The sequence below is a fragment of the Micromonospora sp. DSM 45708 genome, from assembly GCF_039566955.1.
Taxonomy (GTDB): Bacteria; Actinomycetota; Actinomycetes; order Mycobacteriales; family Micromonosporaceae; genus Micromonospora.
In genome coordinates this window covers 2847539-2904377 of record NZ_CP154796.1, presented here as the reverse complement: position 1 = coordinate 2904377, position 56839 = coordinate 2847539, and the positions used below count along the sequence as shown (strand labels likewise).

Annotated in this window: 52 protein-coding genes (1 of these 52 only partly in view); 26 read left to right on the top strand and 26 right to left on the bottom strand. The window is 75.1% G+C overall.

Annotated features, from left to right (window positions below):
• Positions 1-46: 46 nt before the first annotated feature.
• The 3 genes from VKK44_RS12800 to VKK44_RS12790 all read left to right on the top strand — a co-directional run bounded on the left by VKK44_RS12800 (position 47) and on the right by VKK44_RS12790 (position 1619).
• Positions 47-937 (top strand): pentapeptide repeat-containing protein, encoded by an 891-nt coding sequence (locus tag VKK44_RS12800; RefSeq protein WP_343447158.1) that lies wholly within the window; start codon positions 47-49, stop codon positions 935-937.
• Positions 938-1085: 148 nt separating this feature from the next.
• Entirely contained in the window at positions 1086-1322 is a 237-nt protein-coding gene (locus tag VKK44_RS12795; RefSeq protein ID WP_343447157.1) for a preprotein translocase YidC, read from the top strand.
• 36 nt (positions 1323-1358) lie between these two features.
• Positions 1359-1619, top strand: coding sequence for a hypothetical protein (locus VKK44_RS12790; RefSeq protein ID WP_343447156.1), 261 nt, complete (start codon positions 1359-1361; stop codon positions 1617-1619).
• Here the strand turns inward: VKK44_RS12790 and rnhA are convergent.
• Positions 1538-2104, bottom strand: a complete 567-nt coding sequence (gene rnhA, locus VKK44_RS12785) for a ribonuclease HI (protein ID WP_343447155.1) — start codon at positions 2102-2104, stop codon at positions 1538-1540. The two genes, VKK44_RS12790 and rnhA, sit on opposite strands and share 82 nt — an antisense overlap.
• Before the next feature lie 159 nt (positions 2105-2263).
• On the opposite strand from rnhA, the gene VKK44_RS12780 reads away from it, so the two are divergent.
• Together VKK44_RS12780 and VKK44_RS12775 are read left to right on the top strand one after the other, a co-directional pair.
• Positions 2264-3037, top strand: coding sequence for a tyrosine-protein phosphatase (locus VKK44_RS12780; RefSeq protein WP_343447153.1), 774 nt, complete (start codon positions 2264-2266; stop codon positions 3035-3037).
• Between the two features lie 2 nt (positions 3038-3039).
• Positions 3040-4155 carry a serine hydrolase domain-containing protein gene (locus tag VKK44_RS12775; RefSeq protein ID WP_343447152.1) on the top strand — a complete coding sequence of 372 codons (1116 nt, stop codon included), beginning with the start codon at positions 3040-3042 and terminating at the stop codon, positions 4153-4155.
• Here VKK44_RS12775 and VKK44_RS12770 read toward each other — a convergent pair whose 3' ends face one another.
• The gene (locus tag VKK44_RS12770) at positions 4156-5340 is read right to left on the bottom strand and encodes a lycopene cyclase family protein (protein ID WP_343447151.1); all 1185 of its coding nucleotides are present in this window, start codon (positions 5338-5340) and stop codon (positions 4156-4158) included.
• A gap of 81 nt (positions 5341-5421) precedes the next feature.
• Between VKK44_RS12770 and VKK44_RS12765 the strand changes: the two genes are divergently transcribed.
• Together VKK44_RS12765 and VKK44_RS12760 are read left to right on the top strand one after the other, a co-directional pair.
• Positions 5422-6480, top strand: coding sequence for a Gfo/Idh/MocA family oxidoreductase (locus VKK44_RS12765; protein ID WP_343447150.1), 1059 nt, complete (start codon positions 5422-5424; stop codon positions 6478-6480).
• Between the two features lie 152 nt (positions 6481-6632).
• Positions 6633-7814, top strand: a complete 1182-nt coding sequence (locus tag VKK44_RS12760) for an FUSC family protein (protein ID WP_343447149.1) — start codon at positions 6633-6635, stop codon at positions 7812-7814.
• A gap of 61 nt (positions 7815-7875) precedes the next feature.
• Here the strand turns inward: VKK44_RS12760 and VKK44_RS12755 are convergent, their stop codons facing one another.
• Genes VKK44_RS12755 through VKK44_RS12745 form a run of 3 tightly spaced genes read right to left on the bottom strand, consistent with a single transcriptional unit; the run spans position 7876 to position 10059 of the window.
• Positions 7876-8448 (bottom strand): hypothetical protein, encoded by a 573-nt coding sequence (locus VKK44_RS12755; protein WP_343447148.1) that lies wholly within the window; start codon positions 8446-8448, stop codon positions 7876-7878.
• Positions 8449-8503: 55 nt separating this feature from the next.
• Positions 8504-9640 carry an RNA polymerase sigma factor gene (locus VKK44_RS12750; protein ID WP_343447755.1) on the bottom strand — a complete coding sequence of 379 codons (1137 nt, stop codon included), beginning with the start codon at positions 9638-9640 and terminating at the stop codon, positions 8504-8506.
• 8 nt (positions 9641-9648) lie between these two features.
• The gene (locus VKK44_RS12745) at positions 9649-10059 is read right to left on the bottom strand and encodes a YciI family protein (RefSeq protein WP_343447147.1); all 411 of its coding nucleotides are present in this window, start codon (positions 10057-10059) and stop codon (positions 9649-9651) included.
• A gap of 454 nt (positions 10060-10513) precedes the next feature.
• Between VKK44_RS12745 and VKK44_RS12740 the strand changes: the two genes are divergently transcribed.
• The 3 genes from VKK44_RS12740 (at position 10514) to VKK44_RS12730 (ending at position 12900) form a co-directional block, all read left to right on the top strand.
• Entirely contained in the window at positions 10514-10999 is a 486-nt protein-coding gene (locus VKK44_RS12740; protein WP_343447146.1) for a hypothetical protein, read from the top strand.
• Positions 11000-11076: 77 nt separating this feature from the next.
• A complete protein-coding gene (locus tag VKK44_RS12735) occupies positions 11077-11727 on the top strand; it encodes a class F sortase (RefSeq protein ID WP_343447754.1) in 651 nt (216 codons plus the stop codon).
• A 75-nt stretch (positions 11728-11802) separates the two neighbouring features.
• Positions 11803-12900, top strand: coding sequence for a magnesium and cobalt transport protein CorA (locus tag VKK44_RS12730; RefSeq protein WP_343447145.1), 1098 nt, complete (start codon positions 11803-11805; stop codon positions 12898-12900).
• On the opposite strand, the gene VKK44_RS12725 is transcribed toward VKK44_RS12730, so the two are convergent.
• Entirely contained in the window at positions 12842-13948 is a 1107-nt protein-coding gene (locus VKK44_RS12725; RefSeq protein ID WP_343447144.1) for a phosphotransferase family protein, read from the bottom strand. The two genes, VKK44_RS12730 and VKK44_RS12725, sit on opposite strands and share 59 nt — an antisense overlap.
• 113 nt (positions 13949-14061) lie before the next feature.
• Between VKK44_RS12725 and VKK44_RS12720 the strand changes: the two genes are divergently transcribed.
• The gene (locus tag VKK44_RS12720) at positions 14062-14451 is read left to right on the top strand and encodes a YchJ family protein (protein ID WP_343447143.1); all 390 of its coding nucleotides are present in this window, start codon (positions 14062-14064) and stop codon (positions 14449-14451) included.
• A 61-nt stretch (positions 14452-14512) separates the two neighbouring features.
• On the opposite strand, the gene VKK44_RS12715 is transcribed toward VKK44_RS12720, so the two are convergent.
• From VKK44_RS12715 to VKK44_RS12700, 4 genes are all read right to left on the bottom strand, one after another.
• Positions 14513-16375 carry a transketolase gene (locus VKK44_RS12715; RefSeq protein WP_343447142.1) on the bottom strand — a complete coding sequence of 621 codons (1863 nt, stop codon included), beginning with the start codon at positions 16373-16375 and terminating at the stop codon, positions 14513-14515.
• Between the two features lie 79 nt (positions 16376-16454).
• On the bottom strand, positions 16455-17687 hold the full coding sequence (locus VKK44_RS12710; protein ID WP_343447141.1) for an MFS transporter: 1233 nt from the start codon (positions 17685-17687) through the stop codon (positions 16455-16457).
• A 292-nt stretch (positions 17688-17979) separates the two neighbouring features.
• Entirely contained in the window at positions 17980-18981 is a 1002-nt protein-coding gene (locus VKK44_RS12705; protein WP_343447140.1) for a mechanosensitive ion channel family protein, read from the bottom strand.
• Positions 18982-19191: 210 nt separating this feature from the next.
• Complete coding sequence (locus VKK44_RS12700) at positions 19192-20976, bottom strand: hypothetical protein (RefSeq protein ID WP_343447139.1); 1785 nt, start codon at positions 20974-20976, stop codon at positions 19192-19194.
• A gap of 297 nt (positions 20977-21273) precedes the next feature.
• Between VKK44_RS12700 and VKK44_RS12695 the strand changes: the two genes are divergently transcribed.
• From VKK44_RS12695 to VKK44_RS12665, 7 genes are all read left to right on the top strand, one after another.
• The gene (locus tag VKK44_RS12695; RefSeq protein ID WP_343447138.1) at positions 21274-22407 is read left to right on the top strand and encodes a peptidoglycan recognition protein family protein; all 1134 of its coding nucleotides are present in this window, start codon (positions 21274-21276) and stop codon (positions 22405-22407) included.
• Positions 22408-22675: 268 nt separating this feature from the next.
• The gene (locus VKK44_RS12690) at positions 22676-25861 is read left to right on the top strand and encodes a penicillin acylase family protein (protein WP_343447137.1); all 3186 of its coding nucleotides are present in this window, start codon (positions 22676-22678) and stop codon (positions 25859-25861) included.
• 95 nt (positions 25862-25956) lie between these two features.
• Positions 25957-27144: a DNA polymerase IV gene (gene dinB / locus VKK44_RS12685; RefSeq protein WP_343447135.1), complete on the top strand. Its 1188-nt coding sequence runs from the start codon at positions 25957-25959 to the stop codon at positions 27142-27144.
• A 101-nt stretch (positions 27145-27245) separates the two neighbouring features.
• Entirely contained in the window at positions 27246-28178 is a 933-nt protein-coding gene (locus tag VKK44_RS12680; protein WP_343447134.1) for a hypothetical protein, read from the top strand.
• Positions 28175-28627, top strand: a complete 453-nt coding sequence (locus VKK44_RS12675) for an ABA4-like family protein (protein WP_343447133.1) — start codon at positions 28175-28177, stop codon at positions 28625-28627. Before VKK44_RS12680 ends, VKK44_RS12675 begins: the two co-directional genes overlap by 4 nt.
• 9 nt (positions 28628-28636) lie before the next feature.
• Positions 28637-29857 (top strand): sensor histidine kinase, encoded by a 1221-nt coding sequence (locus VKK44_RS12670; RefSeq protein ID WP_343447132.1) that lies wholly within the window; start codon positions 28637-28639, stop codon positions 29855-29857.
• Positions 29854-30480, top strand: coding sequence for a response regulator transcription factor (locus VKK44_RS12665; RefSeq protein ID WP_343447131.1), 627 nt, complete (start codon positions 29854-29856; stop codon positions 30478-30480). Before VKK44_RS12670 ends, VKK44_RS12665 begins: the two co-directional genes overlap by 4 nt.
• A 3-nt stretch (positions 30481-30483) precedes the next feature.
• Here VKK44_RS12665 and VKK44_RS12660 read toward each other — a convergent pair whose 3' ends face one another.
• The 5 genes from VKK44_RS12660 to VKK44_RS12640 form a co-directional block, all read right to left on the bottom strand.
• Positions 30484-31197, bottom strand: a complete 714-nt coding sequence (locus VKK44_RS12660; RefSeq protein WP_343447130.1) for an RraA family protein — start codon at positions 31195-31197, stop codon at positions 30484-30486.
• 83 nt (positions 31198-31280) lie between these two features.
• Positions 31281-31907: a maleylpyruvate isomerase family mycothiol-dependent enzyme gene (locus VKK44_RS12655; protein ID WP_343447129.1), complete on the bottom strand. Its 627-nt coding sequence runs from the start codon at positions 31905-31907 to the stop codon at positions 31281-31283.
• Between the two features lie 31 nt (positions 31908-31938).
• Positions 31939-32691, bottom strand: a complete 753-nt coding sequence (locus VKK44_RS12650; RefSeq protein WP_343447128.1) for a dienelactone hydrolase family protein — start codon at positions 32689-32691, stop codon at positions 31939-31941.
• An 85-nt stretch (positions 32692-32776) separates the two neighbouring features.
• Positions 32777-33706 (bottom strand): diacylglycerol/lipid kinase family protein, encoded by a 930-nt coding sequence (locus VKK44_RS12645; RefSeq protein ID WP_343447127.1) that lies wholly within the window; start codon positions 33704-33706, stop codon positions 32777-32779.
• 10 nt (positions 33707-33716) lie between these two features.
• On the bottom strand, positions 33717-34316 hold the full coding sequence (locus VKK44_RS12640; RefSeq protein ID WP_343447126.1) for a TetR/AcrR family transcriptional regulator: 600 nt from the start codon (positions 34314-34316) through the stop codon (positions 33717-33719).
• A gap of 72 nt (positions 34317-34388) precedes the next feature.
• On the opposite strand from VKK44_RS12640, the gene VKK44_RS12635 reads away from it, so the two are divergent.
• A complete protein-coding gene (locus VKK44_RS12635; protein WP_343447125.1) occupies positions 34389-34934 on the top strand; it encodes a hypothetical protein in 546 nt (181 codons plus the stop codon).
• 64 nt (positions 34935-34998) lie between these two features.
• Here VKK44_RS12635 and VKK44_RS12630 read toward each other — a convergent pair whose 3' ends face one another.
• Together VKK44_RS12630 and VKK44_RS12625 are read right to left on the bottom strand one after the other, a co-directional pair.
• Entirely contained in the window at positions 34999-35769 is a 771-nt protein-coding gene (locus tag VKK44_RS12630; RefSeq protein ID WP_343447124.1) for an SIR2 family NAD-dependent protein deacylase, read from the bottom strand.
• Complete coding sequence (locus VKK44_RS12625) at positions 35766-36053, bottom strand: DUF1905 domain-containing protein (RefSeq protein WP_343447123.1); 288 nt, start codon at positions 36051-36053, stop codon at positions 35766-35768. Before VKK44_RS12625 ends, VKK44_RS12630 begins: the two co-directional genes overlap by 4 nt.
• Positions 36054-36172: 119 nt before the next feature.
• On the opposite strand from VKK44_RS12625, the gene VKK44_RS12620 reads away from it, so the two are divergent.
• Together VKK44_RS12620 and VKK44_RS12615 are read left to right on the top strand one after the other, a co-directional pair.
• Entirely contained in the window at positions 36173-37462 is a 1290-nt protein-coding gene (locus VKK44_RS12620) for a sensor histidine kinase (protein WP_343447122.1), read from the top strand.
• Entirely contained in the window at positions 37450-38109 is a 660-nt protein-coding gene (locus VKK44_RS12615; protein ID WP_343447121.1) for a response regulator transcription factor, read from the top strand. Before VKK44_RS12620 ends, VKK44_RS12615 begins: the two co-directional genes overlap by 13 nt.
• 4 nt (positions 38110-38113) lie before the next feature.
• On the opposite strand, the gene VKK44_RS12610 is transcribed toward VKK44_RS12615, so the two are convergent.
• Together VKK44_RS12610 and VKK44_RS12605 are read right to left on the bottom strand one after the other, a co-directional pair.
• The gene (locus tag VKK44_RS12610) at positions 38114-39742 is read right to left on the bottom strand and encodes an ABC-F family ATP-binding cassette domain-containing protein (protein WP_343447120.1); all 1629 of its coding nucleotides are present in this window, start codon (positions 39740-39742) and stop codon (positions 38114-38116) included.
• A 220-nt stretch (positions 39743-39962) separates the two neighbouring features.
• Positions 39963-40268: a DUF1330 domain-containing protein gene (locus VKK44_RS12605; protein WP_343447119.1), complete on the bottom strand. Its 306-nt coding sequence runs from the start codon at positions 40266-40268 to the stop codon at positions 39963-39965.
• A gap of 227 nt (positions 40269-40495) precedes the next feature.
• On the opposite strand from VKK44_RS12605, the gene VKK44_RS12600 reads away from it, so the two are divergent.
• The gene (locus VKK44_RS12600; RefSeq protein WP_343447118.1) at positions 40496-40828 is read left to right on the top strand and encodes a putative quinol monooxygenase; all 333 of its coding nucleotides are present in this window, start codon (positions 40496-40498) and stop codon (positions 40826-40828) included.
• Positions 40829-40846: 18 nt separating this feature from the next.
• Here the strand turns inward: VKK44_RS12600 and VKK44_RS12595 are convergent, their stop codons facing one another.
• Positions 40847-41689 (bottom strand): S1 family peptidase, encoded by an 843-nt coding sequence (locus VKK44_RS12595; protein ID WP_343447117.1) that lies wholly within the window; start codon positions 41687-41689, stop codon positions 40847-40849.
• Between the two features lie 414 nt (positions 41690-42103).
• Here VKK44_RS12595 and VKK44_RS12590 point away from each other — a divergent pair, with 414 nt between their 5' ends.
• On the top strand, positions 42104-43546 hold the full coding sequence (locus VKK44_RS12590; protein WP_343447116.1) for an endo-1,4-beta-xylanase: 1443 nt from the start codon (positions 42104-42106) through the stop codon (positions 43544-43546).
• Positions 43547-43597: 51 nt separating this feature from the next.
• Here the strand turns inward: VKK44_RS12590 and VKK44_RS12585 are convergent, their stop codons facing one another.
• Together VKK44_RS12585 and VKK44_RS12580 are read right to left on the bottom strand one after the other, a co-directional pair.
• Positions 43598-45172 (bottom strand): Na+/H+ antiporter, encoded by a 1575-nt coding sequence (locus VKK44_RS12585; protein WP_343447115.1) that lies wholly within the window; start codon positions 45170-45172, stop codon positions 43598-43600.
• Positions 45173-45248: 76 nt separating this feature from the next.
• Entirely contained in the window at positions 45249-45869 is a 621-nt protein-coding gene (locus VKK44_RS12580; RefSeq protein WP_343447114.1) for an L-threonylcarbamoyladenylate synthase, read from the bottom strand.
• Between the two features lie 96 nt (positions 45870-45965).
• On the opposite strand from VKK44_RS12580, the gene VKK44_RS12575 reads away from it, so the two are divergent.
• A complete protein-coding gene (locus tag VKK44_RS12575) occupies positions 45966-46331 on the top strand; it encodes a hypothetical protein (RefSeq protein ID WP_343447113.1) in 366 nt (121 codons plus the stop codon).
• Between the two features lie 312 nt (positions 46332-46643).
• Positions 46644-49649 carry a glycosyl hydrolase gene (locus tag VKK44_RS12570; protein WP_343447112.1) on the top strand — a complete coding sequence of 1002 codons (3006 nt, stop codon included), beginning with the start codon at positions 46644-46646 and terminating at the stop codon, positions 49647-49649.
• Between the two features lie 46 nt (positions 49650-49695).
• Here the strand turns inward: VKK44_RS12570 and VKK44_RS12565 are convergent, their stop codons facing one another.
• From VKK44_RS12565 to VKK44_RS12550, 4 genes are all read right to left on the bottom strand, one after another.
• On the bottom strand, positions 49696-50076 hold the full coding sequence (locus VKK44_RS12565) for a VOC family protein (RefSeq protein ID WP_343447111.1): 381 nt from the start codon (positions 50074-50076) through the stop codon (positions 49696-49698).
• Positions 50077-50121: 45 nt separating this feature from the next.
• Positions 50122-52914 (bottom strand): FAD-binding and (Fe-S)-binding domain-containing protein, encoded by a 2793-nt coding sequence (locus VKK44_RS12560; protein ID WP_343447110.1) that lies wholly within the window; start codon positions 52912-52914, stop codon positions 50122-50124.
• Between the two features lie 113 nt (positions 52915-53027).
• Complete coding sequence (locus tag VKK44_RS12555; RefSeq protein ID WP_343447108.1) at positions 53028-53816, bottom strand: nucleotidyltransferase domain-containing protein; 789 nt, start codon at positions 53814-53816, stop codon at positions 53028-53030.
• A 43-nt stretch (positions 53817-53859) separates the two neighbouring features.
• Complete coding sequence (locus tag VKK44_RS12550) at positions 53860-54777, bottom strand: diacylglycerol/lipid kinase family protein (RefSeq protein WP_343447107.1); 918 nt, start codon at positions 54775-54777, stop codon at positions 53860-53862.
• 433 nt (positions 54778-55210) lie between these two features.
• Between VKK44_RS12550 and VKK44_RS12545 the strand changes: the two genes are divergently transcribed.
• Positions 55211-56839, top strand: the 5' portion of a protein-coding gene (locus VKK44_RS12545) for a M4 family metallopeptidase (protein WP_343447106.1). It continues 435 nt past the right edge of the window; the window shows 1629 of its 2064 coding nt (coding positions 1-1629); it begins with the start codon at positions 55211-55213; the stop codon falls past the right edge of the window.

Below are 56839 nucleotides of genomic sequence, written 5' to 3'. Positions count from 1 at the left end.
TGGGCGGACAATGGGGCTGGGCGTTCGGAACGGGGAAGACGTGGCGATGACCGGAGGGGTCGGGGCGGGCGTGGGTCGGGAACTGCGGGCGGACTGCGCGCGCTGCGCCGGGGTCTGCTGCGTCGCGCCGGCGTTCGCCGCCTCGGCCGACTTCGCCATCGACAAACCGGCCGGGCAGCCCTGCCCGAACCTGGGCGCCGACTCCCGCTGCGGCATCCACCCGGAGCTACGGGAACGCGGCTTCCCCGGGTGCACCGTGTTCGACTGCTTCGGCGCCGGCCAACACCTCACCCAGGGCACGTTCGCCGGCCACGACTGGCGCGCCGATCCGGTCACCGCACGGCGGATGTTCGACACGTTCGCCGTGTTGCGGCCGTTGCACGAGTTGCTGTGGTACCTGACCGAGGCGGTACGGGTCACCCCGCCCGGCCCGCTGCGCGACGACCTGGTCGCCACGCTCGACGAGACGGGCCGGCTCACCGACGGCACGCCCGACGAGCTGCTCGCCGTCGACGTCGACGCCCACCGGAGCCGGGTCAACCGGCTGCTGTCGAGCGCCGGCGAGCGGGCCCGGGCCGGCCGTGCCGGGCCCGACCGGCGGGGCGCGACGCTGATCGGCGTCGACCTGCGCCGCGCCGCGCTGGCCGGGGCGAACCTGCGCGGCGCCACCCTGATCGGCGCGGACCTGCGCGGCGTCCGGCTCGGGGCCGCCGACCTGACCGGCGCCGACCTGCGCGGGGCGGATCTGCGCGGCACCGACCTGGGCGAGTGCCTGTTCGTGCACCAGTCCCAACTCGACGCCGCGCGCGGCGACCACCGCACGCTCCTGCCACCCGGCCTGCGCCGCCCAACGCACTGGTCCCTCCCCCTCCCCCTCCCCCTCCCCCCGACCCGCCCACCCCACCGCCGCCGCCCCGACCACCGCCGCTCCCGGTGATCAAGGAGTTGACGTCATCTCCGCGTGCCCCGTCGACGCAAACTCCTTGATCGACCATGGCGGCATCCGGACCGGCGGCGTGGGGGGTTTTGGTGGGGGTGGGGTGGGTAGGCGGCGGTACGGGTCGACGCGATCGGGGGGCGGAGCGATGGGATATCGGGCACGCGACGGCGAGGAACCCGTCGACCCGGCGCACGCCGAGGACGCCGCCGGTCAGGCCCGCCTGGTGCAGGTGGCGGCGGACACGGACGTACCGGCCGCCGCCCCGGACACGCCGGGACCGGACGAGGTGACCGAGGACGACGGGTCCGGGATGGCCGGCGGCGCGTCCGGCAGCAGCTCGGGCGGCTCGTCGATGCCGACGCACCCCGACGCGGCCCGCTGAACGTTTGCCGCCACCGCAGGCGGGCAGGAGTGCGACATGACCAGTGAAGAGTCCTTCGGCCGGGCCGCCGGCGACGAACCCGACGGCGCCACCGCCTACGAGGCGTCCCTGCGCCCCCCGGGTGAATCCCTGCACACCACCGACGACACCGGCGACGACTTCGCCGACCTGCCGGCCGAGGACCGGCGCTCGGCGCGGGACACGAGCCGCGCCGGCTACGACGTCGAGGCCGTCTCCGGCACCGGCGACCCGGCCGACGAGCCGGAGGAGATCGAGGAGGGCCGGCCGCTGCGCTGAGCCGGCCGCGGGGTGGCCGGTGCCCCGGCCCCCCGCGCCTCGGTCATTCCCCGGTTGGCCAACGCGTCGGCGCGCTCGTTCTCCGGATGTCCGTTGTGGCCCTTCACCCACAGCCAGGTGACGTCGTGGCGCGCGCAGGCGGCCTCCAGCCGCTGCCACAGGTCGGCGTTCTTCACCGGCTGCTTCGCGGCGGTGAGCCAGCCGTTGCGTTTCCACGCGTTCAGCCAACCGGTGATGCCGTTGCGCACATAGGTGCTGTCGGTGTGCAGCCGCACGGTGACCGGCCGGGTCAGACTCTCCAACGCCCGGATCGCGGCGGTCAGCTCCATCCGGTTGTTGGTGGTCGGGGTCGCCTCGCCGCCGCACAGCTCCCGCTCGTGCCCGCCCCAGCGCAGCACCGCGCCCCAGCCGCCCGGCCCGGGGTTGCCGCTGCACGCGCCGTCGGTCCAGATCTCCACGACCCGGCCGGTCTCCGCCTCCGCCATGCCCGGCAACCTACCCGGTACGCCGCCCGGCCCGACCGCCCGACCCGCGTGCCCACGGCCCGACGGGACAGCCCAGCCATCCCAGCGCCGCGCCCGACCCGCCTGCCCAGGGTCCGGCGGGACCACCGGCGCCACGATGTCCGGCTAGCGTGCGGAGCCATGACCGCACCCCCGGAGTTCACCGCCCTGTGCAACTTCCGTGACCTCGGCGGCTGGCGCGCCGACGACGGTCGCACCGTCGCCCGCGGCCGGCTCTACCGCTCCGACTCCCTGGCCAAGCTCGCCGGCGACGACCTGGCCCGCTTCGCGGCCCTCGGCGTCCGTACCGTGATCGACCTGCGCTACCCGTGGGAGATCGCCGACCACGGCCGGGCGCCGGAGAGCCTCGGCGTCGCCTGGCACAACCTGAGCATCGAGCACCGCCCCTACGTCCAGGCCGACATCGACCCCGACGTGGACCCGTGGCGCTACCTGGCCGACCGGTACGCCGAGGTGGCCGAGGACGGCGTGGTCGAGCTGCGCCGGGCGCTGGAGGTGATCGCCCACGACCCGCACCCGCTGGTGTTCCACTGCGCGTCCGGCAAGGACCGCACCGGGCTGCTGGCCGCGCTGGTGCTGGCCCTGCTCGGCGTGGACACCGACCAGGTCGCCGCGGACTTCGCGCGCACCGAGCACGCCACCGGGCGGCTGGTCGCCGAGTGGCGCGACCGCAACGGCGGCGCGACGCCACGCTGGCCCGGGTACGGGCGGGCGCCCGAGGCGCTGATCCGGCTGGTGCTGGCCGAGCTGACCGCGGCGCACGGCTCGATCCGCGGCTACGTCACCGGGCGGCTCGGGGTCGGCGAGGAAACCATCGCCGCGCTGCGCGCCCGCCTGCTCACCGACGACGAAAAACCGCACGACGGCGACGCGGCGCTCTGGCAGGCTCGCTGATCGTGGACAGTCGCTGGGACGACCTGCGGGCCGAGGTGCGCACCGCGCTCGACGACCTCGTCGCCTCCGGACGGGAGGCCGGCGTGCAGGTGGCCGCGTACCTCGACGGCACGCCGATCGTCGAGGAACAGGCCGGCCTGGCCGACACCGCCGCCGGCCGGCCGATGACCGCCGACACGCCGGTGCACGCGGTCTCCACCGGCAAGGGCATCACCGCCACCGTGGTGCACGTGCTGGCCGAGCAGGGCCGACTCGACGAGGACCTGCCACTGGCCCGGGTGTGGCCGGAGTTCGCCCGGCACGGCAAGGACGGCATCACGCTGCGGCACGTGCTCACCCACACCGCCGGCCTGCCGGCGCTGCCCGCCGACGTCACCCCCGCCGACTTCACCGACTGGTCCCGGATGTGCGACCTGCTCGCCGACGCGACGCCGCTGTGGGCGCCCGGCGAGCGGCTGGCGTACCACGCGTGGACGTGGGGTTGGCTGCTCGGGGAGGTGGTCCGCCGGGTCACCGGCAGACCGGTCTCCCAGGTGCTCGCCGAGGAGGTGGCCGGGCCGCTCGGCCTGACCCGGGAACTGTTCCTCGGCGTACCGGAGGCGGAGCTGCCCCGGCTGGCCCGGCTGGAGGACGCCGGCCTGTCCGCGTTGATGACCTGGGCCGGCGCGAACCTGCCGCACTTCGACGCGGTGGCCCCGCCCGCGGTCCGCCCGGACGCCACGACCGGCAGCGACCCCGACGTGCTGCGCGCCGACGTGCCGTCGGTCGGCACCATGAGCGCCCGCGCGGTCGCCCGGATGTACGCGGCGCTGCTCGGCCCCGTCGACGGCGTCCGCCTGATCTCCCCCGACCGGTTGCGCGCGGTGTCCGCGCCGGCGGTCCACGCGCCCGAGTGGGTGTTCGGGCAGGAGAGCACGTTCGGGCTCGGCTACGCGGTCGACGACGACGGCTCGTTCGGCACCGCCGGCAGCGGCGGCAGCCTCGCGTTCGCGTACCCGGAACTGGGGTTGACAGTGGCCGCGCTGCGCAACCGGCTCGGCGCCGGCGACGACGACCCGATGGAACGACTGCGGGCGCTCGTGCGCGACCGGGTCACCGCGACGCTCCACCGCGGCTAGCTACCGCCGCAGCCGGGCGCGCAGCCGGCCGGTGGCGTCGCCGAGCACCGCGCCGGTCATCGGCAGCAGCGGGCTGGACCGCATCACCGCCAGATCCTCGGCCGGCGTGGTCGCGCCGTCGAGGAACCGCAGCACCCGCTCCGGCGGGTTGCGGTCGAACAGCCGGTCGAAGAACTCCACCCCGTTCACATGCCCCCGGTCCAGCGCGCGCAACGCCACCGCGTCCATCCACCGGTGCCGGCCCGGGTACGCCGGCGCCGGCACCGGCGGCCGGCCCGCCGCGACGGCCCGGCCCACCTGGTCGGCCTGGCGGAGCATCGCGGAGAACGTGAACCCGGTGGACGGGCGGGTCGCCCCGCCGGCGGTGCCCAACCGCACCACCCGGGGGCTCGGCCGGGCCACGAACGGGCCGTCCGTCATCGGGATCACCCCGTTCTCCACCTCCCGCACCCGCAGCGCGCCCAGGTCCAGACCGAGCAGCCCGGCGTAGCCGCGCAGCGCCGCGTCGTAGCCCGCGTCGTCGAGCACGGCCGGCCCGAACTCGGTGTACTCGACCAGCGCGAACCGGTCGTCGACCGGCAGCACGTACCCGAACGACACCCCGCGGGCCGGCTGCGGGGTGCGGAAGTCCATCAGCACCGCCCGACCCCTGTCGAACGTCGGCCGCTCGGCCGCCAGCCACCAGCCCCGGAAGTGCTGCAACCAGCTCGTCCGCCCCGGCCGCGACGGCGGGCGGGGCCGGGAGTCCAGCACCCAACCGGCGCGCACCAACGCCCGCCCCGCCGGGTCGCACACGGTGACCCGGTCACCGTCGTCGCGCAACTCCCCCGCCGGCGCGGCGACGCGGACCGCGTCCAGCCGCCGCTCCGCCTCGGCAGCCCGGTCGTAGACCGGGGCGGAGCGGACCATGGCGTACCGCAGCGGTTCCAGCGGCAGGACGCGGCGGCCCGCCGCCGTGACCACCTCCACCCGCGACCAGCTCGCGCTCAACAGCGGGTCGAGGTCACCACCCGGCGTGCCCCAGAACGCCCAGGTGCGGTCCTGGCCGCGCTTGCGGACCGGATCCACCACCGCGACCCGCACGCCGGTCACCCCGTGCCGGTCCAGGGCGGCCAGGACCAGCGAGGCGGCGCCACCGCCGCCGACCAGCGCGAGGTCGACGTCGACCGGGGAGGATGCGGGCATCCGCCCACGCTGTCACACCGGCCGGAAGCACCGCCGGGGACCCCGCCGCCCGGCACCGGCGCGCCGCGTAGATTCGGCGGCATGACGCTGCGGGTGGGACTGCTCGGGTACGGAACGGCCGGGCGGGTCTTCCACGCCCCGCTGATCGCCGCCACTGCCGGCCTGCGGCTGGACACGGTGGTGACCCGCGACCCGCAGCGCCGCGCGCAGGCCCGGGCCGACCATCCCGACGCCCGCGTGGTCGACGACGCGGAACACCTGTGGCAGGCCGCCGACCAGCTCGACCTGGTGGTGGTGGCCGCGCCGAACCGGCAGCACGTGCCGCTGGCCCGGGCCGCGGTGGCCGCCGGACTGCCGGTCGTGGTCGACAAGCCGCTCGCCCCGACCAGCGCGCAGGGCTGGGAGCTGGTGACCGACGCCGCCGCGGCCGGCGTGCCGCTTACCGTGTTTCAGAACCGGCGCTGGGACGGCGACTACCGCACCGTGTGCCGGCTGGTCGAGGCCGGCGAGCTGGGCCGGGTGGCCCGGTTCGAGTCGCGGTTCGAACGGTGGCGGCCGGCCGTCAAGCCGGGCTGGCGGGAGAGCGGCGCGCCCGGCGAGGCCGGCGGCGCGCTGTTCGACCTCGGCGCCCACCTCATCGACCAGGCGGTCCGACTGTTCGGGCCGGTGGAACGCGTCTACGCCGAAGTGGACCGGCGGCGGCCCGGCGCCGAGGTGGACGACTACGCCTTCGTCGCGCTCACCCACACGCGCGGCGTGCGCTCGCACCTGTGGATGGGCGCGGTCACCGCGCAGCTCGGACCCCGCTTCCGGGTGCTCGGCGACCGGGCCGCCTACACGAGCTGGGGCATGGACCCGCAGGAGGCGGCGCTGCGCGACGGCCGGCGACCCGACGAACCCGGATGGGGCCGGGTCGACCCGCGGCGGTACGGACGTCTCGGCGCCGACGACGACCCGCGGGCCGTGCCCACCGAACCGGGCCGCTACCCGGACTTCTACCTCCAGGTGGCGACCGCGCTGCGCGACGGCACACCGATGCCGGTCGACCCGGCCGACGCGGTCGCCGTCGTCGAGCTGATCGAGCTGGCGCACGAGGCCGCGGCGCGGGGCGTGACGCTGCCGGTGCCGCCGCGGCGCTGACCGCCGGACCGGACACCCCGGGCGCGGGTCGACCAGGTCGAGCACCGAGCCGCACGTGGGCATGCTCTCGTTACGACACGGCTCGGCCGGGGTACCTCCGGGCGACGACCGGGCCGCCGCCTGGACCGGTGCGACCAAGGTGAGGTACGGACATGCGGGACTGGGTGCGGGCCGCCGCCGGGCGGGTACGCCGGGACTGGATGTCGGTGGTCGAGGCGACCGTGGCCGCCACCGTCGCCTGGATCCTCGCCTCCCGGGTGATCGGTCACCCCGATCCGTTCTTCGCCCCGTCCGCCGCGCTGGTGGTGCTCGGCGAGACCCGGGGCAAGCGACTGCGGCAGACCATCGAGATCCTGCTCGGGGTGGCCGCCGGCATCCTGGTCGCCGACGTCGTCGTGCAGGCCCTCGGCCCGACCACCACCACGGTGTTCCTGGTCCTGGGCTGCACCCTCGGGCTGATGGTGGTGCTCGGCGCGAGCACCACGCTGACCGTGCAGGCCGCCGTCTCGGCGTTGTACCTGGTCGTGGTGGCCGCGCCGAAGGGCAGTCTGATGCCGTTCCGGTTCGTCGACGCGCTGATCGGCGGCGCGGTGGCGATCGCGGCGAGTCAGTTGATCGTCGCCCGGGATCCGCTCGCGCCGCTGGTGGCCGAGGCCCGGCAGACCTTCGCCGACCTGGCCGACCTGCTCAACCGGGTCAACGACGCGCTGCGCCGGTGCGACGAGGACGCGGCCCGGGCCGCGCTGGAGCGGGCCCGCCAGGTGGACGACTGCGTGGACCGGCTACGCGAGGCGGTGGCGGCCACCGGTGAGACGTTGCGACTGCGGGTACGCCGCCGCCGGCACATCGGTCAGGTCCGGGAGGTCGAGGCCACCGCCCGGCAACTCGACTACGCCGCCCGCAACATCCGGGTGCTGGCCCGCGCCGGGGTGCACCTGACCCGGCTGCACACCGCCACCCCACCCGAGCTGGCCCTGGCGATCAACGAACTCGCCGACGCGGTCCGCGCCGCCGGTGAGGCCATGGTGCACAGCCTGGCCGGCGACGAGGACGCGGCCGAGTGCGCCGAACGGGCCGACGCCGCGGCCCTGGAGGCGGTACGGATCGCCGCGCAGCTGTTCGAGTCCCGGCCGCCCCTACCACTCATCATGATCATCGGGCAGATCCGGGCCACCGCCATCGACCTGCTGCGCGCGGTCGGAACCGACGACCCGGTCCTCGGTCGGGTCGACGAGGCCCTCGGCCTGGCGGAGTCCCCGACCCGGACAGGGGCCGACGGCCGGCCGACGCCACACGCCGAGCCCGGGACGACACCGACGACAGCGGCGGCCTGACAGCGGCGACGACCGGTCGACCCCTCTTCCGGCAGGAGCACGGGCCTGCCGGCCGTGGGCGTCAGGACCGACGCACATCCCGCGCAGCCCGGTCGGGCTCGTCGGGGGCGGGAATCGGCAGCGCGACCGGTTCGGCCGGACCGCCCGCCGGGACCGAGTGCGCCGGTGCCGGCCGGTCCACCGCCGGTCGCCGCGAGTACAGCCGACCCTGACCGGCCGGGCCGTTGCGGCGGGACACCTCGATCGTCACCATCCGGATCGGCGCGGGCGGCGCGGTGAACCCGGGTACGCCCCAGCGCAGCCAGATCGGGATCCGCCCGGCCTCGGCCTCGGCCAGCAGCTTCTCCACGGTCCGTCGACGGTCGGTGTGGTCGACCTCGACGACGACCGGCGGACGGTCCGGCCGGGCGCAGGCGACGTCGAGCACCGACTGCCGCCCGGACAGCGGCGGCGGCAACGGCAACACGCTCGCCGCCCGGCGGTAGACCCGCCAGCCCTCGCCGGTCGCCCACTCGACCACGGCGTCGACGAGCCGGGCGGTCACCCGGTCGGTGGTCAGATCCACGAAGGTCAGCCCGGCGAGTCGGTGCGCGAGGGACGCGGCCACCCGCTCGCCGTCCTGCCCCGGATCCATGCCCGCAGGCTAGCGTGCGACCGGCGCGCCGGAGCACCCACGCCCGGACCGGCGGTCACCGGGTGTTGAGGCGGGCGGCCTGGCGGGTCAGGTGGTCGCGTTCGGGGAGGCTGGTGGCCCGGCGGGCGGCCTCGGCGTAGAGGCGGGCCGCCGTCTCCGGGCTGCCGTCGCGTTCGTGCAGGTACGCCGCCACCGCCGCGTGCCGGGGCAGCGCCTCGTCGAGCGCGGCGAGCGCGGCCAGCCCGGCCCGGGGACCGTCCGCCTCGCCGACGGCGACCGCACGGTTGAGCCGTGCCACCGGGCTGTCGGTCAGGCGGACCAGCTCGTCGTACCATTCCACGACCTGCACCCAGTCGGTCTCCGCCGCGGTGGGCGCGTCGGCGTGCAGGGCCGCGACGGCGGCCTGGGCCTGGAACTCGCCCAGCCGGTCGCGGGCCAACGCCGCCTGGAGGACCCGCACCCCCTCGGCGATCAGGCCGGTGTCCCACCGGCGGCGGTCCTGCTCGGCCAGCGGCACCAGGCTGCCGTCGGGCGCGGTCCGGCTGGCCCGGCGGGCGTGGTGCAGCAGCATGAGGGCGAGCAGCCCGGCCACCTCGGGATGGTCGATGGCGGCGGCGAGCTGACGGGTGAGCCGGATCGCCTCTGCCGACAGGTCGACGTCGCCGGAGTAGCCCTCGTTGAACACCAGGTAGAGCACGCGCAGCACGGTGGCGACGTCGCCGGGCTGGACGAACCGCACGCCGGAGACGGTGCGCTTGGCCCGGCTGATCCGCTGTGCCATGGTCGCCTCGGGCACCAGGTAGGCCCGGGCGATCTGGCGGGTGGTGAGCCCGCCGACCGCGCGCAGGGTGAGCGCCACCGCGGACGAGGGCGTCAGCGACGGGTGCGCGCAGAGGAAGTAGAGCCGGAGCGTGTCGTCCACCCCGGGCACCGGCCCGGGCGCCGGCTCCTCGTCGACGGCGTCCTCGCGCCGACGCCGGGCGGCGTCGGCGCGGGCCGTGTCGAGGAAGCGACGCCAGGCCACGGTGACCAGCCACGCCTTCGGCTCGCGCGGCGGGTCCGCCGGCCAGACGCGGAGCGCCTCGACCAGCGCGTCCTGCACGGCGTCCTCGGCCGCCGCGAAGTCGGCTCCGCGGCGGACGAGGACGCCGAGGACGCCCGGCGTGAGGCTCCGGAGCAGCACCTCGTCCATCGGTGGGGTCACTCCGTGATGGTGGGCGGCGCGGTCAGGAACGGACGCAGCTCCAGCCACTCGTGGATCGGTTCGCCGCCCTGCCCGGGCGCGGCGGACAGCTCCGCGGCCAGGGCGAGGGCGCGGTCGTAGCTGTCCACGTCGATCACCATCCAGCCGGCGATGAGGTCCTTCGTCTCGGCGAACGGACCGTCGGTGACCGGCGGACGCCCCTCGCCGTCGTAGCGCACGAACGTGCCCTTCGGGGCGAGCGCCTGCGAGTCGACGAACTCGCCGGTCTCCTCGAGGCGGGCCGCGAAGTCCTTCATGTACTGCACGTGCGCGGACACCTCCTCCGGCGTCCACCGGTCCAGCAGCGGCATGTCGGTGACCGGGGTCGGGCCGCCACGGTAGTGCTTCAGCAGCAGGTACTTCGCCATGGTGCGTCTCCTCGGAGCGGGTGCGACCCATTCTGGCCGCGTTCGCTGCGGGGACGGAGCCGGCCACCGGTTCTCGACATCGGGGTCGGAGATTCTTCCGGCGTTCCTGGGTGGCGGGTGCCGCAACCGCAATGGCGTCCTAGGAGGCTAGTTTGTGACCGGCCGGATCCAGGCGGTGGTCCTCGCCTACGACGTGGGGCTGGTCCGGCCGGGCGGCTGAGCGATCACCGCCCGGCGCGGGTCTGACGTTTTGTCCGCCGGGGCGTCGCGCGTGCCGGCATGTCCGCCATCGGGTGGCGGGAGGGGGGACACCGGACGGCAACGAAGATTTCTCAATTACCCCCAGTGACCGCCGCAACCCTCCTAGTGTTGGCCACACCGGTGCTAGTCACGGAGTTGGCCACCCGAACGACGTCCCACGCAGACAGCGGACGAAAAGTGAGGGAAGACGCGGATGAAGGCACAGTCAATTCTCGGATCGGCGGCGGTCGGCGTGGGCCTCGGCGCACTGCTGCTCCCGGCCGCCGCGCTGGCGGACACCAGAGTCTCACCCGCCACCACCCCGGTCGGCGGCACGGTCGTGCTCACCACGACGTGCAACCCGAAGGCCGGTGACGCGATCTTCCGGGTCACCGGGCCGGACCGGGATCAGAACGTCCGGTCCACCACGGCCGCGGCGGGCGGCGGACTGAGCGCGGAACTCTTCACCGCCGGGTTCACGCTCGGCACGTACACGGTGGCCACGACCTGCGGCGACGGCAGCGACGGCGGCAGCGCCACGTTCACCGTCACCCCGATCGGCGGCGCGCAGGCCGGCGCCGGCGGCCGGGACGGCGACACCGGCGTGCTGGTCGCGGGCGGCGCGCTCGCCGCCGGCGCGCTCACCGGCGGGGCGTACGTCCTGGTCCGTCGCCGCCGCCGGGCGGGCGCCACCGCCTGAGCGGCTCACCCAGCGGGTCGCCCGCGCCGGTCCACCCGGCGCGGGCCCCGCGGTCCACGCCGGACGGAGGTAGGACGCTGTCCCCAGCAGAGCACCGGGCGGGCGGGCCGTCGCGGGCCCGCACCGCCGTCGTCGTCACCGCCGTCACCCTGGCCGGGGCCACCGGCGCGGGACTGCTCTCGGCCGGTCTCGGCAGCACCGCGGCGTCGCCACCCCAACCCGGCGCGTCCGCCGCGCCGGCCACCGAGCGTCCCGGCTCCGCCGGCCCGACGCTCCCCCGCGCGACGCCGCTGCGGGTGGTCATCCCCCGCATCGGCGTCGACGCCGAGATCGTCGCGGTGGCCACCGACGACGGCGGCGCGCTGGAGGTGCCGCCGTTGGAGCACCCGGAGGTGGCCGGCTGGTACCGGCCCGGCCCGGCGCCCGGTCAGGCCGGCAACGCGGTGCTTGTCGGGCACGTCGACTCCACCCGCGGCCCGGCGGTCTTCTTCGACCTCGGCCGGCTGCGCCCCGGCGACACCGTCCGGGTGCTCCGGGCCGACGGCCGGACCGCGGCGTTCACCGTGGACGGTGTCGGCGCGTACCCCAAGTCGCGTTTCCCCACCGAGCGGGTGTACGGCGGCGGCGCTGCGCCCCGGCTGCGGCTGATCACCTGCGGCGGTCGGTTCGACCCGCGCACCGGCAGCTACCCCGACAACATCGTGGTCTTCGCCACCGCCACCCGCTGACCCGGGCCGGACGCCGTCGCCGCGCCGCCGGGCCGTACGGTAGGCCGTCGGTTTCCCGGCGGGCGGAGGTGTGCGGTGGACCGGATCCGGTGGCGGGAACGGCTGCCCGGCGTCGTCGGGCGCCTGTTCGGGCGCGACCGCCCGGTGACCGGGAAACGTCCACGTCGGACCAACCCGGACGCGGTGGTCGACTGCGCGGTCTACGTCGCTGGGCGGCGGGAGCCGGGCCGGCCGCACTACGCCGACGCGTACGCCCGGGCCCGGCACGGCCGCCGCGCGTTCGTCTGGCTCGGCTTACACGAGCCGGGCGCGGCGGTGATGGCCGCCGTCGGCCGGACGTTCGGGCTCGACGAGACAGCCGTGGAACAGGCGCTCGCCGACGGGCACCGGCCCACCGTGCGGCGCCACGGCGACGTCACGCTGCTGGTGCTGCGCAGCGCCGGCTACGTCGAGCACACCGAGCTGACCGCCACCTCCGAGGTGGTCGACACCGGGGACGTGCTGGTGTTCCTCGGCGACCGCTTCGCGCTGACCGTCCGGCACGGTGCCACCGGCGCGCTCGCCCCGGTGCGCGAGGCGGTGCAGCGCCGCCCGGACGTGCTGGCCCTGGGTCCCTGGGCGGTGGCGTACGCGGTCTGCGCGCGGATGGTCGAGCTCTACGGGGAGGTCGCCGAGCACCTGGAACACGACTTGGAACGGGTCGAGGAGAGCGTCTTCGCCCACGAGCACGGCGCCGACATCCAGCCCCTTTACCAGCTCAAACGGGAGGTGGTGGAGTTCAAGCGGGCGGTGCTGCCGCTGGGCGCCCCGCTGCGCGCGTTGCGGGACTCGCCCGACGCCGGGCCTCCGCCCGCGCTGCGTCCCCGGTTCGCCGCCGTGGCGGACGACCTGGCCCGGACGGTCGAGCGGATCGGCGCCTACGACGAACTGCTCACCTCGCTGGTCCAGTCCCGGCTGGCGCAGCTCGCCGTGGAGCAGAACGACGACATGCGCAGGATCGCGTCGTGGGCGGCGATCGCCGCGTCGCAGACGGCGGTGGCCGGCGTGTACGGGATGAACTTCGCGCACATGCCGGAGCTGCACTGGCGGTACGGCTACGGCGGTGCGCTGCTGCTCATGGCGACGCTGGCGGTGACGCTGCACCGGTTGTTCCGCCGTTCCGGCTGGCTCTGACCGGTTCCGCCGGTCGTCGGTCGGACGGCGTACCGGCCCCGAGAGTGCCGGTGGGGCGGGACAGGTCGGTCAGCTCGGCGTCGAGCAGCTCGGCCAGCCGCGTCACCCGGCCCGGATCCGACTCCGCGGTGATGCCACGGCTGGGCATCTCCACGGTCATCAACAGATAGAGGTGCAGCCGGTAGAGGCCGAGCCGCCGCCGCACCCCCGCGTCGAACGGGAACGGCGCCACCGCCCGGTACGCCCGCACCAGCGGGTCGTCCGGCTCGTCCTCGGCGCGGCGGAACAGCAGCGGCGACACCAGGTCCAGCAGCGGGTCGCCCCACAGGTGCCGTTCGCCGTCGACCAGGCCGCTGAGCCGGGGCGTGCCGTCCGGCCCGTCCACCGCCAGCACGTTGCCGGCCCAGCCGTCGAAGTGCAGCAGCGCCGGGCGGCGTACCGCGTCGAGGGCGTCCGCGTGCCGGGCGACCAGCGCCCGGATCCGGGACGCGGGCAGCGGCACCGCCCAGTCGGCCGCGTCGGCGAGCAGGTCGTCCACCATCGCGAGGTACGCGGCCCGCCAGGTGGGGGCGGCGGCACGCCCGCCGTCGTAGCCGTACCTCCCGCCGGTGACGGCGTGCAGCGCGGCCAACGCGCGGCCGAACTCCGCCCGCAGCGGCGCGACGTCCGCGCCGGCCCGGGTCAGCTCCCACAGGGTACGGCCGGGCAGGCGCGCGGTGAGCAGCCAGTCGCCCAGCTCGGGGTGGCGGCCGTGGTGCAGCAGCGGCGGCACCGGCACGGTGGGCGCGCGGTCGGCCACCAGCCGCAGGTAGCGCGCCTCCGCCCCGATCATGTCGCGTTCGTAGCGCAGCAGCGGCACGTGCGGTGGTGGGCCGACCTTGAGCACCACCTCCCGCCCGTCGGTGAGGCGTACCCACCAGACCGCGGCGAACCCGCCGCCGGCCAGCGGACCACAGGCCGCGACCGCGCCGGCCGACCCGAGTGAGGCGGCCAGGTAGCGGCCGACCTGCTCCGGGTCGAGGTCACGCCGGGTCGGGCTTGCGCTCATGGTCCTCGGACACTACTGCGCCGCTCCGCCGCCCGCTGCCCGGTGCCGCCGGGCGACGCGTGTTCGAGCGGGCCCCTTCCGCGGCCGTCGGGGCGGCGGGCGAGAATCGGGGAATGGCGAAGGGGAGCACGATCTGCCCGTGCGGGTCCGGGCGGCCGTACGCGGACTGCTGCGCCCCGGTGCACCGGGGCGTCGCGACCGCGGCCACCGCCGAGGCGCTGATGCGGTCCCGGTTCAGCGCGTTCGCGCTCGGCGATGCCGACTACCTGCGGCACAGTTGGCACTCGGGCACCCGGCCCGATCGGCTGGAGCTGGATCGGGGCACCCGGTGGACCCGGCTGGAGGTGCTGGAGACCGGGCGGGGCGGCCTGTTCGACAGCACCGGCACGGTCCGGTTCCGGGCCCACTACCGCGAGGGCGGTCAGCCTGGCGTGCTCACCGAGCACAGCCGCTTCGCCCGGGAGGACGGCCGCTGGGTCTACGTCGACGCGCTGCCGGAGTGACGATGCCGGCGCGCCGGGGCCACGCCGGTGCGGAATGCGTGGCGGGGCCCCTGCGCACCGCTCAGGCGAGGGCGCGGGCCGCGGCGACCACGGCGTGCACGCCGATGCCGGCGCGGTCGAGCTGCTGGGTCGGGGTGCCGGAGCCGGGCAGCCCGCGTACCGCGAGGTGGTGGACGCGCACCGGGTCGGCCCGGTCCGCCAGCGCCTCCAGCACGGCCGAGCCGAGGCCGCCCTCCGGGTAGTGGTCCTCGACCACCACGAGCCGGCCGCCGGTGTCCCGCACGGTTTCGATCAGGCGCTCCCGGTCGACCGGCTTGATCGAGTAGAGGTCGACCACCCGGGCGTCGATCCCCTCCCGGGTGAGCTCGTCGGCGGCGGCCAGACACACGTGCACGGTGACGCCGGTGCCGAGCAGCGCCACGTCGCCGCCGTCGCGCACCACCCTGCTGCCGCCGATCGGGAACGCCCCGCCGTGGTCGTAGAGCACCGGGTAGGCGCCGCGGGTGGTGCGCAGGTAGCTGACGCCCGGACGGTCGGGCAACTGGGCGACCAGCGCCGCGCAGGAAACCGCGTCGGATGGACACAGCACCGTGGAGCCGGGGACCGCGCGCAGCGCGGCGATGTCCTCCAGGCCCATCTGGGAGGGCCCGTCCGGGCCGATCTCCACCCCGGCGTGCGAACCGACCAGGGCGATGTCGGCGCGGGAGACGCCGGCCATCCGGATGAAGTCGTAGGCGCGGGACCAGAACGCGGCGAACGTGGCCGCGAACGGCCGTCGGCCGCGGACCGCCAGGCCCACGGCGGCGGCGACGAGCTGCTGCTCGGCGATGAACATCTGGAAGAACCGGTCGGGGTACGCGTCGGCGAACCGCTCGGCCCGGGTGGAGTCGGCGACCTCGCCGTCGAGCGCGACCACGTCCGGCCGGGCGGCGCCGAGCGCGCGCAGCGCGTCCCCGTACGCGTCCCGGGTGGCGACCTTCGTGCCGCGCTCGTAGCGGGGCAGGTCCGGCTCTGCGGGTGCGGCCCCGGTGGCGCGCGGCGCGGCGGGCGGGCGCGGCCCGGCCACCCGGATCCGCGTCGGCCCGCCGAGTGCCCGCACCGCCCGCTCGGCCAGCTCGGGGTCGAACGCCTTGCCGTGCCAGGACGGATCGTCCTCGACCTCGGGCACGCCCTTGCCCTTGACGGTGCGGGCCAGCACCACGGTCGGGCCGGTGGCGTCGCGGGCCTGCCGGTACGCGTCGTCGACCGCGCCGAGGTCGTGGCCGTCGACGACGATCGCCCGGCAGCCGAACGCCTCGACCCGCCGACGGTAGGTGTCCAGGTCCCACTCCAGTTCGGTCGGGCCGCGCTGGCCGAACCGGTTGACGTCGACGATCGCGGTGAGGTTGCGCAGGCCGTAGTGGCCGGCCTTGTCCAGCGCCTCCCAGACCGAGCCCTCGGCCGTCTCGCTGTCGCCGCAGAGCACCCAGACGTGGGCGGACGACCGGTCGAGGTACTGGGCGGCGAGCGCCACGCCCACGCCGACCGGCAGGCCCTGGCCGAGCGAGCCGGTGGCGACGTCCACCCAGGGCAGGACCGGGGTGGGGTGGCCCTGGAGGCGCGATCCGGCGCGGCGGTACGTCTCCAGCAGCTCCTGCTCGCTGATCGCCCCGACGGCCCGGAACACCGCGTACAGCAGCGACGAGGCGTGGCCCTTGGAGAAGATCAGGTGGTCGTTGCCGGGGTTGCCCGGGTAGGACCAGTCGTAGCGCAGGTGCCGGGCGACCAGCACGGCGAGCAGGTCGGCGGCGGAGAGGCTGGAGGTGGGGTGGCCGGAGCCGGCCATGGTGCTGCACCGGATCGCGTCCACCCGCAGTTGGGCCGCCAGCTCCGCCAGCCCGCTGAGGTCCTCGTCGCGTAGTGTGCGTTCTGCTTCCAGGGTCACCGCAATCGTCTCCCGCGGTAGGTCGGGTCCGGCACCCACCGTAGTCGCGAATACGATTTATCATCTGTTTTCCGTCAAGTCACCCCCGTCCGGTGCGCAGCCAGAGCGCCACCAGCAGGTACGGCAGCACGGCCACCGCGAACGCGGCCGGGTTGCCCAGCGCGCCGGCGAGCAGGCCGTACCCGCCGTAGAACGCGACGGTGGTCAGGTCGGTGGCCATGCCGGCCAGTGAGGTGACAGTGGCCCGGGCCCCGCCGGTGATCCGCGCCTGCAACCGCACGTCGGCCAGCACGGTGGCGAGTTGGAAGGCGGCGAACGCGAGCGCCAGCAGCAGGAACCCGGCCGGGTGGCGCAGCAGCGCCCCGGCCGCCATCGCCGCCGCCGCGACCACGAGCAGGCCGGCGTACCCCCGTGGGGACAGCCGTTCGCCCAGCGGGGCGAGCAGCCCGCCCACTGTCATCCCGCCCCACACCAGCAGGAGCAGCAGCGGCACGGTCGCCTCGGCGACGCCGGTGTCGCGGGCCAGCAGCCCGGTGTACTCGTCGAGTCCGCCCCAGATCGCGGCCACGGCGGCGACCAGCAGCACGGCGGCGCGGACCGCGCGGTCGGCCCGCACCTCGGCCAGCCCGCCGCGCAGGCTCTCCCGCCAGCCGGGCTCGTCGTCGGCCGCCTCCTCCCCCGGGCCGGCGCCGGTCGACACCGGCCGGTCGGCGGCCGGCGCGGTGACCGGCGCCCGGTGCTCCGGGAGACGCGCCGCGACGACGGCGGCGAGCAGGCAGGTCAGCACGCTGGCCGCGCCGACCGCGAGGTAGCCGCCGAACGCGAACACCGGGCCGGCGAGGACCCCGGAGCCGACCGCGCCGAGCACCTCGGCGGTGCGGGTACGGCCGATCAGGCGGGCGTACCGGTCGGCCGCGCCGAGGCGGTCCAACTCGGTGAAGACAAGCGCCTCCAACGCGCCGGAACGCAACGCGCCGCCCGCGCCCCAGAGCAGGAACCCGACGGCGAACGCCGGGTACGACGGCAACAGCACCCAGAGCGCGAAGCCGGCGGCGGTGAGCAGCGGCGCCAGGCAGAGCAGCAGCCGCCGGGACAGCGCGTCGGCCCACGCGCCGGACGGGATCTCCAGCAGGATGCCGGCGGCGGACCAGACGACGAACAGCGAGGAGATCTGCCCGACCGACAGCCCGGTGTCGGCGAACAGCAGCACGTAGAGCGGGTACAGCAGGACGAGGTCGGTGAGGAACGCGTACCCGTAGAGCGTCGCCGCCAGTCGGCGGGTCGCGGGCACGCGGGCAGGAACGACGAGCATGGGGCCTTCCCACGGGACGTGACGGACACCGGTCGGAGTGCACGGTGTCCGCGGCGGCCCGCGGCCTCGTCGGTCAGGTGGGGGTCATAATCGCCAGGTCATGCCGACGATCCTAACCGGACGCCGGCCTTGACCGCACGGCCCGACGGACCGGCGGCCGGGTGCGCGAAGATGCTGCGCCAGCTCGACTGGTGGACCCACACGCGGCGGCGCGGCCGGGCCGAACACCCCCGCTGGACACGAAACGGGGGCGGGGCCCGCATCGGACCCCGCCCCGCTTCGTGCGCTCGGCTCAGCGGCGGAACTTGTCCACGTCGGCCGGCGGGATGACCATCGTCGCCTCGCTGTCCGCGGCCTGCTCGGCCGTCGGCTGGCGCGGCGCGGTCGCCGGGGTGCGCGCGGAGTCGCCGAGCGGCGGGATCACCTGGGTGGCGTCCTCGGCGCCCGGGGCCGGCACCGGCTGGGTCGGCTCGGCGGAACCCGCGTACGCCGGCACCGGCTGGGTGCGGTCCGCCTCGGCGTCCCGGGACACCGGCGGGGTCAGCTCGGCCTCGCGGTGCGGGTCGGTCGTGCCGAGCCGGGCCTCGACGTCGCGCCGGCCGGCCTGGTAGGCGCGGGCGTGCGTGGCGATGGTCCGGGACTCCTCCTCGGCCCGGGTCAGCCAGTTCTCCCAGCGGCTCTGCATCGGTCGGACCAGGCCGCCGCCGACGCCCACCACCAGGATGCCGCCGACGGTGGCGAGCACCGCGATCAGCACCGGCGTGGTGACCGCGGTGGCGACGCCGATCTGGTTGAGCGCGGCGATGACACCGAGGCCGAGGATGAACACCGAGGCGAGGTTGGCCAGCACCCGGCCGTAGGAGAGGCCGCCGAGCGCGCTGGAGATGATGTCCTTCACCGCGCGGGCGATGGCCGCGGCCACCACCACGATGACGATCGCGACGAACGCCCGCGGCAGCCAGGCGACCACCATGGCGATCAGGTCGGAGATCGGGTTAGGGCCCCAGATGCCGAACGCGAGCTGGAGCGTGACCAGCAGCACCGCGTAGTAGGCCAGCTTGGCGACGATGTCGCTGGCGTCGTACTTCGAGCGGGCCAGCGCCGTCTTGATGCCGCCACGCTCGACCGCCCGGTCGAAGTGCACCCGCTCCAGGACCTTGTCCACCAGCTTCAGCACGGCCTTGGCGATCAGCCAGCCGGCGACCAGGATCGCGACGAACGCGACCGCCTTGGGCAGGAAGAGCATCACCGAACGGAACGCGTCGCCCACCGCGTCACCGAAGTTGTCTTTCATCGAAGGGCCTCCACGCATGGGGTCAGTGTCGTTCGGGTGGCCCTACCCGAGCCGACGCGCGGGGAAACGCCATCGGTCGCCCCCTGGGCCGCCGGCGTGCCGGCGCCGCCGCGTACAGACCCCCGGACCGCGTTGATGATGAGGGTGGCGGCGACGGAACGGACGCGCGCCGCCGTCAACTTCATGATCGACGGGTCTGTCCGCCCGGGGTCAGAAGCGGCGGGCCGGGGGGATGCGATGGGGCGGGGGGCGGCGCAGCAGCCAGACCGGGTTGCTCGCGCCGACGACGGCGCCGTCGCGGTCGCGGACCTGGGTGCGCACGTACGCGCCGGCACCCACCCGCACCGGCAGGTCGTGCCAGCCCTGCCGCAACTGCCGCCACGGCACCTGTCCGGTCCGGATCGCGGGCGTCGGGTCCGCCACGCCGGCGGAGTCGACGTCGCCGGTGACCACCTCAAGGGTGGCCCCGGCCGGCAGGTCGGTGGCGCGCACCCGCACGGTGACCGCGTCCTCGGCGACCGTGGGCAGCGCGCCCATGGCGCTGCGGCCACCGAGTTCCAGGTCCAGCGCGCCCCGGTAGCCGGCCAGGTCGGCGAACCACGCCTGCCCGGCGCGCAGCGCCGCGACCAGGTCGTCGCGGCCGGTCGAGGCGGCCCAGACGGACGTGACGTGCCGGTCGCGCCCGGCCCGCCAGTCGGTGCCGTCGTGGTCGTCGGTGACGCCGACGGCGGTCAGCGGGATCGCGTTGCGGGCCGCCACGTCGTACGCCCAGAGGTGGTCATCGACCGGGGTGCGTCCGATCTCGATCAGGTCGACGCCGAGCCCGCGCCGCTCCACCAGCAGCCGGGCCAGCGAGTCGCGCCGCTCGACGTCCAGCGGGTGGTTCCAGCAGACCACGCCGCCGTGGCCGTGCAGGAACTCGACCATCCGTTCGGTCGCGTCGACGTCGTTGTCCCGCACCGGCGGGGACGGGAAGCGGGGCAGCGTGCCATCGCCGCCGAACCAGTTGAGGTGCCGCACCATCGACACCTCGTACGCCCGGTGGTGGGTCACCCCCGGGTACGTCCCGGCGTAGCCGCGTAGCACCTCGGCGCGCAGCTCCTCGCCGGCCTGCCCGGCGCGGCGGGCCCGGTCGAAGACCAGCCGGTCGACCAGGTAAGCGCCCCGCGCGCCGCCGGTGACGGTGACGCCGAGGCGCAGCCCGCGCAGCGAGTTGTCGCCGGCCACCACGTCGGGCCAGAGCCGCCGGACGTCGGCGAGCAGGTCGAACGTGTGCCGCCGCCAGTCGCCGGCCGGGGCGGGCCGGTCGACCGTGCCGTGCCGGCCGTCGACGGCGTGCCGGACCGTGTCGGTGGCGCCGAGCCGGTAGCGCAGCACCAACTGCCCGGCGGGACGGCCCGGACCGGCCGGGTGGTGGGACAACGCGACCTCGACGGTCAGCGTGGCGTCCCGGCCCGCCGACTCGGGCCGCACGTCGAGGTGGAGCGTGGTGTCGGAGATGTTCCCGGTGTGGGTCCAGTTCCACGCCTTGCCGGCGTACCAGTGGGTGCCGGCGCCGGCAGCGGTGAGGCGCAACGCGCGGCCGGGCCCGTCGGCGGCGTCCGGCGCGGCGACGAAGTCGGCGGACGAGTCGGTGAGCCGCCCCTCGGTGCTCGGGCGCCAGGTCCAGGCGAGGCCGCCCTCCGGCTCCTCCGGCCCGTCGAAGTGCACGACGCGGCGGTGGTCGTGCGCGGCGACCCGGAAGTCGTGGTCGGTCCACCAGAGCACGTCGACGGCGTTGCGGCGGGCCTGGTCGAGGTGGGCGGCGTAGCTGGCGACGCCCTCGCTGAACGAGGCGTGCAGGTGCATGGCCATGCTGACCGGCCGGCGCCCGCGGGCCTCCCGCGGCCGGTCGCGGGTGGCGGCCAGCCCGACCGGTACGCCGATCCCGGCGACCGCCAGCCCGCCCACGGCGGCGAGCACGCTGCGCCGGTCCAGCCGTACCCGCCCACCCATGCCACTCCCCCGTCCCCGCATCGCCGACCCAGCGTACGGCCGCCCCGGCCCCACCGTGATCCGGCAAACACCCCCACCCGTCGATCTTGCGGTTGCGGCCCTCGGCGCGGGCGGATCGCCCCTTTCGCCGGGGCACCGAGTGCAAGATCGACGCACCGGGGCGGTGGGAGCCGGTCGGCACGGGTGGCATTTGTCCTCTGGCGCGGTGCGGCGTGGTGGCAATATTCTCCACCTCGCGCGCTTCAGTTGGAGTTCCTTTACATCGCCCGGCGTCGGTCGGGTCATCGAGGAGATGCCATGCACTTCGACCACCCCGAGCTGGACCGCCGTACGCTGCTGCGGGCCGGCCTCGGCGCCGCCGCGGTCGCGGTCGTCGGGAGCGAGCTCGCGTTTCCGGCCGGCGCGCACGCCGCGCCGGGCGCGGACCTCGACTGGATCATCGGCTGCGACGAGTGGGCCGCCCGCCCGCCGGCCGGCGGGCTGTCGGTCAGCGCGATCCCGACCAACAAGATCATCGTGCACCACATGGCGTTCCCGAACGTCACCGACTACTCCGAGGAACACGCCAAGCAGCTCGCCCGCGACTGCCAGGACCTGCACATGGACGGCAACGGCTGGTCGGACACCGGGCAGCACTTCACGGTGAGCCGGGGCGGTCACGTCCTGGAGGGACGCCACGGCAGCCTGGAGCGGTTGCAGGCCGGCGACCGGCAGATGATCGCCGCGCACTGCCCGGGTGAGAACGGCCGCGCGATCGGCATCGAGAACGAGGGCACCTACGTCACCGAGACGCCGCCCGAGGAGCTGCTCGACGGCCTGGTCCGGCTCTGCACCACGATCTGCCAGCAGTACGGGCTGCACGCGCACGACATCTTCGGCCACTGGGACTTCCGCGCCACCCAGTGCCCGGGTGCGATGTTCTACCGGGAGTTCCCCCGGCTGCGCCGCGAGGTCTTCCGCAAGCTCGGCACCCGGCTGGGCGACGTGCCGGCGCGACGCTGGCCGGACATCTGGCGCTTCGTCGGCGGCCCGGTCGTCCAGGTCGCGCAGTACCTGCTCACGTTCCGCGGCTACCCCGTGCCGGTCACCGGCGTGTTCGACGCCGCCACCGTGGCGGCGGTGCAGGACTGGCAGGCCCGCAACGGCATTCCGGTCGACGTGGACGCCACGCTCACGGCGTCGACCTGGGAGACGCTCGCCCCGGAGCTGGACCAGCACGACACCGGCGTCCCGGTGGTCGCGGCGCAGTTCATGCTCGCCACCAAGGGCTGGGCGGAGGTCACCCCGACCGGCGAGTACGACCACCCGACCCGGACCGCGGTGAAGGACCTGCAACGTCTGCACGGACTGCCGCCCACCGGCAAGCTCAGCACCAGCACCTGGTGCGCGCTGGTGGGGGGTGTGGTGCGCCAGTCGTTCCACAAGGGCTGACAGCGCACCGGCGGGGAGCACGGTGGGGGGTGGCAACGGCGCCATCCCCCACCGTCACGTCCGGTCCCCGCGCCTGGGGCGAAACGTCGGCATTCGCGGCTGGTGAACAACGGGTATCCCGGGCGGCGGTCCGCCGCCGATCATTGCCCGGAGATAGATATGAGTCATTCTCACCTCCGGGTGGAACGCCCGGGCGCGGAGGGCGAGACGTCGGCAACCGGCAGCCGGGCGTACCGAAGGCCCGACTCCGCGTCCCCGGAGGATCGCCATGTCCCGACCCGCACTCCGTGCCCGGCTCGCGGCGCTCACCGCCGCCGCCCTGACCGCCAGCGTGCTGACCGTCACCCCGCCGTCACCGGCGCTGGCGGCCACCACGTTCGCCGCCAACGACTACTGCCTCGGCCAGTGCGCCGACATCCTGCCCCCCGGGCAGAACGGCAACGCCACGCTGGTCGCCATCCTGGCCCACCAGACGCTCGGCACCCGCCCGGCGCACTCCAGCGACCAGCTCGACGAGTACGCCAACCTGGTCTACAACTACGCCGGGCTGACCGACGAGCAGATCGCCCAGTTCTACAACGACTCCTCGTTCGGCGTCCCCGCCACGCAGGTCGAGAGCACCGTCTCGCCGCGCTCGGACGTCACCATCGTGCGGGACAAGGCCACCGGCGTCCCGCACGTCACCGGCACCACCCGCGGCGGCACCATGTTCGGCGCCGGCTACGCCGGAGCCCAGGACCGGCTCTGGGTGATGGACCTGCTGCGGCACGTCGGCCGCGGCAACGTCACCTCGTTCGCCGGCGGCGCCCCCGGCAACCGGGAGCTGGAGCAGAGCGTCTGGGCCAACTCGCCCTACACCGAGGCGGACCTCCAGGCCCAGGTGGACGCGCTGCGTACCCGGGGCGCCCGGGGCCAGCAGCTCTACACCGACGTGGTCGACTACATCGCCGGCATCAACGCCTACATCGACAAGTCGATCGCCGACGACAACTACCCCGGCGAGTACGTGCTCGCCGGCGCCGGCAAGCCGAAGCACTTCACCATGACCGACCTGATCGCCACCGCCGGCGTGATCGGCGGCCTGTTCGGCGGCGGGGGCGGCAGCGAGATCCAGTCCGCGCTGGTCCGGGTCGCCGCCCGGGCCAAGTACGGCGCCACCGAGGGCGACAAGGTGTGGACGGCGTTCCGGTCGCAGAACGACCCGGAGACGGTGCTCACGCTGCACGACGGGCAGAGTTTCCCGTACGGCGCGACGCCGCCGGGCGCCACCAGCGCGGTGCTGCCCGACGCCGGCTCGGTGGTCGCCGAGCCGCTCGCCTACGACGCCACCGGCGGGGCCGCCGCCCGTACCGGCGCCAGCACCGCCACCAAGGACCTCCTCGGCGGCCTGGCCAACCTGCGCGCGCACGGCATGTCCAACGCGGTCGTGGTCTCCGGCCGGCACACCACCACCGGCAACCCGGTCGCCGTGTTCGGGCCGCAGACCGGCTACTTCGCGCCGCAACTGCTGATGCTCCAGGAGTTGCAGGGCCCCGGCATCAGCGCGCGCGGCGCGGCGTTCGCCGGGCTGAACCTCTACGTGCTGCTCGGCCGCGGGCAGGACTACGCGTGGAGCGCCACGTCCGCCTCGCAGGACCTCACCGACACGTACGCGGTGCCGCTGTGCACCACCGACGGCAGCGCGCCGACGCTGCGCACCAACCGCTACCTCTACCACGGGCAGTGCCTCGCGATGGAGGCGCTGGAGCAGCGCAACTCCTGGTCGCCGACGGTGGCAGACTCCACGCCGGCCGGCTCGTACACGCTGCGCGCGCTGCGCACGAAGTACGGGCTGGTCGCGTACCGGGGGCTGGTGAACGGGCAGCCCACCGCGTTCACCAAGCTGCGCTCCACCTACCGGCACGAGGCCGACTCGGCGATCGGCTTCCAGGCCTTCAACGACCCCTCGGCGATGGGCAGCGCGGCGGCGTTCCAGGCGTCCGCCGCCAGCGTGGGGTACGCGTTCAACTGGTTCTACGTCAACTCGACCGAGGCGGCGTACTACAACTCCGGCGCGAACCCGGTCCGGTCGTCGGTCACCGACCCGAACCTGCCGGCGAAGGCCGAACCGGCGTACGAGTGGGCCGGCTGGAACCCGGACACCAACGACGCGAGCTACGCCCCCACGTCGGCACACCCGCAGTCGGTCAACCAGGACTACTACGTGAGCTGGAACAACAAGCAGGCGCGCGACTTCGGGGCGGCGGACGGCAACTTCAGCTTCGGCTCCGTACACCGGGGTCAGTTGCTGGACGGCCCGGTGCGCGCCGCGATCGCCCAGCGCAAGCTCGGCCGCGCCGACGTCGTCAAGATCATGGCGGACGCGGCGGTGACCGACCTGCGCGGCCAGCAGGTCCTCGGCGACCTGCTGCGGGTGCTGGACAGCGCGCCGGTCACCGACCCGGCCCTCGCCGACGCGGTCGGCAAGCTGCGGGCCTGGCAGCAGGCCGGCACCCGCCGGGTGGAGACGTCGCCGGGCTCGAAGGTCTACCAGCACGCCGACGCCATCCGGATCTTCGACGCCTGGTGGCCGCTGCTGGCCTCGGCGGAGTTCCGCCCCGGCCTCGGGCCGGACCTCTACGGCGCGCTGGTGGACGCCATCGAGGTCAACGAGGCGCCGTCCGGCGGGCAGAACGGCGGGCGCGACGGCGCGGCGAACTGGGCGTTGCAGGGCCAGGCGCACAAGGGCTCGTCGTTCCAGTACGGCTGGTGGGGCTACGTCGACAAGGACGTGCGCACCGTGCTCGGCGACCCGGTGGCCGGCGGGCTGGGGCGCGCGTACTGCGGCAACGGCGCCCTCAGCGCCTGCCGGACGGCGCTGCTCGGCGCGCTCGGCCAGGCCGTCGCGGTGCCCGCCACCACGGTCTACCCGGGTGACAAGTCCTGCGGCGCCGGCGACCAGTGGTGTGCCGACTCGATCGCCCAGTCCGGGCTCGGCGGCATCACCCACCCGCTGATCGCCTGGCAGAACCGTCCCACCTACCAGCAGGTCGTCTCGTTCCCGGCGCGCCGGGGCGACGACGTCACCAACCTGGCCCAGGGCCGGCCGGCCAGCGCGTCGAGCACCCAGTTCCTGACCAGCTACACGCCGGACAAGGCGGTCGACGGCAGCCTGGGCAGTCGGTGGGCCAGCAGCTACAACGACAACCAGTGGCTGCGCGTCGATCTCGGCGCGGCCCGCACCGTGAGCCGGGCGGTGCTGCGCTGGGAGTCCGCGTACGGCACGTCGTACCGGGTCGAGGTGTCCGGCGACGGCAGCTCCTGGACGCCGGTGTTCGCCACCACCACCGGCAACGGTGGCGTCGACAACGTCACCTTCGCCCCGGTCAGCGCCCGCTACGTGCGGGTGTACGGGGTCAAGCGGGCCACCTCGTACGGCTTCTCGCTCTACGAGTTCGAGGTCTACGGGCGGTGAGCACGGTGGCCGGCCGGCGGGACCCTCCGCCGGCCGGCCACCTTTTCCGCGCAGGTCAGCACCCATCCGTCGAACAGGTGTGCGAAGATGGTCGGGTGTCGGGCGAGGCCACCATCCTGCATGCCGACCTGGACGCGTTCTACGCCTCGGTCGAGCAACGCGACGACCCCCGGCTGCGCGGCCGGCCGGTGATCGTCGGCGGCGGCGTGGTGCTCGCGTGCAGCTACGAGGCGAAGGCGCGGGGCGTGCACAGCGCCATGGGCGGCCGGCAGGCGCGGCGGCTCTGCCCCGACGCGATCGTGGTGCCGCCCCGGATGGCCGCGTACACGACCGCCAGCCGCGCCGTGTTCGAGATCTTCCGGCAGACCACCCCGCTGGTCGAGGGCATCAGCATCGACGAGGCGTTCCTCGACGTCGGCGGGCTGCGGCGACTGGTCGGGCCACCCGCCGGCATCGCGGCCGAGCTGCGCGACCGGGTCCGCCGCCAGGTCGGCCTGCCGATCACGGTCGGCGTGGCCCGGACGAAGTTCCTGGCCAAGGTGGCCAGCGGGGTGGCCAAGCCGGACGGCCTGCTGGTCGTCGAGCCGGGGCGGGAGCTGGCCTTCCTGCACCCGTTGCCGGTCGAGCGGCTGTGGGGCGTCGGCCCGGTCACCGCCGCGAAGCTGCGCGAGCGCGGCCTCCGCACGGTCGGGCAGGTGGCCCGGCTCGACGAGCCGGCCCTGGTGTCGCTGCTCGGCGGCGGCGCCGGTCGCCACCTGCACGCCCTCGCCCACAACCGCGACCCGCGCGCGGTGCAGGTGGGCCGCCGCCGCTCCTCGATGGGCGCACAGCACGCGCTGAGCCGCGAGCCGCACTCCCCCGCCGAGCTGGACGCGGTCCTGGCCGGCCTGGTCGACCGCGTGACCGGGCGGATGCGCGACGCCCGGCGCACCGGCCGCACGGTGACGCTGCGGCTGCGCTTCGCCGACTACACCCGGGCCACCCGGTCGCACACGCTGGACAAGCCGACCGCGCAGACCGCCCCGCTGCGGGCCACCGCCCGGGCGCTGCTGCGCGCCGCGTTGCCGCAGATCGAGCAGCGCGGCATCACGCTGCTCGGCGTCTCGCTGGGCAATCTCGACACCGGGCACACCCAGCTCACCCTGCCGTTCCCCGCCGAGCCGGGGCCGGCGCTGGACGCCGCCGTCGACGCCGTCCGGGACCGCTTCGGCTCACGGGCGCTGACCCGTGGGGTGCTGCTCGGCCGTGACCCGGGCGTGGAGATGCCCCTACTGCCCGACTGACCGTCTCCTCCCCCGGGAGGAGACGCGGCTCGGACCGGTGGCCGCAACCGCGACCCCCGGTCGGGCGCGAGCACGGTCGCCGGCCGCGAGCATCTACAGGCATGACTACCGTGCGGAACCGGGCGGCCGGATGCTACCGCCCACTGATGCTCCTCGTGTCCGCGATGGCGGCGCTGACCGTCGTCGCCGCGATCGGCGTCGTCGTCGATCCCCGGGTGCTCACCGGCGCGCCCGTCTGGCTCAAGCCGCTGAAGTTCGCGGTCTCACTCGCGGTCTACGGCGGCACCCTGGCCTGGATGCTCTCCCTGCTGCCCCGACGCAGCCGGCTCGCCGAACGGGCGGTCACCGTGATCGTGGCCGCCGCGGTGCTGGAGACCGCCCTCATCGTCGTCCAGGTGGTGCGCGGCACCACCAGCCACTTCAACGTCAGCACGCCGCTCGACGCGGCGCTGTACAACGTCATGGGCACGGCGGTCATGGTGCTGTTCCTGGCCCAGGTCGTGCTCGCGGTCGTCCTGCTGCGCCGGCCCCTGCCGGACCGCGCCGGCGGGTACGCGATCCGGGCCGGGCTCGCGGTGTCGCTGCTCGGCATGCTTGTCGCGTTCCCGATGCTGACGCAGCAGCCGGACGGCACGCCCGCCGGCATCACCGGGGCACACAGCGTCGGCGTGCCGGACGGCGGCCCGGGGCTGCCGGTGGTCGGCTGGAGCACCACCGGCGGCGACCTGCGGGTCGGTCACTTCATCGGGCTGCACGCGTTGCAGGCGCTGCCGTTGCTGGCGATCCTGCTCGACCGGTTCCTCGGCACCCGCCTGGACGAGCTGGCCCGGGCCCGGCTGGTGCTCGTCGGCGGGTTCGCCTACGCCGGGGTGACGCTGCTGGCCACCGCACAGGCGTTACGCGGGCAGCCGCTGCTGCGGCCGGACGAACTCACCCTGATCGCGGCGGCGGTGCTGGTGGCCGCCACCGCGACGGCCACCCTCCTGGTCCTGGCCCGCCGGTCGGGCCACGCCACGGTGGTGCTGGCCGGATGACCGCCACGCTGTTCGGGCTGACGTTCGCCCTCGCCGCGCCGTTCTGGGCGCTGATGATCGTGGCCCCCCGCTGGTCGTGGACCGCGCGGATCGTCGACTCGCCGTTCATCGTGGCACCGGTCCTGCTGGTCTACGCGATCCTGGTGCTACCGGCGCTCGGCACGGTGCTGCCGGTGGTGGCCGTGCCCACGCTGGACGGCGTGCGGGACCTGCTCGGCACCGACGACGGGGCGGCGGCGGCCTGGGCCCACATGATCGGCTTCGATCTGTTCGTCGGGCGGTGGATCTGGCGCGACGGCCGGGAGCGGGGCATCCCGGCGCTGCTCACCGCGCCGGTGCTGGTGCTCACCATCCTGCTGGGCCCGCTCGGGCTGGCCGTCCACCTCGGACTGCGGGCCGGGTGGCGGCGGCGGACCGTGGTGGTGGCCCCGGCCGCGCCGGTTGCCTAGGCTGACGTCGTGGGCTGGGTGGGTCGGCTGCTCGACGCAAGTGACACGCTCGCGCGGCGACTGCTGCTGAATCTCGCCGGCGTCGGCTACCTGGTGGTCGGTGTGCACGGCCGGCCCGGGGCGACGGCGACGCAGTGGATCCTCGCGCTCGGCGCGTTCGCCCTGGCGCTGCTGTGTCATCGCCGGCCACTGCTGAACCTGCTGCTCCAGTCGGCCCTGCTGGCGGTCGCGTTCCCGCTTGTCGACGACGTGATGATCAACCAGGTCGGGGCGAGCTGGGCGCTGCTGGAGCTGACCATGCGGGCCACGCGGCCCCGCACGTTCTGGCAGGCCGCCGGGCTGCTGGCCGCCGTCGAACTGACCGACCTGATCGGCGACCCGCTCCGGCAGGCGCTCGCCGGCCTGCTCGGCCTCGCCGTCACCGTCGGGCTCCCGTTACTGCTCGGCCTGGTCGTGCGGACCACCCGGGAACTCGGCCGGCAGGCCGAGGAACGGGCCGTGGCGGAGCAGCGGCGGCGCGAGTCGGAGAGCCGGGCCGCGCGCGCCGACGAGCGGGCCGCGATCGCCCGGGAGCTGCACGACGTGATCGCCCACCACGTCGCGTCGATGGTGCTGCGGATCGGGGTGGCCCGGCACGTGCTGCCGGACCTCGACCCGCGGGTCGGCCCGGTCTTCGACGACGTGCACCGCACCGGCACGGCCGCGCTGACCGACCTGCGCCGGCTGGTCGCGGTGCTGCGCGACCCGGACGGCGTCCGCGGTGACGCGGCGCTGACCGCGATCGAGCCGGCGGCGCTGCCGGCGGCGCTCGGCGTGGCGGTGGACCGGGCCCGGCAGGCCGGGGTCACCGTGGAGGCCGACGTGGACCCGGCGATCGGCACAGTGGACGCGGTCCGCGGCCAGGCGGTGCTGCGGCTGACCCAGGAGGCGTTGACGAACGTCGCGAAACACGCGGGCACGACGGCCCGGGCCCGGCTGACCGTGTCGGTGGTCGACGGGGCGGTGCACTGGGCGGTCTCCGACGACGGGCGCGGCGCGGCGCCGGCCGTGGTGCCGGTCGGCGGCGGCCACGGCATCGTCGGGATGCGGGAACGGGTCGAGGTGCTCGGCGGGCGGCTGGAGGCCGGGCCGACCGGCGACGGTTGGCGGGTGCGGACGGTGCTGCCGCCGGGCGGCGTACCGGCCCGGCCCGACCGGGTGGCGCCGGAGTCGGCGCCGGAGCCGGCGTGATCCGCGTGCTGCTGGCCGACGACCAGCACCTGATCCGGGCCGGCCTGCGGATGCTCTGCGACGCCCAACCCGACCTCGAGGTCGTCGGCGAGGTCGACAACGGCCGCGACGCGATCGCCGCCGCCGCCCGGCTGCGGCCGGACGTGGTGGTCATGGACCTGCGGATGCCCGGCGTCGACGGGATCACCGCGACCAGCCGGATCCTCGCCGACCGGCCCGCCACCCGGATCATGGTGCTCACCACGTTCGGCGACGACGACCACCTCTATCCGGCGCTGACCGCCGGCGCCTGCGGCTTCCTGCTCAAGGACGCGCCCCCGGCCGACCTGCTCGACGGCCTCCGCCGGGCCGCCGCCGGGGACAGCCCGTTCAGCCCCGAGGTGCTGCGCCGGCTGGTGCAGCGGGCCGTGCGCGCCCGAGCCGGCACGCCCCGACGGGCGGCCGGGCTGACCGCCCGTGAGCAGGACGTGCTCGACCTGGTCGCGGAGGGGCTGGCCAACACCGAGATCGCGGAGCGGCTACACATCGGCGTGACCACGGTGAAAACCCACATCACCAGCCTGATGGCGAAGACCGACAGCCCCAACCGGGTCCGCCTGGCGCTGTGGGCGCGCGGCGGCTGAGCCTCACTCCTCGATCGCGCCGCCGACCGCCCGCAGGTGTGCCCGGAACGTCAGCGTCGGGTCCGCCGCGCGGGCGGTCAGGTAGTCGCCGAACCCGACCTGCGCCCGCAGCGACCGGCCGGCCCGGATCCGGTCGGCCTGCCGCCGCTCGGTGTCCCGGATGGACCCGGCCAGGTCGAACAGCTCCCCGGCCCGGTCGGCCGGCACGAAGAGCACGCCGTCGTCGTCGGCCAGGACCAGGTCACCGGCGCCGACCGTCCACGGCCCGACGCGCGCCGCGTCCAGCGCGCCGGCCGGTCGTGGGTCCAGCTCCAGCGGCCCGGTCGGAGTGGCACCGAGGCTGAACACGGGCAGCCCGACGGCGGTGAGGTCCGCGGTGTCCCGGTGCGCGCCCCACACGACGAGGCCGGCCAGGCCGGCGGCCCGCGCCTCCCACGCCACCAGGTCCCCGACACAGGCCCGGTCGGTGCGACCGTCGTCGTCGACCACCAGCACGTCCCCCGGGGCCGCGCGGTCGATGGCCTCCAGGAAGACGTCGACGCTGCCGGTGTGCCGGGCCGGCCGGACCCGTCCGGCCAGTCGCCGCCCGGCCAGCACCGGGCGTACGGCGGCCGGGGCGCAACGGACCGCGACGCCGGCCCGCAGGCAGGCGTCGGCGACGTGGGCGGTGGTCAGCGCGGCGAAGCGACCCGCCGGGGCGGTGTGGTCGGCGTCCATGGGCCGACGCTAGCCAGCCGGGGACGGGGTTGGCAGGTGCCAGTTGCGCGCCGGTGGCCTGTGGACGCGCCGTCGGCGGCCGGTCAGCGTGCGGCGAGCCGCGCCACGCCGTCCCCGGTGAGGTCGGCCAGCGCCACCCGGCGGCCGGTCAGCGCGAGCAGCAACGCGGCCCCGGTGCCCCGCACCACCGGCCCGTCCCCGGCCGACCAGCCCAGGTCGGTCGCCTCGACCCGCAGCCCGGCGACCCGACGACGGTCGACGAACCCGACCGCCCGGCCGCCGGTGAGGAAGTCCAGCGAGATCCGCAGCCGCTCCGGGTCCAGGTCGGCGGGGAGGCCGAGCGGACGGCGCATGTCCTGCCCGTGCACCTGAAGACCGGTGAGCTGGCCGGGCCAGCCGACCACCGGCAGGCGGAACCGGTGGTCGGCGTGCTCACGCAGCGCGGCGGCCAGCTCGGCGGGCGGTCGCCGGGCCACCTGCCGGGCCAGTCGCGCGTTCGCCAGGTGCGGCCGGAACCCGGCGCCCACCAGCAGCGGCAGCAGCCGCCACGGCGTGCCGACCAGCGGCGACGCCAGGTGACCGGCGACCTCCCGGACGGTCCACGCGCGGCACAGGCTGGGCGTGTCCAACTGGGCCGGGGTGAGCGAGTCGATCAGGTCGGCCGTGCGGCGCCGCTCGGCGGCGATCATCGGCAGCAGCTCGGTCTCCACCGCACCATTGTCGCCGCGCCGGCCCGGCGGGTCAGCCCGCGAACGTGCGGTCGAGCAGGTCGAACAGCGCCGCCCAGTGCCGCTCGGTGGCCTGCTCGTCGTACATCGGCGTGTCCGCCTGCGTGTAGCCGTGGCGGGCGCCCCGGTAGACCTCCGAGCGGTAGGTGACGCCGGCCGCGTCCAGCGCCTGCTCCAGCGTCGCGATCTGCTCGGCGGTCATCGACGCGTCCTGGTCGGCGTGACCGAAGTAGAGTTCGCCGGTCACCGCGCCGACGCCCCGGTGCGGGCTGTCGGGCGCGTCGCTGACCACGTGACCGGCGTGGAAGGCGGCCACCGCGGCGATCCGGTCCGGGTGGGCCTCGATGGCCCGCAGCGCGTTCGTGCCGCCCATGCAGTAGCCGGTGATCGCCGCCGGGCCGGGCGCGACATCCGGCTGGGCGGCGAGGAAGTCGAGGTAGGCGGCGGTGTCCCGGGCCACCACGTCCGGCGTCAGCGCGGCCATCAGCGGGCCGAGCCGCCCGAACAGCTCGAGGCGCCGGCTGTCGTCGGTCAGCGCGGACGTGTCGACCGGCGCGGCGGGGCCGGCGCGGTGGAACAGGTTGGGCACCAGCACCACGTATCCCCGGTCGGCGATGGTCGCGGCCATCTCGGCCAGCCGGGGCCGCAGCCCGAACGCGTCCATGAACAGCAGCACGCCCGGGAACGGCCCGCCGGAGTCCGGCCGGAGCAGGTAGGCGTCCGCCGTCCCGTCGGGGGTGGGCACGTCCACGATCGTCGGCTGCACGGTCGAACCTCCTCGCTGCGGTTTCCGCGTCGCACGCTACTCCCGGCGCCCCCGGCCGGCACGTCGAGCCCGGGGGCCGGACCGGTCAGCGGTCCGGGCTGTCGGCGGGCGCCATCAGCCGCAACGCGTTCGGGTCGAGGCCGATGCGCACCGGCGTCCGCCCGTACGGCTCGCCGTCGACCTCGATCCGGGCCGGCGGGTCGGTCTCCAGCCACAGTTGGCGCACGGCCAGGAACGGCTCGTCGCGCAGCGTGCGGCGGCGGCCGGCCGCCGCGTTGCGGGCCGTCTCGCGCAGCAGCCCGCGCCGGCTCGGCCCGCCGACCGGGTACGCGACCAGCAGCCGGTCGTCGGCGTTGGCGTCGGCGGTGATCGGCCGGCCGGCGTGGAAGCCGCCGTTGGCCACGTACACCTGGTGGGTGCGGAACGCGTGATCCCGGCCCTCGGCGCGCACCGTCACGCGCAGCGGGTGGTGCCGGGTCAGCAGCCCCAGCGCGGTCAGCGGATACGCGAGCCGGCCCACGGCGCGCTTCAGCCGGGGCGGCGCGGCCAGCATGATGTCGGCCGACAGCCCGATCCCGACGTGGTTGGTGAACCGGGTGTCGCCGATCAGGCCGAGGTCGACGTCGATGACCTTGCCGCCGGTGAGCACGGCGATCGCCGCGTCGAGGTCGAGCGGGACGCCGACGGTGCGGGCGAAGTTGTTGGTGGTGCCCAACGGCAGCAGGCCCAGGGCGACGTCCCGGTGGGCGAGCAGCCGGGCCGCCGCGCCGACCGTACCGTCGCCGCCGCCGGTGACCAGCAGGTCCGGGCCGAGGTCGGCGGCCTCGGCGAGCACCCGGTCCAGCTCGCCGGGCCGGTCCACCGGGTACGCGCCGAGCAGCGTGAACCCGGCCGCGCGCAGCCGCGCGTGGACGGTGTCGTAGAGCCGGCGGCCCCGGCGGGAGTGGGCGTTGACCACCAGCGCCGCCCGCCGTCGTTCCCGGATCGCCGTCGACAGCTCCTGTTTGGTCCGCACGGGTGCGACCCTATCCGCCGGCGCGGGCGGGCGGCCCCTCGGCGAGCTGGTCGAGGTGCGCGGCGAGCAGGTCGCGGATCCGGGCCGGTGGCATCCGGTCGGGATGCAGCAACGCGTGCAGCGTGAGGCCGTCGAGCAGGGCGTGCAGCCGGGCGACGGTGGCCGCGTCGGCCGGCTGCTCGCCGGTGAGCAGCGCGACGGCGAGCTCGGCGGCCCGGCGTACGCCGTCGTCGGCCTCGGTCATCCGCTCCCGGGCGGCGGGGTCGACAGGCACCCGGGCGGCGAGCAGCAGCCACACCTCGGCCTCCCGAGCCCGTTGCCGGTCCAGCGGAAGCAGCTCCTCGAGCATCCGTTGGACGACCTGCCGGGTGGTGCCGGTGCGGTCCCCGGCGGTGAACCGCTCGGTTGCCTCGGCCATCACGTGTTCCATGGCGAAGACCAGCAGCTCGGTCTGGGTCGCGAAGTAGTGCCGCAGCGCGCTGGGCGACCAGCCGGCCTCGGCGGCGATGCTGCGCACCGTGGCGGCGCCGACGCCGTCGCGGTAGACGACCCGCCACATCGCCGCGGCCAGCTCGGCGCGACGGGCCTCATGGTCGACGATCTTGGGCACGGCCCCTCCGGCGGCGGTGGACGGCTGTTGCTACGGTTGTTGTCGCACAGCGTACTAAAACGTGGAGGCCGCGTGCTCATCGGAGTGATCATCGCCTGCGAGGTGGCGTTCTGGCTGTTCCTGGCCGCCGGACTGACCGCCCGCTACCCGTTGCGGCGGCCCCGCCTGGGCGCCGCGCTGCTGCTCGCGGTGCCCGCCGTCGACCTCGTGCTGCTGGCCGCCACGATGATCGACCTGCGCGGCGGGGGCACCGCCACGTTCGCGCACGGCCTCGCCGCCGCGTACCTGGGCTTCTCCGTCGCCTTCGGGCACAGCATGGTGCGCTGGGCCGACGAGCGCTTCGCCCACCGGTTCGCCGGCGGGCCGCCGCCGCGCCGGGCCCCCCGCCACGGCTGGGCCCGGGCCCGGCACGAATGGCGGGAGTGGGGCAGGGGCATGCTCGGCTGGGCGGTCGCCTGCGCGGTGCTGCTCGGCGGCGTCGCGCTGGTCGGCGACGCCGAGCGGACCGGGGAGCTGTGGGCCTGGGCCGGCCGGCTCACCCTGGCCATGGCGGCCTGGCTGGTGTTCTGGCCGGTCGCCTACACGGTGTTCCCCAAGCGGGCGCCCCGCGACGTCTGACGCTTGTCGAACAGTCGGTGAACCGATCGACGCACGACGTTTACCGTCGGGCGGTCCACATCGCTCAGCCGGCGGGCGCGTCGGGCCAGGCGGCCCGGACCAGCGCCGGCAGCACCTCGCCGGCCGGTCCGCGCAGGTTGACCGCGCAGACCGCGTCCAGTGGCGTCGGCACCGGGTTGACCTGCACCACCGGCGCGCCGAGGCGGGCCGCCACCAGCGGGATCTCCGCGGCCGGATGGACAAGTGCCGAGGTGCCGACGGTGAGCAGCAGGTCGCAGCGGGACGCCGCCTCGACCGCCGCCGCCAACGCCGCCTCCGGCAGCGCCTCACCGAACCACACCACGCCGGGCCGGACCGGTGCGGCGCAGTGGGCGCAGGCCGGCGGGTCGAGCGGCCCGGCCGGCTCCCCCGCGTCGTCGGGCAGCGGCGCCGGACGGGCGCACGCCGAGCAGCGGGGCGCGAACAGGCTGCCGTGCAGGCGGACGGGGGCGACGGCGCCGCCCCGCTCGTGCAGGTCGTCGACGTTCTGCGTGACCACCACGGTGTCCGGCAGCCGGGCCTGGATCGCGGCCACCGCCCGGTGCCCCGGGTTCGGCGCGGCGCGGCGCACCCCGTGCCGCCGGCCCTCGTACCAGCCCCAGACCAGGGCCGGGTCGGCGTGGAACGCCGCCGGGGTGGCCAGCTCCGCCGGGTCGTAGCGCTGCCAGAGGCCGACCTGCGCGTCCCGGAACGTGGGCACGCCGCTCTCGGCCGACACGCCGGCGCCGGTGAACACCACCGGCCGGGTCGCGGCGGCGAGCAGCCGGCCCGCCGCGGCGAGGTCGCCGGCGTTCACCCGTCCACCGTCAACCGGACGCCCACCCGGTCGCCCAGCTCGATCCGCTCCGCCCGGCGCACCGCCACCTTGAGCGGCAGCACGTAGCGCCCGTCCTTGGGCCACAGCGACGTCCGCCAGCCGGTGCCGCCGATCCGGACGCCCACCGGGACCATGCCCCAGCCGTAGCTGACCGAGGCCGCGGCGGTCGCCAGCGCCGCGCACTGCTCGTCGGGCACGGTGACGAAGTGGTAGGGCGCCGGACCGCGCCAGAACCACACCTCGCCGCTGAACGCCAGCTCCATCCGCTCATGATAGGGACGGGGTACGACGCGCCCGGCCCGGCGGGGTGGGGCCAGCCCCACCCGGCATCCGGGGTCTGGACGGCTGGGCCGGCCGGCCGCCGCCTGGCTAGCGTCAGCCCATGACCATGGACCAACCGTCGTACCTGGCCGGGGCGTTGCGCCAGCGCCGTTACCTACGCTCCGCCTGGCCGTGGCGTGCCCTGGCGTACGCCGTGACCACCCTGCCGGTCGCCGGCGTGCTGGCGGTGGCGGCGGGCGTGCTCGCCGCGCCGCTGCTGCTGGTGGTGAGCGCGCTGCGGCAGGGCCGGCCGGTCGACGTCCCGGTCTTGGTCGTGCTCACCGTGGTGTCGCTGGCCGGGCTCGCCGTGGCCCCGCTGGTCGGCGCGCCGGTGGCGGCGGTCGAGCGGTGGCGGCTCGGCCTGGTCGACGGCCGTCCGGTACGCGCGCCGGGGCGGCGTGGCCCGGCCGCCCGCTGGACCGGCGCCGCCGCCTGGCGGGAGGTCGCGTACGTCGGCTGGCTGGGCACCGTGGTGCCGCTGGCGTACGGGACGTTCACGCTGCTGGTGCTGCTCGACGCGGCGCTCGTCGCCGGCCCGTGGCTGGCCGGCGGCGAGGACCGGATCGTGCTGGTCTGGGCCACCGTCGACTCCCCGGCCGGGGCGGTCCCGTACGCGGTCGCCGGCGTGCTCGCCGTGCCGGCGCTGGTCTACCTGGCCGGCCTGCTGGTCGCGGGCCAGGCGGCGGTGGCCCGGTGGCTGCTGGACGACGCGCCCGACGCCACGACGCTGCGCGAGGTGACCCGGTCCCGGGCCCGCCTGATGGGCGCGTACGAGGCGGAGCGTCGCCGCATCGAGCGGGACGTGCACGACGGGGCGCAGCCGCGGCTGACCAGCCTCACGCTCCAGCTCGGGCTGGCCCGCCTCGACGTGCCGGACGACTCGCCGGCGGCGCGACCGCTGGCCCTGGCGCACGAGCAGGCCAAGGAGCTGATGGTGACGCTGCGCGGCATCGTGCGGGGCCTGCGCCCGCCGCAGCTCACCGAGCTGGGGCTGGCCGGCGCGGTCGACGACCTGGCCGCCCGCTCGGTGGTCCCGGTCACCGTCCACGCGGAGCTGCCCCGCCCGGTGCCGGAGCTGGTCGAGACCACCGCCTGGTACATGGTGTCCGAGACGCTGGGCAACGTGGCCCGGCACGCCCGCGCGACGCGCGCCGCGGTGCGGTTGACCCGGACCGACCATCGGCTGGTGGTGGAGGTCGAGGACGACGGCCGGGGTGGCGCCGACCCGGCGCGGGGCACCGGCCTGACCGGGCTCGCCGACCGGGTGGCCGCGGTCGACGGCAGGTTGCTGCTGGCCAGCCCGCCCGGCGGGCCTACCCTCGTGCGGGTGGAGCTGCCGTGCCGTCCGTGATCCGGGTCGTCCTCGCCGAGGACGAGGTCCTGCTCCGGGAGGGCCTGGTCGGCCTGCTGACCCGGTTCGGTTTCGCGGTGGCCGCCGCGGTCGGTTCCGCCCCGGCGCTGATGGCCGCCGTCCGCGCGCACCGGCCCGAGCTGCTGGTGACCGACATCCGGATGCCGCCGGAGCACCGCGACGACGGCCTGCGCGCGGCGGTCACGCTGCGCGCGGAGCGGCCGGATCTGGCGGTGGTGGTGCTGAGCCAGCACGTGCAGAGCGGGTACGCGGCGGCGCTGCTGGACAGCGGCGACGGCCGGCGGGTCGGCTACCTGCTCAAGGACCGGGTAGCCGACGTCGCCGAGTTCGCCGACACGCTGCGCCGGGTGGCCGCCGGCGGCACCGCTGTCGACCCGGACGTGGTACGGCACCTGCTGCGCCGCCCCCGCGACCCGCTCGATGCGCTCTCCCGGCGCGAGCGGGAGGTGCTGGGCCTGGTCGCGGAGGGGCACTCCAACGGCGCGATCGCCGCCCGGCTGCACGTCACCGAGGCGGCGGTCGGCAAGCACGTCGGCAACATCCTCGCCAAGCTCGACCTGCCGCCGGACCAGGACACCCACCGCCGGGTGCTGGCCGTGCTCGCCTACCTGCGCGCCGGCGGCTGACGGGCTACTCCTCCGGGGCGTCGGTCCCGGCCAGCGTGCCGTCGGCCAGCCGCAGCCACCGGTCCACACCGAGGGCGGCCAGGAACCGCGGGTCGTGGCTGACCACCAGCAGCGCTCCCCGGTAGCCGCCCAGCGCGCTCTCCAACTGGGCGACGCTGTCCAGGTCGAGGTTGTTGGTGGGCTCGTCGAGCAGCAGCAACTGCGGCGCCGGCGAGGCGTTCAGCACGCAGGCCAGGGTGGCGCGCAGCAGCTCGCCGCCGGAAAGCGCCCGCACCGGCAGGTGCACCCGGTCACCGCGGAACAGGAACCGGGCCAGCAGGTTCATCCGCTCGGCGTCGGCGAGCCCGGGCGCGAAGGCGGCCAGGTTCTCCGCGACCGTCCGCGCCGGGTCGAGCAGGTCCAGCCGCTGCGACAGGTACGCCACCCGCCCCTCGATCCGGGTGGCGGTGCCGGCGGTGGGCGTCTGGTCGCCGCTGACCAGACGCAGCAGCGTGGACTTGCCGGCGCCGTTCGGGCCGGTGAGCGCGATCCGTTCCGGCCCCCGGACGGTCAGGTCGACGCCGTCGAACACCGGGCGGCCGGCGTACTCGGCGCGCAGCCGCTCGCCGTGGAACACGGTCCGGCCGGCGGGCACGGCGGTGTCGGGCAGGTCGATCACGATCCGGTCGTCCTGGCGGGCGGCACGGCTGGCCTGGTCCAGCCGGTGCTGCGCGTCGCCGACGCGGGCGGCGTGCGTCTCGGCGGCCCGGCCGGCGGAGACCTGGGCGTCCCGCTTCAGGCCACCGGCGACGATCCGGGCCAGGCCGGCGTCGGGCAGGTTGCGGGCGGCCGTGGAGGCCCGGCGGGCGGCGCGTTCCCGGGCCTGCTGGAGCTCGCGCTTCTGCCGCTTGAGATCCTGCTCGGCGCTGCGGACCTGCCGCTGGGCGACCTCGCGCTCGGCGCGCACGGCCTGCTCGTACGCGGTGTGGTCGCCGCCGTACCAGCGGAGTTCGTCGGGGGCCAGCGCGGCGATGCGGTCCATCTCGTCCAGCAGCGCCCGGTCGTGGCTGGCCACCAGCAGGCAGCCGGTCCAGCCGCGCAACACCGCCGTCAACCGCTCGCGGGCCGCCTCGTCGAGGTTGTTCGTCGGCTCGTCGAGCAGCAGCACGTCCGGGCGCCGCAACAGTTGCGCGGCCAGACCCAGGGAGATCACCTGACCGCCGCTGAGCGTGCCCAGCCGGCGGTCCAGGGCCAGGTCGCCGAGGCCGAGGCGGTCCAGCTCGGCGCGGGTGCGCTCCTCGACGTCCCAGTCGTCGCCGACGGCGGCGAAGTGTTCCTCGCGGGCGTCACCGGCCTCGATGGCGTGCAACGCGGCGACGGCCCGGTCGACGCCGAGGACCTGCGCGACGGTCTGGTCGACGGCGAACGGCAGGCTCTGGGGCAGGTAGCCGAGCACGCCCCGGACGGTGACCGCGCCGGACGTCGGGCGCAGCTCGCCGGCGATGAGCCGCAGCAGCGTGGTCTTGCCGCTGCCGTTGGGCGCTACCAGGCCGGTACGGCCACCGGGCACGGTGAAGGTCAGGTCGGTGAGGACCGGTGTGTCGTCCGGCCAGGAGAAGGAGAGCGCGGAGCTGACGACGTAGGCGTCGGACATGATCAACCTCAGGAGGGAGAGCCGCGGGCGCGGTGCGCCGGCGTGGACAGGGGACGACGAAGAGGGCCGCGGCGACGGCGCGGGATGCGCGCGTCGGCGGCCGTCCGGGGGGACTCACCCGGAGATGTCGTCGTCACCTGCCATGATCACTCCGATCCTCGACTGACCGGTAAACCCTATCTCACCCGACGGGCGGCTCGGGGCCCACCGGCGACGTCGGTCAGGCCGGCCAGGCGTGGCCGATCCCGTCCAGCAGCAGGACCACCCCCTCGGTGGCCGCCTCCCGGTCCCGGGAGATCGCCCGGTACTCCGGCGAGGTGGACCAGCGCTCGAAGTCCTCCCGGCTGTCGAAGGACATGAGCACCACCTTGTCGTGCGGCCAGTCGCCCTCGACCACCCGGGGAGCGGTGTCGGCGGCGAGCAGCCGGCCGCCGTGCCGGGCCAGCACCGGGAGGAAGGCGGCGACGTAGCGGTCGTAGCGGGACCGGTCGTGGACGGTGAGCTGCGCGAGGGCGTAGACGGTCACCGGGTCAGGCTACCGATCGGTAGGCGGGCCCGGCGTCCTCCGTCGGCCACCGGTCCGCGCCGACCAACGCCCTCCGGCGTGGCGGCGGCGCCCGGTCAGGAGGTGATCCGGCGACCGCTCGGCCGCAGCGGGCCCGTCGGGTGCTGCTGAGCGCCACCGTGAAGTACCGACGGGCGGGCGAGCTGGTGACCGGGGACCGGCGCGCCCAGCCTGGGTAGCCTGGACCCATGATCTTCATCACCGCCAAGTTCCGGGTCCGGGCGTCCGACGCCGACCGCTGGCCGCGGATCGTGGCCGACTTCACCGAGGCGACCCGGGCCGAGCCGGGCTGCCTGTGGTTCGACTGGTCCCGCAGCCTGGACGACCCCACCGAGTACGTCCTGGTCGAGGCGTTCCGCGACGACGAGGCCGGCGCCACGCACGTGCAGTCGGCGCACTTCCGCGAGGCCCGGCGCACGCTGCCGCCGCACCTGGTGGAGACGCCGCGGATCGTCAACGCGACGGTGCCGCAGCAGGACTGGTCGCCCCTCGGCGAGATGGCCGTGCCCGGCGACGGATGAGCCGGGCGCCCGCCCGGGTCAGGGAATGCTGAGGCCGTACGCCGCGAGGATCTCCAGGATCGGCTGGTAGTAGCTGGTGCCGCCGCTGGTGCAGTTGCCGCTGCCACCGGAGAGGATCCCGAGGACCGTGCCGGTCGCGGCCACGTAGAGCGGGCCGCCGCTGTCCCCCGGCTCGGCGCAGATGTTCGTGCGGATCAGCCCGGCGACGCTGCCCTCGGCGTAGTTGACGGTCTGGTTCAGCCCGGTGACCACGCCGCACCGTACGCCGGTGGTGGAGCCGCTACGGCACACCGCCTGCCCGACGTACGCGTTGCCGGCGGCCGTGATGGTCACCTGTCCCGGATAGGTGTAGACGGCACTGGGGTGGGCGACCGTGCCGGTGTAGCGGACCACCCCGTAGTCGTTGTTGGGGAAGCTGCTGCCGGTCCGGCTGCCCAGCACCGTGGTGCTGGCGCTGTCGGCGTACCAGGTGGCGCCGAGCGTGGTGCAGTGCCCGGCGGTGACGAAGTACCAGGTGCTGCCGCTGCGGACGTTCGCGCCGAGCGAGCAGCGCCCGCCGCCGCCGTAGATCGCCTGTCCGCCGGCGATGAGCGGGCGCAGCCGGCCGGGCTCGTGCCGCAGCACCGCGCCGGATCGGGCGGCGGTCCGGCGCAGCTCGGCCAGTTCGGCCCCGCGTACCGTGTCGTCGACGGTGAGGGTCAGGCGGCCGGTGGCCGGGTCGTGGCCCCAGGCGGTGCCGGCGGTGCGCACCTCGGCGAGCGCCGCCGGCGCGGCCGGCGTCGCCGCGGCGGCGGGGGCGGCGGCCGGGACGGCAGCCAGCAGGGCGGTGAGGACGAGGACGACGAGCGACGGTCGGCGCATCCGGAGGATCCCTCCATCGTTGACAGTCGATTTCGTTCAGCATCGACCCCGGGCCGCCCGCGTTCAAGCACCGCGCGCGGTCCGGTGCGTGACAGCGGCGCGAACCGGACCATGCCGGCGCGCGCCCGACGCCGAAACTTCCGGAGCCGGCGCGTCGGTCGGGCCAGCAGCCCCGGCCCGCACGTTCATGCCGTCGGCCGCCTCTACGGGCCGGCGGATTCGGGCATCGACGGCGTTAAGTTTTCGGAATGGTTCCGGTAGGCTCCTGGCAGAGATTCGCATCGATCAACCCACGGTGGCGGGGAGTCACTCCCCACCCCGCGCGGCCTCCGGGCGGTCGCGCACGAGCCGACACCGTGACGGGCGGTGGTCGAGGCGGACTTCCCATTCGCCCATGCTAGGAGAGGCTTTCAGATGGACAAGGTGCTCGCCCGCGGCAGCGGGAGCGCGGCAGCCCGGTCGCGTCCGCGTGCCGCGGTGGTGTCGATCGTCGCCGGGGCCGCGGCCGTCGCCGCGACGATCGCGGTGGCGACCAGCGCCAGCGCCGGCACGACGCTCGGCGCGTCGGCGGCGGAACAGGGCCGCTACTTCGGCACCGCGGTGGCGGCGAACAAGCTGTCGGACAGCACGTACGTCGGCATCCTGAACCGCGAGTTCAACATGGTCACGCCCGAGAACGAGATGAAGTGGGACGCCACCGAGCCGTCCCAGAACCAGTTCAACTACACCAGCGCCGACCGGATCGTCGCCCACGCCCAGGCCAACGGCATGCGGGTACGCGGGCACGCGCTGGCCTGGCACTCACAGCAGCCGGGCTGGGCGCAGAACCTGTCCGGCACCGCGCTGCGCAACGCCATGGTCAACCACATCACCCAGGTCGCCACGCACTACAAGGGCAAGATCTACGCCTGGGACGTGGTCAACGAGGCGTTCGACGACAGCAACGGCGGCCGGCGCGACTCCAACCTCCAGCGCACCGGCAACGACTGGATCGAGGTGGCGTTCCGCACCGCCCGCGCCGCCGACCCGGGCGCCAAGCTCTGCTACAACGACTACAACACCGACAACTGGACCTGGGCCAAGACGCAGGGCGTCTACAACATGGTCAAGGACTTCAAGGCCCGGGGCGTGCCGATCGACTGCGTCGGCTTCCAGTCGCACTTCAACAACGGTTCGCCCTACCCGGGCAACTACCGCACCACGTTGCAGAACTTCGCCGACCTCGGCGTCGACGTGCAGATCACCGAGCTGGACATCGAGGGCTCCGGCAGCACCCAGGCCACCACGTACGGCAACGTGGTGAAGGACTGCCTGGCGGTGGCGCGGTGCACCGGCATCACCGTGTGGGGCATCCGCGACAGCGACTCGTGGCGGGCCAGCGGCACGCCGCTGCTCTTCGACGGCAGCGGCAACAAGAAGGCGGCGTACACGTCGACGCTCAACGCGCTGAACGCCGGTGGCACCACGCCGCCGACCAGCGCGCCGCCGACCACGACGCCGCCGACGACCACGCCCCCCACCACCGCGCCGCCCACGACGACTCCGCCGTCGACGCCCCCGCCGGCCGGCGCCTGCACCGCGACGCTGACCACCAACCAGTGGCAGGGCGGATTCGTCACCACCGTGCGGGTCACCGCCGGCGGCAGCCCGCTCAACGGATGGTCGGTGTCGGTGACGCTGCCCTCCGGCTCGTCGGTCACCAACGCGTGGAGCGCGCAGGCCAGCGGCTCCAGCGGCCTGGTGACGTTCCGCAACGTCGACTACAACCGCCAGGTCGGCGCCGGCGGCAGCACCGAGTTCGGGTTCCAGGGGACGGGCACCGCCCCCGCCGGCAACGCGAGCTGCACGGCCGGCTGATCGTCCGGTGACCCGGCGCGGCACCCCGCCGCGCCGGGTCACCGCCGGGGTTCAGTCCTCCAGCTCGGGGCCGAGCAGCCGCAGTTCCTCGATGTCGGTGGCTGCCTGGAGTTCCCGCAGCACCGCCTCGTCGATCTGGTTGGTGTTGCGCAGCCGGGTCACCTCCTGACGCTTGCGGTTCAACATCTCGAGCTGGAGCCGGCGGGCCACCTCCCGCTCCCGGTCCGCCTCCTCGCTGCGCGGGCTCCGGACGTCCGCCAGGTGGTCCTGGTAGCCGGCGCGGAGCCGGTCCACCAGGTCCGGGGTGGCGCCCAGCTCGGCGGCGACCCGGGGCAGCGCCTCCAGCACCGCCTCGGTGGCCCGGATCCGGGCCACCCGCACCTCGTCGTCGCGCTCCCGGTCCCCGGTCAGGCCGGCCCAGCCGACGACGGCGGGCAGCGTGGTGCCCTGCACCACCATGATCAGCACGATCACCATCACGGTGACGAAAATGATCAGATCGCGTTCGTGTACCGGCGCGCCCTCGTGCGTGGCCGTCGGCACGGCCAACGCCGCGGCGAGCGACACCGCGCCCCGGAACCCGGCCCAGCCCGCGGCGGTACGCATCCGGGCGTCGAAGTGCCGCGACCGCTGTGACTCCCGCCGGTCGACGCGTTGCAGCGCCGAGACCGACAGGTGCACCCAGGCCAGCCGGGTGACCACGACGACGAGCGCCACCAGCACCGCGATGCCGAGCGACGCCAGCGGCGAGTGGCTGGTGATGCTCCGCAGCGAGCGCGGCACCTGCATGCCGAGCAGCACGAACAGACTGCCGTTGACCATGAAGGTGGAGAGGTCCCAGAACGCGTACGCGGTGACCCGGGACCGGGCCCGGATCACCCGGGGGCCCGCCCACGACAGCAGCAGGCCGGAGACGACCACCGCGAGCACGCCGCTGGCGTGCACCGCGTCGGCGAGCAGGAACGCGACGAACGGGGTCATGATGCTCAGCCCGCCCTCGCGCATCGCGTCGTCGACGTGTTTGCGGATCAGCACGACCAGCCCGCCGACGAGCAGCCCGGCGGCCACCCCACCGAGCGACTTGCCGACGAACTGCCCGGTGAGCGAGAACGCGCCGGGTACCTTCCCGCCCGCGATCACGCCGACCGCCACCGCGAAGAGCACCAGCGCCGTACCGTCGTTGACCAGGCTCTCCGCGCGCAGGGTGGTGAGGATGCCCCGCGGCATCCGCTTGGCCAGGCCGGCGACGGCGGCGGCGTCGGTGGGCGCCAGGACCGCGCCGAGCACCCAGGCCGCGGCCGGTTCCACCCCGAGGGCCTGGGTGACGTACGCGACCGCGACCATCGTGATGATCACCAGGGCGACGGCCAGCAGCACGATCACCGCGAGGTTCGCCCGGATCTCCCGCAGGCTGATCACCAGGCTCTCCCGGTAGAGGATCGCCGGGAGGAACAGCACCAGCACCACCTCGGGTTCGAGGACCACGTTCTTGAACGGCGGCAGCAGGCCGAGCAACGCGCCCATGGCGATCAGCAGCACCGGCGGCGCGACGCTGTAGCGGCCCCCGAGGGTGGTGCCGACGAGCACGGTGGCGCCGAGCACCCCGATCAGCACGAGTGCGTCCACGCCGTACCCCCGTCACCGTCCGCCGCCATCACCGTGCCGCACGTCGCGGGCCGGGTGGGGCGGAACGGGCCGATCCCTACTCGAAGCGGGCGGGGTCGCCGGCGCCCCGGCGCAGGATCTCCGGCTCCGGGCCGGACAGGTCGACCACGGTGGTGGGTTCGAGGCCGCAGTCCCCGGCGTCGACCACGGCGTCGACCAGGTGGTCGAGCCGTTCCTTGATCTCCCAGCCCTGGGTCATCGGCTCCGCCTCACCGGGGAGCAGCAGGGTGCTGGAGAGCAGCGGCTCGCCCAGCTCGGCGAGGAGCGCCTGGGTGACGACGTGCTTCGGCACGCGGGCGCCGACCACCCGCCGGCGCGGGTCCTGCAACCGGCGCGGCACCTCGGAGGTGGCCGGCAGCAGGAACGTGTAGCTGCCCGGGATCACGGACTTGACCTGCCGGAAGACCGAGTTGCTCAGCTTGACGAACTGGCCGAGCTGGGCGAAGTCGGCGCACACCAGCGTGAACGGGTGCCGCTCGTCGAGCCGCCGGATCTCCCGGATCCGTTCCACGCCGGCCCGGTTGCCGAGCCGGCAGCCGAGCGCGTAGCAGGAGTCGGTCGGGTAGACGATCACGCCGTCGGACCGGAGCAGATCCACCACCTGCCGGATCACCCGGGGCTGGGGATTGTCCGGATGCAGGTCGTAGTACCTCGCCACGCCGGCCAGCCTATGCCCCTTCCCGATCATCCGCAGGTTTGCCGGTGGTCGGTTCCGGAAACAGGTGGGGGCCGTTCACCACAGGGGGGATCGACCATGTCCGAATCCAGCACCGACCGCGCCGCCGCCCGTCCGGCGGCGGTGACCGACCCACTGCTGTGGGATCTGTCCGCCGCGGTGGCCGACGCGCACCAGCCGGACGCGGAGCGGGTGTGCGCCAGCCCGAGTTGCGTTGGCGCCGCCTGGCCGTGCGCCGCCTGGGACACCGCGCAGGTGGGGCTGAGCGCCGCCCGCACGCCGTCCGCCACCGGGTCGACCGCCACCCGAACCGGGTCGACCGCCACCGGCACGGCCCGTCCCGGCGACACCCTCGCCGCCGCTCCGACCGACTCCACCGCCACCGACCGCCCGACCCCGGACCCGAGGACCGGCGAGCCCTCCGTGGTCGCCACCGCCGCCTGACCCACCCCACCCACCCACCCCACCCACCCGCACTCCACCCCGGCGATCAAGGAGTTCGCGTCGTCGGCCGACGCCGGTCCCGACGCGAACTCCTTGATCGCCGGGGTTGCGGGGTGCGGGCGGCCGGGGCGGGGGGTGGGTGCTGGTCAGGGGGTGGGTGGGAGGGCCGCGCCGCGGCTCGGAGAGCGCTCTCTGATGCAACAGAATATTGACGGACGCGAAACCGGAACCTAATCTCGCTTCTCAAGAGAGCGCTCTCTCGACGGTCGGACCACCATCCGGACACCACCTTCTCCTCTGAAGGGGACCTCCATGACACTCCCCCTGCGGGACGTCTCCCCCGGCGCCACACCGCCGCCGGCCCCTCTCCCGTCCACATCCCGGCGCCGCCGGACCATCGCCCTCGCCGCCGCGTCCCTGCTGGCGGCCAGCCTGCTCGGCGTCGTGGTCGGCGGTGGCGGCACCGCCACCGCCGGCACCGTCGGCGCGGGCAGCTACACCGAGACGCTGCCGCCCGGGGCCGCGCTGCCCAAGGGCTGCGGCACGGTCAGCACCAACCCCCGCATCTTCGCCACCGCCGACGCGCCGGCCGGCGCGATCCCCACCAACGACTGGTGGTCCTCGCTGATCTGGAAGCGCAACAACTGCGGGACCAGCGAGAACCTCCAGGCTCACCCGCTGGCGTTCAAGGCCGAGAACAACGGGCTCGGGCTGTCCTACACCACCACGCCGGCGATCAGCGGCACCGCGACCGGCGTCGGCGAGTACCACTACCCGTACCGCGAGGACGTCCGGGTCGGGGTGGCCGGGCTGGCCGCGCCGGTGGTGAAGGCCGCCGACTGGACCGACTGGACCGTCACCGCCGACTGGAGCGACGGCAGCCGCAGCATGCGGGCCACCATCGGCCACGGTCTGCCGTTCAGCTACTACACCGTCACCGGCGGCGCCGCCGCCCAGCTCACCGCCGCCGCGACGCCGACCGTGTGGCGCAACTCCGGCGCCACCATCGGCTTCACCGTCAACGGCCACGACTACGTCGCGTACGCGCCGACCGGGTCGACCTGGACCGTCAACGGCGCCGGCATCAGCTCCACGCTGGCCGGCAAGGGCTACTTCTCGGTGGCGGTGCTGCCCGGCGGCGCGGACAAGGCCACCCTGGCCGACACCTACGGCCGGTACGCCCACGCGCACGTCACCGGCACCCGGATGAGCTACACCTACGACGCGGCGACCGGCTCGGTACGCACCACGTACGCGTTCACCACCACGCCCCGCGAGGGCACCGAGACGAAGACGGTGGTGGCGCTCTACCCGCACCAGTGGCGCAGCCTCACCGGCGCCACGCCGATCACCCCGACGTACGTCTCGCCCCGCGGCGCCATGCGGGTGCTCGCGGGCGTGCCGTCGTTCACCACCGGCATGCGCTTCACCGGCGTGCTGCCCGAGGTGCCGGCCGTCGGCGACGCCGCCGGCGCTGACCTGAGCACGATCACCAACTACCTGAACGCCGAGCTGGCCAACCCGGAGGGGATCAGCGGCACGGACACCTACTGGGCCGGCAAGGGACTCGGCCGGGCCGCCCGGATCGCCGAGATCGCCGACCAGCTCGGGATCACCACGGTCCGCGACGCCGCCGTGACGGCCATGAAGACCCGGCTCACCAACTGGCTCACCGCGAGCTCCGGCGAGACCGGCCAGCTCTTCTACTACGACCGCAACTGGGGCACGCTGATCGGCTACCCCGCCTCGTACGGCTCCGACGAGGACCTCAACGACCACCACTTCCACTACGGCTACTTCGTCGCCGCGGCGGCCACGGTGGCCAAGTTCGACCCCGGCTGGGCCGACAAGACCCGCTACGGCGGCATGGTCGACCTGCTCATCCGCGACGCCAACAACTACGACCGGGCCGACGGGCGCTTCCCGTACCTGCGGGACTTCGACATCTACGCCGGCCACGACTGGGCCTCCGGCCTGGCGCCGTTCTTCGCCGGCAACAACCAGGAGTCCTCCTCGGAGGGGATGAACTTCGCCAACGCCCTGATCCAGTGGGGACAGGCCACCGGCAACACCGCCGTCCGCGACGCCGGCGTCTACCTGTGGACCACCCAGTCGGCGGCCATCTCCGAGTACTGGTTCGACGTGCACGACGAGAACTTCCCGGCCGGCTTCGGGCACAAGACCGTCGGCATGGTGTGGGGCGACGGTGGGGCGTACTCCACCTGGTTCTCCTCGGCGCCGGAGATGATCCAGGGCATCAACATGCTGCCGATCACCGGCGGTCACCTCTACCTCGGCGACTACCCCGAGTACGTCAAGGCCAACTACGCCGAGCTGCTCGCCAACAAGAACGGCCCGCCGACGGTGTGGCAGGACATCATCTGGGAGTTCCTGGCGCTCGGCGACGGTGACGAGGCGTTGCGCAACTTCCGGGCCAACAGCACGTTCGCCAGCGAGGAGGGGGAGAGCAAGGGGCACACGTTCCACTGGATCCGCAACCTGGCCGCGCTCGGCACGGTGGACACCACGGTCACCGCGAACCACCCGCTGGCCAAGGTGTTCCGCAAGGGCACCGCGCGCACCTACGTGGCGTCGAACATCACCGCCGCGCCGCTGACCGTCACGTTCTCCGACGGGACCCGGCTCACCGTGCCGGCCGGGAAGACCGCCACCTCCGGGGCGTACACCTGGAGCGGCGGCAGCGCCACCGGTGGCGTGACGGTGCCGACCGGTCCCCCGCCGACCGGGACGCCCACCCCCACCCCGACCACCCCGAGCCCGACGCCGACCAGCGCCAGCCCGACGCCGACGCCGACCGGCCCGAGCCCCAGCCCCAGCACCCCGACGCCGCTGAGCCCGACCCGCTACCTGCGCTCCGGCGGCGGGCTGACCGGCACCGCCGGCCCCGCCGGCACGGTCACCGTGGCCGCCGCCAACGGCAACCACGACGGCTCGCCGGCCAACCCGCAGGTGTTCACCGCCACCGGGCTGACCGGCACGTACACCGGCGGGAGCACCGCTTTCGACCTGGCCGTCGACGCGGGCACCGCGGTCGGCAACGGCGTCCAGGCCCGGGTCTCCTACGACCTGACCGGCAACGGCAGCTTCGACCGGGTGGAGACGTACCGGTACTTCGCCACCGACCCGATCGTCGGCTGGGAGCGCTACCGCCAGACCCAGGGCCTGGCCTCGGCCACCGGCACGCTGGGCAACCTGGCCGGCGGCACGGTGAAGGTCGAGGTCTGGAACGCCATCGGCAACAACCCCACCACGGTCGGCACCGGCGACCGCTCGACGATCACCCTGCCCTACCGGTGACCGAGGGCCGGCGCCCCGGCCCGTCGACGGGTCGGGGCGCCGGCCGTCACGGCCAGCGGGTGGCGGTGGACTCGAACAGCTCCGGGTCGCTGGCCACCGGGATGACGCAGACCAGGTGACCGCCGGGCGCGCGCAGCACGTGGCAGTCCTGCCAGCGGGACACCGGCGTGGCGCCCAGCCCGCGTAACCGCTCGACCTCGGCGGGCACGTCGTCGGTTTCGATGTCGAGGTGGTGCCGGGGCGCGTCGTCCACCGCCTGCACGGCGGTGACCAGGCCCGGCACCACGTCGGCCAGGCCGGTGAACTCGGGCTCCGACGGGTCGGTGCGCACCTGCGCGCCGAGCGCGGCGGACCAGAACGCGGTGACCTCCCCGGCCGACTCCTGGGGCGCGTCGATGATCAGGGCGTAGAGCCGGGACCGGTGCATCGCCCGAGCCTAGCCACGATCGCCGGCACCGGCAGCCCCGCCCGATCAGGCGGTCGCGTCGGCCAGCAGCTCCAGCAGGTGCCGGTACGGCCGCCCGGTGGCCCGCGCCAGGCCGATCTCGCAGGTGCGGTTCACCGAGGCGTACCCGTCGAACGGCCGGGCCGCGACGGCGGCGGCCTCGGCGCGGGTGGCCGACGCGGTCAGCTCCGGGTGCAGCAGGCCCCGGTCGCCGGCGAAACCGCAGCACTGCCAGCCCTCCGGGACCACCACCTCGTCGGCGACCGCCCGGGCCACCGCCAGCACCGCGTCGTCCAGACCGAGCCGGACCGACGAGCAGGTCGGGTGCAGCGCCAGCGAGCCCAGCCGGCGGCGCACGGTCAGCCGCGGCAGCAGGCTGGTGGCCGCGAACTCCACCGCGTCGACCACGCGGAGCCCGCCGGCGTCGGCGAGCAGCCGGTCGAAGCCCTCGGTGCAGGAGGCGGCGTCGCTGACCACCGGCAGCGCGCCGTCGCGACTGGCCGCCCGCAGCACCGGCGACACCCGGTCCCGTGCCGCCTGCCAGCCGCCGGTCAGCCCCTTGGACGACCACGGGGTGCCGCAGCACAGGTCACCGACGCCGTCCGGCACGAGCAGGCGTACGCCGGCCCGGTCGGCGAGCGTGAGCAGCGCGTCGGCCACCCCGGTGCCGCCCTCGGCGGGGGCGAACAGCGTGCCGAGGCAGGACGGGACGAAGACCGCGTCCGGCTCGTCGGCCGGGCGGGGCCGGCGGGGCACGCCGCCGCGCGGCAGGTCCCGCTGCCACTGCGGCACCCGCTCGGCGCCCAGCACGGCGCGGGCCGCCCGGGTCGCCGCCTCGGGCAGCACGGGTGGCAGCGCGCCGGCCAGGTCGAGGCCCCGGGCCATGCCCCGGGTGGTGGCGCCCCAGCGCCGGGCCGCGCCCCGCCAGCCGGCTTTCGCCGCCCGGCCGTGGTCCTCGGCGCGCAACCGCTTGACCAGGTCGCCGGTGTTGATCAGCACCGGGCAGGCGGTGGCGCACATGCCGTCCACCGCACAGGTCTGCACCGCGTCGTAGTCGTACGCGTCGGTCAGCTCCCGGGCCAGCGCCCGGTCACCGGCGGCCTCGGCGGCGGCGATCTCCCGGCGCAGCACGATCCGCTGCCGGGGCGTGGTGGTCAGGTCGCGACTGGGGCAGACCGGCTCGCAGTAGCCGCACTCGACGCAGCGGTCCACCTCCTCCTCCACGGTCGGCACGGTCTTCAGGTGCCGCAGGTGGACCTCCGGGTCGTCGCTGAGCAGCACGCCCGGATTGAGCACCCCGTCCGGGTCGCAGAGCGTCTTCAGCTCCCGCATCACGTCGTACAGCTCGTCGCCGAACTGGCGGCGCACGTACGGGGCCATCACCCGCCCGGTGCCGTGCTCGGCCTTGAGCGTGCCGCCGTGGCCGAGCACCAGGTCGACCAGTTCCTCGGTGAAGTCGGCGTAGCGCGCCGGGGCCGTGCCGTCGGCGAACCGCTCGTTGAGCATGAAGTGCAGGTTGCCGTCCTTGGCGTGCCCGAAGATCACGCTGTCGGCGTAGCGGTGGTGGTCGAACAGGTCGGCCAGCGCGGCGCAGGTGTCGGCCAGCGCCGTCACCGGCACGGCGATGTCCTCCAGCAGCGCGGTGGTGCCGGACGGGCGGGCGCCGGCCACCGCCGCGTACAGCCCCTTGCGGATGTGCCACAGCGCGGCCCGGGCGGCGGGCTCGCCGCTGAGCCGGGCCGCCGTGGTCAGCGGCAGCCCGGCCAGCACCGGCCCGGCGGCGGCGACCCGGTCGGCCAGTGCGTCCGGCGCGGACTCCTGCCACTCCACCAGCAACGCGGCGTGCCCGCGCACGGCCAGGCCGCGCAGCGCGGCGTCCGCCTTCGGGTCGCGCTGGGCCACCCGCAGCGCGGCGGCGTCGAGCAGCTCGACCGCCGCCGGGCCGGCGGCCACCAGCGCCGGCATGGCGGCCATCGCCGCGCCGAGGGAGTCGAAGACCAGCAGGCCGGTCGCGGCGTGCCGGTGCACGGGTACGGTGCGGAACGTCGCCGACGCGACGAACGCGAGCGTGCCCTCGCTGCCCACCACCAGCCGGGTGAGCAGGTCGGCCGGGTCGTCGTGGTCGAGGAAGGCGTTCACGCCGTACCCCATGGTGTTCTTCATGGCGTACTGGGCGTGGACCCGGCGCACCGAGTCGGGGTTGCCGCGGACCCGGTCGCGCAGCCGCAGCAGGCCGGCGTGCAGCGCCGGCTCGGTGGCGCGCAACCGGGCGTCGGCGTCCGGGGCGCCGGTGTCCAGCACGGTGCCGCTGGGCAGCACCAGCACCAGCGACTCCAGCGTGCGGTAGGTGTTGACCTCGGTGCCGCAGGTCATGCCGCTGGAGTTGTTGGCGACCACGCCGCCGACCGTGCAGGCCGACTCGCTGGCCGGGTCCGGGCCGAGCTTGCGGCCGTACGGCGCGAGCCGCGCGTTGACCTGCCGCAGCACCACGCCCGGCTGCACCCGCACCCGCCGCCCGTCGTCGAGCACGGCGAGGTCGCGGAAGTGCCGGCGGACGTCGACCAGCAGCCGGTCGGTGACCGCCTGGCCGCTGAGACTGGTGCCGCCCGAGCGGAACGTCAACGGCACACCGGTGCGGCGGCTGTGCGCCAGCAGCGCGGCGACCTGGCCGGCGTCGGCCGGGGTGGCCACCGCGCCGGGGTGCAGCAGGTAGTGCGAGGCGTCGTGGGCCAGCCGCAGCCGGTCCACGGTCCGGGTGCTCACGCCGCCGGGCACCGCCGCCTCCAACCCGACCCGGACCGACGCGCTGAACTCGCCCATGATCACCAACCTCCCGACCCCACCCTAGTCACCGCCCCGTCCCACCCCCGGCCGGGCCGGCCGGTCGATCATGAGGTGGACGGCGACAATCCGGACGGCGGAGGCCGCCAACCTCATGACCGTCGGGTGTTTCCGTCGGTGGTGAGGTGGGCCAGGACCCGACGTTGGAACGCGCGGGCGGCGGGGCCGGACGGCGGCGGACCGCCCCGGCGGGCGGCGATCGCCCGGCGGATCAGCGCGGCGTCCGGGTCGGTGGCGGCCACCCGCAGGCCCGCGTCGACCTTGCCCAGCCAGATGCCGTCGCGGTGGCGCACCAGCGCGCGGCAGGCCCCGAGCACCGCGTCCTCGGCGCCCGGCGCCGGCCCGTCGCCGGGCGGCGTGGGCCGCGCCAGCCACCAGCGCAGCGCGTCCACCAGCAGCGCCCGCAGCGCCGCCGGGGACGGATCGGCGAAGACGTCTGCGGCGGGCGCGCCGAGCAGGGCCAGGCCGGACTGGCGCAGGATGCTGCGGTCCAGCGCGTACCAGAACCGACCGTCGGCCGCGGGCCGGTCGGCCGGGTCGAACGTGGCCCGGAACGCCATCGCGGCGCCGGTGTTCAGCTCCATCTCGAAGCCCGGCTCGGGCGTGCCGGAGGCGGCCACGTCCCGCCGGTAGACGACCAGTTCCAGGCCGCGCGCCGGGCAGGGCAGCGCCTCGTGCCGCAGCCGGTCCACCAGCGCCCGCTTCGCGGCGGCCGGGACCGGGCCGGCGACCAGCAGCGCCACGTCCACGTCGCTGCGTCCCGGCTGGTAGGCGTCGAGCCCGACCGAACCGGCCGCGTACGCGCCGGTCAGGTCGGCACCGCACACGTCGCGGGCGCACCGGACCAGGTCGGCGAGGTAGTCGCGTACGTCGTCGCGCATGCCGGCATCCTGCCCGGCGCGGTCGCCGGCGCGGACGGCCGGGTCAGTCCGCCGGCTCCGGGCAGCAGACCGTCAGCCCGCCCGGCACCACCGTGACCTTCAGCCGTTTCGCCGTTCCCCGCGCACCGCCGTCCAGCTCGTACGTCTTCGGCTCGGCGAACCGCACGGTGATCTTCCGACCCCGGGTGATCCGCACGAACGGCGACTCGTCGGAGCGTCCGGCGGCCATCCGGCCCAGCGTGCGGGCCCAGTCCACGGCGCCGCTGGCGGTGGCGACGCCGACCTCGAGCGCGCCGTCGTCGGGGCGGGCGTCGTCGAAGGCCGGGATGCCGCCGGTGATGGTGCCGACGTTGCCGAACAGCACGCAGCTCGCCTCGCCGTCGAACCAGTCGGCGCCGTCCACCCGGACGCGGGTGCGCACGCACTCACCGCGCACGTGCCGCAGCCCGGTCCAGACGTAGGCGACCCGGCCGAGCCGGCCCTTGAGCCGGCGGTCCGCGTCGCGGATCAGGTCGCCGTCGAACCCGGCGCCGGCCATCACCGCGAAGTGCTCCCCGTTGATCCGGCCGAGGTCCAGCCGGCGACGCCGGCCGTGCAACGCGACCCGGACCGCCTCGGGCAGCTCGGCGGGGATGCCGAGGTTGACGGCGAAGAGGTTGGCGGTGCCGGCGGGCAGGATGCCCATCGGCACGCCGGTGCCGGCCAGCGTGTCGGCACACCGCTGCACCATGCCGTCACCGCCCCAGACCAGCACCAGCTCCGCGCCCTCGTCGAGCGCCGCGCGGACCCGCTTCGGCGCCTTGCGGCTCTTCGGCACCTCGTACCAGAGCAGCCGCCCGACGCCGGCGCCGACGAGGCGGGCGCGCAGCTCGTCGAGGCCGCCGCCGAAGGTCTTCTTCCGGTGTGCCACGACCGCGATCTTGCCCGTGGGGGCGGCGCGGTCGGTGGTGCTCGTGTTCATGCCGCCCTCGTACCCGGAGCGCGCCCGGCCCACGCCTGCCGGCGGGACCGGCCGGGGGGCCGCCGGTCCACGCTGAATCTATGTGCACCAGTTGCGCAGAGCGGCAATGTTCACATCCTGGACCCGCCGTCGTCCACTGGCGACAATGTTCACCCTGATCAGGGGCTATTGAAGATCATGGCTTCCTGAATTCGTGTCGGCGGCCGGCTGTCCGGCAGGTGTCGGTTGCCCCGGTCACCCATTGCTCCCGGCTCGCGCGCCGTGTGATTGTGCACCCAACGAGCCGCCGACCCCCGACGGCCCGGACGGTCGATCTGTCGACCCGGAGCCACGCCGGCAGCTCCGGTGACCGACCGTCACCCGCCTCGCACCATCGCGCCGCCCGTCCCCACCGGGCTCCGTGCGGCGCGCCTAGGAACAGGAGCAAACCCTCTTGAAGCTCTCACCCCGCCTCGCCGCGCTCACCGGCGCAGCCGCGGCCGGCGTGCTGGCCGCCGGCACCGCCGCGGCCGTGCAGGCCGCGCCACCCGGGCCCGCCGCCCCGAACCCCGCCCAGGCCCGCGCGGCAGCCGCCGACTCGGCCCGCGCGCTGGTCGCGAACCGTCCCGCCTACCTCCAGGCCGGCTCGGACGACGCGTTCGTGCAGAAGCCCGTGATCTCCTCCGAGGGCACCCAGTACGTGCCCTACGAGCGCACCTACAAGGGCCTGCCGGTGGTCGGCGGCGACTTCGTGCTCGCCACCGACGGCGCCGGCAACCTGAAGTACGCCTCGGTCGCCCAGCAACGGCCGATCGGCGCGCTCACCACCACCCCCACGCTGACCTCGGCCGCCGCCGCGAAGACGGCGCGCGCCCAGCTCAAGACCGTCAGCTCGGTCGAGGGCACCACGCTGGTGGTCTACACGCTCGGCGCCAGCCCGACGCTGGCCTGGGAGACCACCGTGCGCGGCACCGGCGCGGACGGTGTCAGCCGGCTCACCGTGGACGTCGACGCCCGCACCGGCGCGGTGCTGCGCAAGCAGGAGCACGTCGTCAATGGCACCGGCACCGGCGCCTGGAACGGGCCCAGCCCGCTCACGCTGAACACCACGCAGTCGGGCAGCACGTACACCATGAAGGACCCGACCGTCACGAACCTCAGCTGCCAGGACGCCGCGAACAACACCACGTTCAGCGGCACCGACGACGCCTGGGGCAACGGCACCGCCACCAACAAGGAGACCGGCTGCGTCGACGCGCTGTTCTCCGCCCAGACCGAGCACAAGATGCTCAACCAGTGGCTGGGCCGCAACGGCGCCGACGGCAACGGCGGCTACTGGCCGATCCGGGTGGGCCTGAACGACCAGAACGCCTACTACGACGGCACCCAGGTCCAGATCGGCAAGAACACCGCCGGCCAGTGGATCGGCTCGCTCGACGTGGTGGCCCACGAGATCGGCCACGGCATCGACGACCACACCCCGGGCGGCATCTCCGGCGGCGGCACCCAGGAGTTCGTGGCGGACACGTTCGGCGCGGCCACCGAGTGGTTCGCCAACGAGCCGTCCAGCTACGACGCGCCGGACTTCCTGGTCGGCGAGAAGATCAACCTGGTCGGCTCCGGCCCGATCCGGAACATGTACAACCCGGGGGCGCTCGGCGACCCGAACTGCTACTCCAGCAGCGTCCCCGGTGGCGAGGTGCACGCCTCCGCCGGTCCCGGCAACCACTGGTTCTACCTGCTCGCCAACGGCAGCAGCCCGACCAACGGGCAGCCGTCCAGCTCGACCTGCAACAGCAGCAGCGTGACCGGCCTGGGCATCCAGAAGGCCATCAAGATCATGTACAACGCGATGCTGCTGAAGACGTCCTCCTCGTCGTACCTGAAGTACCGCACCTGGACGCTCCAGGCGGCGAAGAACCTCTACCCGAGCGGCTGCACCGAGTTCAACACCGTCAAGGCGGCCTGGGACGCGGTCAGCGTGCCGGCGCAGTCGGGTGACCCGACCTGTGCCGGCGGTACGCCGACGCCCACGCCGACCACCACGAGCACCCCGCCGCCCGGCGGCTGCTCCGGCAACAAG

Excerpts from the sequence above, each read along its gene's own strand:
- VKK44_RS12660 (WP_343447130.1), bottom strand. The coding sequence starts at position 31,197 with ATGGACGCCGACCACACCGCCCCGGCGGGTCGCTTCGCCGCGCTGACC.
- VKK44_RS12770 (WP_343447151.1), bottom strand. The coding sequence starts at position 5,340 with ATGCCCGCATCCTCCCCGGTCGACGTCGACCTCGCGCTGGTCGGCGGC.
- VKK44_RS12765 (WP_343447150.1), top strand. The coding sequence starts at position 5,422 with ATGACGCTGCGGGTGGGACTGCTCGGGTACGGAACGGCCGGGCGGGTC.
- VKK44_RS12755 (WP_343447148.1), bottom strand. The coding sequence starts at position 8,448 with ATGGATCCGGGGCAGGACGGCGAGCGGGTGGCCGCGTCCCTCGCGCAC.
- VKK44_RS12780 (WP_343447153.1), top strand. The coding sequence starts at position 2,264 with ATGACCGCACCCCCGGAGTTCACCGCCCTGTGCAACTTCCGTGACCTC.
- VKK44_RS12695 (WP_343447138.1), top strand. The coding sequence starts at position 21,274 with ATGCACTTCGACCACCCCGAGCTGGACCGCCGTACGCTGCTGCGGGCC.
- VKK44_RS12795 (WP_343447157.1), top strand. The coding sequence starts at position 1,086 with ATGGGATATCGGGCACGCGACGGCGAGGAACCCGTCGACCCGGCGCAC.
- VKK44_RS12790 (WP_343447156.1), top strand. The coding sequence starts at position 1,359 with ATGACCAGTGAAGAGTCCTTCGGCCGGGCCGCCGGCGACGAACCCGAC.
- VKK44_RS12800 (WP_343447158.1), top strand. The coding sequence starts at position 47 with ATGACCGGAGGGGTCGGGGCGGGCGTGGGTCGGGAACTGCGGGCGGAC.
- VKK44_RS12565 (WP_343447111.1), bottom strand. The coding sequence starts at position 50,076 with ATGCACCGGTCCCGGCTCTACGCCCTGATCATCGACGCGCCCCAGGAG.
- VKK44_RS12745 (WP_343447147.1), bottom strand. The coding sequence starts at position 10,059 with ATGGCGAAGTACCTGCTGCTGAAGCACTACCGTGGCGGCCCGACCCCG.
- VKK44_RS12740 (WP_343447146.1), top strand. The coding sequence starts at position 10,514 with ATGAAGGCACAGTCAATTCTCGGATCGGCGGCGGTCGGCGTGGGCCTC.
- VKK44_RS12570 (WP_343447112.1), top strand. The coding sequence starts at position 46,644 with ATGACACTCCCCCTGCGGGACGTCTCCCCCGGCGCCACACCGCCGCCG.
- VKK44_RS12690 (WP_343447137.1), top strand. The coding sequence starts at position 22,676 with ATGTCCCGACCCGCACTCCGTGCCCGGCTCGCGGCGCTCACCGCCGCC.
- VKK44_RS12575 (WP_343447113.1), top strand. The coding sequence starts at position 45,966 with ATGTCCGAATCCAGCACCGACCGCGCCGCCGCCCGTCCGGCGGCGGTG.
- VKK44_RS12600 (WP_343447118.1), top strand. The coding sequence starts at position 40,496 with ATGATCTTCATCACCGCCAAGTTCCGGGTCCGGGCGTCCGACGCCGAC.
- VKK44_RS12610 (WP_343447120.1), bottom strand. The coding sequence starts at position 39,742 with ATGTCCGACGCCTACGTCGTCAGCTCCGCGCTCTCCTTCTCCTGGCCG.
- VKK44_RS12680 (WP_343447134.1), top strand. The coding sequence starts at position 27,246 with ATGACTACCGTGCGGAACCGGGCGGCCGGATGCTACCGCCCACTGATG.
- rnhA (WP_343447155.1), bottom strand. The coding sequence starts at position 2,104 with ATGGCGGAGGCGGAGACCGGCCGGGTCGTGGAGATCTGGACCGACGGC.
- VKK44_RS12560 (WP_343447110.1), bottom strand. The coding sequence starts at position 52,914 with ATGGGCGAGTTCAGCGCGTCGGTCCGGGTCGGGTTGGAGGCGGCGGTG.
- VKK44_RS12555 (WP_343447108.1), bottom strand. The coding sequence starts at position 53,816 with ATGCGCGACGACGTACGCGACTACCTCGCCGACCTGGTCCGGTGCGCC.
- VKK44_RS12550 (WP_343447107.1), bottom strand. The coding sequence starts at position 54,777 with ATGAACACGAGCACCACCGACCGCGCCGCCCCCACGGGCAAGATCGCG.
- VKK44_RS12710 (WP_343447141.1), bottom strand. The coding sequence starts at position 17,687 with ATGCTCGTCGTTCCTGCCCGCGTGCCCGCGACCCGCCGACTGGCGGCG.
- VKK44_RS12625 (WP_343447123.1), bottom strand. The coding sequence starts at position 36,053 with ATGGAGCTGGCGTTCAGCGGCGAGGTGTGGTTCTGGCGCGGTCCGGCG.
- VKK44_RS12595 (WP_343447117.1), bottom strand. The coding sequence starts at position 41,689 with ATGCGCCGACCGTCGCTCGTCGTCCTCGTCCTCACCGCCCTGCTGGCT.
- VKK44_RS12705 (WP_343447140.1), bottom strand. The coding sequence starts at position 18,981 with ATGAAAGACAACTTCGGTGACGCGGTGGGCGACGCGTTCCGTTCGGTG.
- VKK44_RS12675 (WP_343447133.1), top strand. The coding sequence starts at position 28,175 with ATGACCGCCACGCTGTTCGGGCTGACGTTCGCCCTCGCCGCGCCGTTC.
- VKK44_RS12590 (WP_343447116.1), top strand. The coding sequence starts at position 42,104 with ATGGACAAGGTGCTCGCCCGCGGCAGCGGGAGCGCGGCAGCCCGGTCG.
- VKK44_RS12620 (WP_343447122.1), top strand. The coding sequence starts at position 36,173 with ATGACCATGGACCAACCGTCGTACCTGGCCGGGGCGTTGCGCCAGCGC.
- VKK44_RS12760 (WP_343447149.1), top strand. The coding sequence starts at position 6,633 with ATGCGGGACTGGGTGCGGGCCGCCGCCGGGCGGGTACGCCGGGACTGG.
- VKK44_RS12720 (WP_343447143.1), top strand. The coding sequence starts at position 14,062 with ATGGCGAAGGGGAGCACGATCTGCCCGTGCGGGTCCGGGCGGCCGTAC.
- VKK44_RS12700 (WP_343447139.1), bottom strand. The coding sequence starts at position 20,976 with ATGGGTGGGCGGGTACGGCTGGACCGGCGCAGCGTGCTCGCCGCCGTG.
- VKK44_RS12725 (WP_343447144.1), bottom strand. The coding sequence starts at position 13,948 with ATGAGCGCAAGCCCGACCCGGCGTGACCTCGACCCGGAGCAGGTCGGC.
- VKK44_RS12750 (WP_343447755.1), bottom strand. The coding sequence starts at position 9,640 with ATGGACGAGGTGCTGCTCCGGAGCCTCACGCCGGGCGTCCTCGGCGTC.